Annotated in this window: 56 protein-coding genes and 1 riboswitch (1 of these 57 cut by a window edge); of the genes, 10 read left to right on the plus strand and 46 right to left on the minus strand. The window is 40.3% G+C overall.

The genetic code is table 11. The features are described from left to right. Positions 1-914, plus strand: partial view of a DUF3526 domain-containing protein gene (locus tag J8L85_RS11295; RefSeq protein WP_211017303.1) — the 3' portion only. It extends 427 nt beyond the left edge of the window; 914 of the gene's 1,341 nt are visible here — the last part of the coding sequence; its start codon lies beyond the left edge, outside the window; the stop codon is at positions 912-914. A gap of 47 nt (positions 915-961) precedes the next feature. Here J8L85_RS11295 and J8L85_RS11300 read toward each other — a convergent pair whose 3' ends face one another. From J8L85_RS11300 to J8L85_RS11310, 3 genes are all read right to left on the minus strand, one after another. Then, a complete protein-coding gene (locus J8L85_RS11300; protein WP_211017305.1) occupies positions 962-1,540 on the minus strand; it encodes a dual specificity protein phosphatase family protein in 579 nt (192 codons plus the stop codon). Between the two features lie 143 nt (positions 1,541-1,683). Next, positions 1,684-2,784 carry an acyltransferase family protein gene (locus J8L85_RS11305; protein ID WP_211017308.1) on the minus strand — a complete coding sequence of 367 codons (1,101 nt, stop codon included), beginning with the start codon at positions 2,782-2,784 and terminating at the stop codon, positions 1,684-1,686. 27 nt (positions 2,785-2,811) lie between these two features. Then, positions 2,812-3,399, minus strand: coding sequence for an ankyrin repeat domain-containing protein (locus J8L85_RS11310; RefSeq protein ID WP_211017310.1), 588 nt, complete (start codon positions 3,397-3,399; stop codon positions 2,812-2,814). Positions 3,400-3,612: 213 nt separating this feature from the next. Between J8L85_RS11310 and J8L85_RS11315 the strand changes: the two genes are divergently transcribed. The 3 genes from J8L85_RS11315 (at position 3,613) to J8L85_RS11325 (ending at position 8,696) form a co-directional block, all read left to right on the plus strand. After that, positions 3,613-5,703: a helix-turn-helix domain-containing protein gene (locus J8L85_RS11315; protein WP_211017312.1), complete on the plus strand. Its 2,091-nt coding sequence runs from the start codon at positions 3,613-3,615 to the stop codon at positions 5,701-5,703. 433 nt (positions 5,704-6,136) lie between these two features. After that, positions 6,137-6,234, plus strand: a riboswitch (SAM-I-IV-variant riboswitch). Positions 6,235-6,282: 48 nt separating this feature from the next. Continuing rightward, the gene (locus tag J8L85_RS11320) at positions 6,283-7,596 is read left to right on the plus strand and encodes a Na+/H+ antiporter NhaC family protein (RefSeq protein ID WP_211017314.1); all 1,314 of its coding nucleotides are present in this window, start codon (positions 6,283-6,285) and stop codon (positions 7,594-7,596) included. 239 nt (positions 7,597-7,835) lie between these two features. Next, positions 7,836-8,696 carry an outer membrane beta-barrel protein gene (locus J8L85_RS11325; RefSeq protein WP_211017316.1) on the plus strand — a complete coding sequence of 287 codons (861 nt, stop codon included), beginning with the start codon at positions 7,836-7,838 and terminating at the stop codon, positions 8,694-8,696. Positions 8,697-8,859: 163 nt separating this feature from the next. On the opposite strand, the gene J8L85_RS11330 is transcribed toward J8L85_RS11325, so the two are convergent. From J8L85_RS11330 to J8L85_RS11355, 6 genes are all read right to left on the minus strand, one after another. Continuing rightward, a complete protein-coding gene (locus J8L85_RS11330) occupies positions 8,860-10,245 on the minus strand; it encodes an FAD-binding oxidoreductase (RefSeq protein ID WP_211017318.1) in 1,386 nt (461 codons plus the stop codon). 53 nt (positions 10,246-10,298) lie between these two features. Next, positions 10,299-11,036, minus strand: a complete 738-nt coding sequence (gene mddA / locus J8L85_RS11335) for a methanethiol S-methyltransferase (protein ID WP_211017320.1) — start codon at positions 11,034-11,036, stop codon at positions 10,299-10,301. Positions 11,037-11,168: 132 nt separating this feature from the next. Then, positions 11,169-12,263, minus strand: a complete 1,095-nt coding sequence (locus tag J8L85_RS11340) for a nickel-binding protein (protein ID WP_211017322.1) — start codon at positions 12,261-12,263, stop codon at positions 11,169-11,171. A 157-nt stretch (positions 12,264-12,420) separates the two neighbouring features. After that, a complete protein-coding gene (locus J8L85_RS11345) occupies positions 12,421-13,584 on the minus strand; it encodes a gliding motility-associated C-terminal domain-containing protein (RefSeq protein WP_211017324.1) in 1,164 nt (387 codons plus the stop codon). Between the two features lie 5 nt (positions 13,585-13,589). Continuing rightward, positions 13,590-17,588, minus strand: coding sequence for a hypothetical protein (locus J8L85_RS11350; RefSeq protein WP_211017326.1), 3,999 nt, complete (start codon positions 17,586-17,588; stop codon positions 13,590-13,592). A gap of 286 nt (positions 17,589-17,874) precedes the next feature. Then, complete coding sequence (locus J8L85_RS11355) at positions 17,875-18,888, minus strand: LLM class flavin-dependent oxidoreductase (protein ID WP_211017328.1); 1,014 nt, start codon at positions 18,886-18,888, stop codon at positions 17,875-17,877. 277 nt (positions 18,889-19,165) lie between these two features. Here J8L85_RS11355 and J8L85_RS11360 point away from each other — a divergent pair, with 277 nt between their 5' ends. Further along, a complete protein-coding gene (locus J8L85_RS11360; RefSeq protein ID WP_211017330.1) occupies positions 19,166-20,488 on the plus strand; it encodes a hypothetical protein in 1,323 nt (440 codons plus the stop codon). A gap of 162 nt (positions 20,489-20,650) precedes the next feature. Here the strand turns inward: J8L85_RS11360 and J8L85_RS11365 are convergent, their stop codons facing one another. From J8L85_RS11365 to J8L85_RS11375, 3 genes are all read right to left on the minus strand, one after another. After that, a complete protein-coding gene (locus J8L85_RS11365; RefSeq protein WP_047245269.1) occupies positions 20,651-20,914 on the minus strand; it encodes a YgjV family protein in 264 nt (87 codons plus the stop codon). A 4-nt stretch (positions 20,915-20,918) separates the two neighbouring features. Then, positions 20,919-21,392, minus strand: coding sequence for a MarR family transcriptional regulator (locus tag J8L85_RS11370; protein ID WP_211017332.1), 474 nt, complete (start codon positions 21,390-21,392; stop codon positions 20,919-20,921). A 109-nt stretch (positions 21,393-21,501) separates the two neighbouring features. Next, positions 21,502-22,983, minus strand: coding sequence for a T9SS type A sorting domain-containing protein (locus J8L85_RS11375; protein WP_211017335.1), 1,482 nt, complete (start codon positions 22,981-22,983; stop codon positions 21,502-21,504). A 226-nt stretch (positions 22,984-23,209) separates the two neighbouring features. Between J8L85_RS11375 and J8L85_RS11380 the strand changes: the two genes are divergently transcribed. Then, positions 23,210-23,821, plus strand: a complete 612-nt coding sequence (locus J8L85_RS11380; RefSeq protein WP_211017337.1) for a DEAD/DEAH box helicase — start codon at positions 23,210-23,212, stop codon at positions 23,819-23,821. A gap of 15 nt (positions 23,822-23,836) precedes the next feature. Next, the gene (rlmF, locus tag J8L85_RS11385; RefSeq protein WP_211017339.1) at positions 23,837-24,709 is read left to right on the plus strand and encodes a 23S rRNA (adenine(1618)-N(6))-methyltransferase RlmF; all 873 of its coding nucleotides are present in this window, start codon (positions 23,837-23,839) and stop codon (positions 24,707-24,709) included. A gap of 55 nt (positions 24,710-24,764) precedes the next feature. On the opposite strand, the gene fabD is transcribed toward rlmF, so the two are convergent. The 8 genes from fabD to J8L85_RS11425 all read right to left on the minus strand — a co-directional run bounded on the left by fabD (position 24,765) and on the right by J8L85_RS11425 (position 32,277). After that, a complete protein-coding gene (gene fabD / locus J8L85_RS11390; RefSeq protein WP_211017341.1) occupies positions 24,765-25,640 on the minus strand; it encodes an ACP S-malonyltransferase in 876 nt (291 codons plus the stop codon). Positions 25,641-25,972: 332 nt separating this feature from the next. Continuing rightward, complete coding sequence (locus J8L85_RS11395; RefSeq protein WP_247656636.1) at positions 25,973-26,554, minus strand: DUF6515 family protein; 582 nt, start codon at positions 26,552-26,554, stop codon at positions 25,973-25,975. 200 nt (positions 26,555-26,754) lie between these two features. Beyond that, positions 26,755-26,985, minus strand: coding sequence for a hypothetical protein (locus J8L85_RS11400; protein WP_211017343.1), 231 nt, complete (start codon positions 26,983-26,985; stop codon positions 26,755-26,757). A gap of 274 nt (positions 26,986-27,259) precedes the next feature. Continuing rightward, a complete protein-coding gene (locus tag J8L85_RS11405) occupies positions 27,260-28,015 on the minus strand; it encodes a patatin-like phospholipase family protein (RefSeq protein WP_211017345.1) in 756 nt (251 codons plus the stop codon). A 16-nt stretch (positions 28,016-28,031) separates the two neighbouring features. After that, complete coding sequence (locus J8L85_RS11410) at positions 28,032-28,649, minus strand: DUF6134 family protein (protein WP_247656637.1); 618 nt, start codon at positions 28,647-28,649, stop codon at positions 28,032-28,034. Between the two features lie 255 nt (positions 28,650-28,904). Next, positions 28,905-29,486: a DUF6515 family protein gene (locus J8L85_RS11415; RefSeq protein WP_211017347.1), complete on the minus strand. Its 582-nt coding sequence runs from the start codon at positions 29,484-29,486 to the stop codon at positions 28,905-28,907. A gap of 293 nt (positions 29,487-29,779) precedes the next feature. After that, positions 29,780-31,684: a monovalent cation:proton antiporter-2 (CPA2) family protein gene (locus J8L85_RS11420; RefSeq protein ID WP_211017349.1), complete on the minus strand. Its 1,905-nt coding sequence runs from the start codon at positions 31,682-31,684 to the stop codon at positions 29,780-29,782. Between the two features lie 29 nt (positions 31,685-31,713). Then, on the minus strand, positions 31,714-32,277 hold the full coding sequence (locus J8L85_RS11425) for an NAD(P)H-dependent oxidoreductase (RefSeq protein ID WP_211017350.1): 564 nt from the start codon (positions 32,275-32,277) through the stop codon (positions 31,714-31,716). A gap of 207 nt (positions 32,278-32,484) precedes the next feature. Between J8L85_RS11425 and J8L85_RS11430 the strand changes: the two genes are divergently transcribed. Further along, positions 32,485-32,877: a DoxX family protein gene (locus tag J8L85_RS11430; protein ID WP_211017352.1), complete on the plus strand. Its 393-nt coding sequence runs from the start codon at positions 32,485-32,487 to the stop codon at positions 32,875-32,877. A 32-nt stretch (positions 32,878-32,909) separates the two neighbouring features. On the opposite strand, the gene J8L85_RS11435 is transcribed toward J8L85_RS11430, so the two are convergent. From J8L85_RS11435 to nfsB, 7 genes are all read right to left on the minus strand, one after another. Then, entirely contained in the window at positions 32,910-33,287 is a 378-nt protein-coding gene (locus tag J8L85_RS11435; protein WP_211018268.1) for a nuclear transport factor 2 family protein, read from the minus strand. 35 nt (positions 33,288-33,322) lie between these two features. Next, positions 33,323-33,943 (minus strand): MarC family protein, encoded by a 621-nt coding sequence (locus J8L85_RS11440; protein WP_211017355.1) that lies wholly within the window; start codon positions 33,941-33,943, stop codon positions 33,323-33,325. Positions 33,944-34,112: 169 nt separating this feature from the next. After that, positions 34,113-35,603 carry an aldehyde dehydrogenase family protein gene (locus J8L85_RS11445; RefSeq protein WP_211017357.1) on the minus strand — a complete coding sequence of 497 codons (1,491 nt, stop codon included), beginning with the start codon at positions 35,601-35,603 and terminating at the stop codon, positions 34,113-34,115. Positions 35,604-35,623: 20 nt separating this feature from the next. Beyond that, positions 35,624-36,568, minus strand: coding sequence for an NADP-dependent oxidoreductase (locus tag J8L85_RS11450; RefSeq protein WP_211017359.1), 945 nt, complete (start codon positions 36,566-36,568; stop codon positions 35,624-35,626). Between the two features lie 23 nt (positions 36,569-36,591). Then, on the minus strand, positions 36,592-37,452 hold the full coding sequence (gene budA, locus J8L85_RS11455) for an acetolactate decarboxylase (RefSeq protein ID WP_076455216.1): 861 nt from the start codon (positions 37,450-37,452) through the stop codon (positions 36,592-36,594). 33 nt (positions 37,453-37,485) lie between these two features. Further along, entirely contained in the window at positions 37,486-38,109 is a 624-nt protein-coding gene (locus tag J8L85_RS11460) for an antibiotic biosynthesis monooxygenase (protein ID WP_211017361.1), read from the minus strand. Positions 38,110-38,139: 30 nt separating this feature from the next. Next, the gene (gene nfsB / locus J8L85_RS11465) at positions 38,140-38,793 is read right to left on the minus strand and encodes an oxygen-insensitive NAD(P)H nitroreductase (protein WP_211017363.1); all 654 of its coding nucleotides are present in this window, start codon (positions 38,791-38,793) and stop codon (positions 38,140-38,142) included. Between the two features lie 252 nt (positions 38,794-39,045). On the opposite strand from nfsB, the gene J8L85_RS11470 reads away from it, so the two are divergent. Next, on the plus strand, positions 39,046-39,429 hold the full coding sequence (locus tag J8L85_RS11470) for a helix-turn-helix domain-containing protein (protein ID WP_282103037.1): 384 nt from the start codon (positions 39,046-39,048) through the stop codon (positions 39,427-39,429). A gap of 128 nt (positions 39,430-39,557) precedes the next feature. On the opposite strand, the gene J8L85_RS11475 is transcribed toward J8L85_RS11470, so the two are convergent. From J8L85_RS11475 to J8L85_RS11565, 19 genes are all read right to left on the minus strand, one after another. Then, entirely contained in the window at positions 39,558-40,439 is an 882-nt protein-coding gene (locus tag J8L85_RS11475; RefSeq protein ID WP_247656638.1) for a nuclear transport factor 2 family protein, read from the minus strand. A gap of 191 nt (positions 40,440-40,630) precedes the next feature. Beyond that, positions 40,631-41,476, minus strand: a complete 846-nt coding sequence (locus tag J8L85_RS11480) for an SDR family oxidoreductase (protein ID WP_211017365.1) — start codon at positions 41,474-41,476, stop codon at positions 40,631-40,633. A gap of 110 nt (positions 41,477-41,586) precedes the next feature. Then, a complete protein-coding gene (locus J8L85_RS11485; RefSeq protein ID WP_211017367.1) occupies positions 41,587-42,459 on the minus strand; it encodes a helix-turn-helix transcriptional regulator in 873 nt (290 codons plus the stop codon). Positions 42,460-42,575: 116 nt separating this feature from the next. Then, complete coding sequence (locus tag J8L85_RS11490) at positions 42,576-43,367, minus strand: SDR family NAD(P)-dependent oxidoreductase (RefSeq protein ID WP_211017369.1); 792 nt, start codon at positions 43,365-43,367, stop codon at positions 42,576-42,578. A gap of 190 nt (positions 43,368-43,557) precedes the next feature. Next, positions 43,558-44,316, minus strand: a complete 759-nt coding sequence (locus tag J8L85_RS11495; RefSeq protein ID WP_247656639.1) for a 2OG-Fe(II) oxygenase — start codon at positions 44,314-44,316, stop codon at positions 43,558-43,560. Positions 44,317-44,723: 407 nt separating this feature from the next. Further along, positions 44,724-45,707, minus strand: coding sequence for a zinc-dependent alcohol dehydrogenase family protein (locus J8L85_RS11500; RefSeq protein WP_211017374.1), 984 nt, complete (start codon positions 45,705-45,707; stop codon positions 44,724-44,726). 41 nt (positions 45,708-45,748) lie between these two features. Beyond that, entirely contained in the window at positions 45,749-46,597 is an 849-nt protein-coding gene (locus tag J8L85_RS11505) for an enoyl-CoA hydratase/isomerase family protein (RefSeq protein WP_247656640.1), read from the minus strand. A 122-nt stretch (positions 46,598-46,719) separates the two neighbouring features. Next, the gene (locus tag J8L85_RS11510) at positions 46,720-47,640 is read right to left on the minus strand and encodes an AraC family transcriptional regulator (protein WP_247656641.1); all 921 of its coding nucleotides are present in this window, start codon (positions 47,638-47,640) and stop codon (positions 46,720-46,722) included. Positions 47,641-47,670: 30 nt separating this feature from the next. Beyond that, complete coding sequence (locus J8L85_RS11515; RefSeq protein ID WP_247656642.1) at positions 47,671-48,777, minus strand: major royal jelly family protein; 1,107 nt, start codon at positions 48,775-48,777, stop codon at positions 47,671-47,673. A gap of 1 nt (position 48,778) precedes the next feature. Beyond that, entirely contained in the window at positions 48,779-49,612 is an 834-nt protein-coding gene (locus tag J8L85_RS11520; RefSeq protein WP_211017376.1) for a DUF4437 domain-containing protein, read from the minus strand. A gap of 48 nt (positions 49,613-49,660) precedes the next feature. Further along, positions 49,661-50,128: a cupin domain-containing protein gene (locus J8L85_RS11525; protein ID WP_211017378.1), complete on the minus strand. Its 468-nt coding sequence runs from the start codon at positions 50,126-50,128 to the stop codon at positions 49,661-49,663. A gap of 31 nt (positions 50,129-50,159) precedes the next feature. Next, a complete protein-coding gene (locus J8L85_RS11530; RefSeq protein WP_211017380.1) occupies positions 50,160-51,167 on the minus strand; it encodes a zinc-binding alcohol dehydrogenase family protein in 1,008 nt (335 codons plus the stop codon). A 26-nt stretch (positions 51,168-51,193) separates the two neighbouring features. Further along, positions 51,194-51,868 carry an NAD(P)H-dependent oxidoreductase gene (locus J8L85_RS11535; RefSeq protein ID WP_211017382.1) on the minus strand — a complete coding sequence of 225 codons (675 nt, stop codon included), beginning with the start codon at positions 51,866-51,868 and terminating at the stop codon, positions 51,194-51,196. Positions 51,869-52,085: 217 nt separating this feature from the next. Next, on the minus strand, positions 52,086-52,715 hold the full coding sequence (locus J8L85_RS11540) for an alpha-ketoglutarate-dependent dioxygenase AlkB (protein WP_211017384.1): 630 nt from the start codon (positions 52,713-52,715) through the stop codon (positions 52,086-52,088). A gap of 80 nt (positions 52,716-52,795) precedes the next feature. Beyond that, a complete protein-coding gene (locus tag J8L85_RS11545; protein WP_211017386.1) occupies positions 52,796-53,590 on the minus strand; it encodes an SDR family oxidoreductase in 795 nt (264 codons plus the stop codon). A gap of 19 nt (positions 53,591-53,609) precedes the next feature. Next, positions 53,610-54,554, minus strand: a complete 945-nt coding sequence (locus J8L85_RS11550; RefSeq protein WP_211017388.1) for an aldo/keto reductase — start codon at positions 54,552-54,554, stop codon at positions 53,610-53,612. Between the two features lie 22 nt (positions 54,555-54,576). Beyond that, complete coding sequence (locus J8L85_RS11555; RefSeq protein WP_211017389.1) at positions 54,577-55,050, minus strand: DNA starvation/stationary phase protection protein; 474 nt, start codon at positions 55,048-55,050, stop codon at positions 54,577-54,579. A gap of 66 nt (positions 55,051-55,116) precedes the next feature. Beyond that, a complete protein-coding gene (locus J8L85_RS11560; RefSeq protein ID WP_211017390.1) occupies positions 55,117-55,416 on the minus strand; it encodes a putative quinol monooxygenase in 300 nt (99 codons plus the stop codon). A gap of 39 nt (positions 55,417-55,455) precedes the next feature. Further along, on the minus strand, positions 55,456-56,511 hold the full coding sequence (locus J8L85_RS11565) for an L-dopachrome tautomerase-related protein (protein ID WP_211017391.1): 1,056 nt from the start codon (positions 56,509-56,511) through the stop codon (positions 55,456-55,458). Between the two features lie 167 nt (positions 56,512-56,678). On the opposite strand from J8L85_RS11565, the gene J8L85_RS11570 reads away from it, so the two are divergent. Then, the gene (locus tag J8L85_RS11570) at positions 56,679-57,563 is read left to right on the plus strand and encodes an AraC family transcriptional regulator (RefSeq protein ID WP_211017392.1); all 885 of its coding nucleotides are present in this window, start codon (positions 56,679-56,681) and stop codon (positions 57,561-57,563) included. Positions 57,564-57,671 lie beyond the last annotated feature (108 nt).

The following is a 57,671-nucleotide window of genomic DNA, read 5'->3' on the forward strand; positions in this document are numbered from 1 at the left end:
TGACCTTTAATTTGTATTCAGAGGAAAAGGAATGGGGCACGTGGCGTATTTTGGCGGCGCAAACTTCGGGGAAGGCGGCATTTTTGTATAAAAAGCTCTTTGTTAGGGTGCTGTTTGTCTTTGCCGTTCTAATCCTCCTCATGTTTATGGCGAGTGCCATTCTGCAAATACCGATGAACGAAAATTTTTGGGCCCTATTTCTGCAAAGTGTGCTATATCTATTGTTTTGGAGCACTTTGTGTTTTTGGGTGGTCTCCTTTCTCAAGAGTTCCAGCTTCAATGCCCTGGCCTTGATATCCATTTGGGTGGTGCTTACGATCTTGCTACCCGCAGTGGTGAACAACTATGTCTTGAACAAGTACCAAGTGCCGGAAGCCTTGGAGGCCATGGTAGAACAGCGCGATGGATATCATGAAAAATGGGATATGGAAAAAAATGTTACGATGGACGGTTTTCTGGAAGCCTATCCGCAGTTTAAGAAATACCCCGTTCCCGAGGATGAGTTTTCTTGGATTTGGTATTACGGTATGCAACATATGGGCGATTTAACGGCAAGGGAAACCAGTGCCGAAATGATGGAAAAGGTAATGCTCCGCAACAAGGTAAGCGAAAAAGTGGCCCTTTTTGTCCCCACGATGCATGCACAGTTAAGCTTTAATAATTTGGCGGGAACCGATATGGTGAGCCATTTGGGATTCTTAAAAGAACTGACCAAGTATCACGAAAAGCTACGTTTGGACTTTTATACCAAAATTTTTGATAACAAGCCTGCCGATTCGGTCGATTGGAGCAAGTACAAAGTGGCTTATTATACCGGAAAGCGCAATATAGACTGGGTTTATTTGATGCTTCCGACCTTATTGATTACCGTGGTCATTGGCGCCCTTGGTGCCTATAGGCTACGAAAGTTGTAGATAGAACAGGGCCGGAAGATTTTCCGGTCCTTTTTTTTTTGGACGTACTATTCCTGGTCTGGCCTATTGTTTTCTTCCAATTTCTTTTTGAGCAATTCTACGTCCAATGATTCCAGTAGACCAATCAGATTGGGAAACCTACCTTGGTGGTAGCCAAAACGGTCTTCTGTAAATTCGGCAATGGCCCGCTCCTTGGCCCAGTTATCGAAAACCATTCTATAGGCCGCAACGATGGCACCGGTTCTATCGGAACCATGCCAGCAATGGACAAGAACGGGTTTCTCTGCCTGTTGTATAAGGGACAAGGCCTTAAAAATATCCGCTTCGTCCAATTTGGAGGCTTTTAAGGGGATACGATCTAAATGCAGGTCGCTGTCCTTTAGTTTCTTTTCATCCGTTTTTTGGCGCCTGAGGTTCAGTATCGATTGTATGCCCATGGCCTCAAGCTCTCTCATTCCTTTTTTTGAGGGTTGCTCCGATCGGTATAAGCCATCACTTACCTGGTATAAATTATGAAAGTGATCGGAAGCTATTTTTTCCGACGCTCCCTCTTGAAGCGCTTTGTTGGGCAAGGAAAATGCCAATGATATCAGTGAAAGGGAGATAAAAGCGAATAATTTATGCATTGTGCTATTCAATAGAAACACAAAGATAGGCAAGCTAGGAGGATTTAATTTAAACCCATACACCTATTTTTGATGCTCCCCCATGGTCTTTTACAAAAAATCAGGCCCCAATATTAATTTAGGGCCGGATCTCAATAGGTCTATTATATGGCCTCTTTGGCCGCAGGACTCCCGAGCAAGTTGTTGGCCTTTTTGGACTTTTCCATCCGTAGTCCAAATAAGGGGCGTAAAACCCCAATCCTTCGGATCAAAAACTCGTAGAGGACAAAGCAGACCGTAAACGTAAAAACGGTAACGGCAATGAACTGTACTATCGGATGTATATTCAAGGGCAATAGCAACCAAGCCCCCAAATACAGCACGAACATATGGATGATATATACCGGGTAGGCCGCCTTGCTCAAATAGGCCAACAGTCGGCTGGGCCTGTTAAGGTATTGGAAGAAGAGTCCGAAAATGCCGAATATCCAACAGATAGATTCCAAGGCCATTAAATAGCCGGGGGCTTCCATAGCATATTCGATATAGCGTAGGGCATAGAGTGCGGTCGCGATGGCCAAATAGGCCCATTTCCATTTTTTCAGGGTATTCCAAAACGCACTTCCGATATAAACGAACAGGTATCCAAAAAAGAAGGCCAGAGCCCCTAAAAAGAAACCGTGCCAGGTTTCGGCATAGAGAGAGTAGATCTGCGGCTTTACCCAAATCGCCTCCAGCACAAAGAAAAGGGAGACGGTCAAAGGTCCGACCGCGGTACCCATCAACTTTTCCAATAGTTTTTTAAGTCTTGCCCCATGATGTTTCAATACAAGAAAAACAGGTAGAAAAATAAGGACATACGCGAAAATATTGCCCAAAAACCATAGATGGCCCGTATGGGGATAGTAACTCAAAGGTTGTTTGTAGAACGCTTGAAAAAGATACATGTGCAGGGGCGAAATGGCCACGATACCGAACAGGAAAGGCACAAGGATCCGTTGGCTACGTTCTCCGATCAGTTGTTTCCAGTTGCGCTTCCGCATGGCGAAAAAGAGTCCCATTCCCGATACAAAAAATAGAATGGGAATGCGCCATACATTTAGCATGGTCATGGGAATCCACAATCCCTCAAGTGCATTTTCGCTGCGCACGAAGCCAACGAACATGGCCCAGGGCTGAAAAACGATGGCTATATGGTAGATCAATAACAAGGCTATGGCGATTACCCGTAGCCAGTCTATATCGTAACGTCGAACTGTTTTCATGACTGTCGTTTTTTTAATTGTTATTTATTATTGTAGCATTATGGCGATAACGGGACGAGCCTTTTCAACCTCTGCCAAGTTTAAATCCAATCCAATAGGCCCCAATTGCTGTTGCATCATTTCATAAATGGGCTTCATGTCCTCAAAAGGTCCGGAAACAGATTCCCGGGCGGTGGCCCCATAGTTATTCTTTACCGTTTTGTCGGCCTTGGCATCTATAAGTAATTGTACTAGTTCTACCCTGCCAAAAAATGCGGCTACGTGAAGGGCGGTGGAGCCGTCGTTGTTTTTTACTTCCAGATCGGCACCGGCATCGATAAGGGCCGCGGCAATCTCGGACTTATCAAAAGTTATCGCCGACATTAGAGGAGTAGCACCACTTAGGGCATCTTTTTCGTTAAGGTCGGTGCCGGCTTCGATATGCTGTTTAACGGCTTCGAGGTTACCGGTTACCACCGCTTGTGTTAGGGGAATCTCTGGTGCACTTACTTCGGTATTGGCCATGGCTTGGTCGTTGGTCTTCTGCTTTTGTTGTCCACAGGCAGTTAAGCACAAGGCCATAACAAGTAATACATAACTCATTTGTTTTAAAGAATTGTTTTTTGATGTTTTCATGATTTAAGTTTTAATAATTTATTTGATATCCCAAAGGTCCCCAGAACGTTGACGCAGCACTAATTACCTATGGGGCAATCTATATAAGCCTTGCGGAGATGATAAAAATTATGGTGCAGGCATATAAATTATGACGCAACTCCCCTATTTTTATCTTGGGGAGTATTCATTTATATTTGTTAAAACCATTGGGCAGCCACCAAAAAAAACACCATGCCGAACCCGTCAAAAGGAAGTCCGTTTACCGAGCAGGCCGAAGCCTTGATCCTAGCCCATTTAAGCGATGAGCACTTTGGGGTATCGGAACTGGCCGGGGCCATGCACATGAGCCGTTCCAACCTTTTGCGGAAATGTAAAAAGCAGACCCAGCTTTCGGCGAGTCAGTTTATTCGGCAGGTTCGCCTAAAGCAGGCCATGGAGCTTTTAAAGGATTCTGATCTTACGGTTTCGGAGGTTTCTTATCGCGTGGGTTTTGGTAGCACTTCCTATTTTATTAAATGTTTTAGGGAACATTATGGGTATCCGCCCGGTGAAACGGGAAAACAGGTTGAGAAGGAGATGGAAGAAACTAAGCCCATTGTTCCCAACGAAGCCACAGTAGAAACCCTTCCTTTTCCAAAACGCTATCAATGGCCCTTGGCGGTAGTGTTTTTGTTGTTGCTAATAGGGGTTTTTATTTGGAAGCCCTTCTCCCCTGCTTCAAAGGCTTCCGAGAAATCCGATATTGAAAAGTCTATAGCCGTGCTTCCCTTTAAAAATGAAAGCAACGACGCCACCAACCTATATTTTGTAAACGGTTTGATGGAAGCGGCCTTAGGCAACCTTCAAAAAATTGAGGATTTAAGGGTCATCAGCCGTACTTCTGTAGAAAAATACAGGAACTCCGACAAGAACATACAGGAAATTGCGACCGATCTGGGTGTCAATTATATTGTGGAGGGAAGTGGACAGAAAGTGGGCGATCAGGTGCTGTTGAACATACAGTTGATAGATGCCGCTACCGATTCGCGTATTTGGGGACAGCAATATACCCACGAGGTGTTGGATATCTTTGCCCTACAAAACGAAGTGGCGAAGAAGATAGCCCATGCCGTTGAGGCCAATGTGACTCCATCCGAATTGGAGCAGATAGACAAAAAACCTACCGATAACCTAGTGGCCTATGATTACTACCTCAAGGCACAAGGGCCATTTTTGTTGAGAACGGAAGAAGGATTGCAAGAAGCTATTCCATTATTTGAAAAAGCCCTGGAAGAGGATGCCGAATTTGCCTTGGTCTATGCCGATCTGGCCATTGCCTATTATTATTTGGACCTGTTCAAAAAGGAGAAAAAATACACGGAACAAATTAATAATTATGCCGATAAGGCCCTACTCTACGACCCTAAGCTTGCCGAGAGCCTTATGGCCAAAGCCCTTTACTATCAACATACCGGCGATTATCGTTTGGCTGTGCCCCATCTTCAAAAGGCCTTGGAATACAATCCCAATTCTTCACCGGTAGTGCAAATGTTGGCGCTTTTGTATTCCAATTTTATACCCGATACCGGAAAATACTTGGAGTATGCCTTAAAGGGGGTACAATTGGATATTGGGGCCAATGATTCCGTTGGAAAAAGTTATATCTATCTGAATTTGAGCAATGCCCTTATCCAATCGGGATTTACGGATGAAGCGTTCAATTATATTGAAAAATCATTGCAGTTCAATCCCCAAAATTACTATGCACCTTATGTAAAGGCCTATATTTTGTACGCCAAGGATAGGGATCTACAACAAACCCTTATCCGTATTAAAAAGGAACTGCAAAAAGACACCACCCGTTTGGATCTTTTACAGGAAACCGCCAAGTTGCATTATTTTAAAAAGGAATACGATAGCGCCTATACGTATTACAAACGTTTTGATGACATACGAAAAAAGAGAAACCTGTACTTGTATCCTCAGGAGGATATAAAAATTGGTCTGGTGTACGAAAAAATGGGTTTTGATCAAGAGGCCGAACGCTTGTTCGAATCGTATGCGGATTATTGTAGGCAAGACCAATCGATCTACAAACCGGCCAGTACGGCCGTGATGTATGCCAATGAGGGAAAATTGGATCTGGCCATAGCGCAATTAAAGGAATTTGCCACAAAGAACCATTTTCAGTACTGGATTCTGTTGTTCATGAAATTGGATCCGGCCATGGAGCCTTTGCGGAAACACCCCGAATTTGAGTCCGTGACACAAAAAATCGAGGACCGGTTTTGGGAAAACCACCACCGACTTCAAGAAACCTTGGAGGAGAAGGATTTGCTTTAGGCCATAATCAGGGTTTTCCGTCGTACAAATCATTAACTCTTTATAATTTGGTGAGATTCCAAGTTGTTATTTCTTTTTTCTTATTCTTTGGAGGGCTCTAGGTTTCTTGGCAAACGGCGGTATCTACCTTTTCTCCGCTGGGTTTGTAATTTGACCAGAACGGTGATACGATGATAATATTTGTGTTTTTAATGATGGCCCTTCTGGTTATGGGTTTAGTATGGATTTTGTGTACAAAACACCATAAGAAAAACAAGGTAAATAAGATGAACACAATAAGTGATTATTAGTAAATATTTTAGGTGGTATGGTAACTGATCTTTTTTTCTACTGTTAAGATTTACGGATCGATGAAATAAATAGAAACAAAGACTCGGAATTAACTTTTTTTTATAAAGAGAGATGGTTTTATACCTTACTTTTGCCGGCTTAAAAATAATATCAAGAATCTCAGAAAAGGAGATAGCAACCTGCAATAACAAGCAAGGTGCTAAATAGATAGGCCAATTCGTTGGAACAAATGTTAACCCATACGTCCTAGTATTTGCTGCTATTTCCTTTTTTTATGAAACTATTGAAATGGCAGTTACAACCAAGATTATCCCTAAGTTTTCGGCGTTAATACCCCTTTTTGTCTTTGTTTTTACATTTTTGGGTGTTGGTATCCATCAAAACGATTTTTATGCCCTGCCCGCTCCTATTGCTGTTATAGCGGGGATTGTTGTGGCGTTTTTGATGTTTGGACAAACTATAGAAACAAAAATAAGAACCTTTTTAAAAGGCTGTGGTGACGAGAAGATATTGACCATGTGCCTGATCTATCTGCTGGCCGGGGCCTTTGCCGCCATTACCAGCAAAACCGGAAGTGTGGATGCGATCGTTAATATGGGATTGGATTTTATCGCCCTCCGGTATATCTATGTCGGAATCTTTGTGATTGCAGGGTTTTTATCGGTCTCTACAGGTACCTCGGTGGGGGCCATTGTGGCCTTGGCCCCTATTGTAGTCGGCTTTGCCGATGAGAGCAGTGCCGATTTGGCCCTTTTGTGCGGAGCCTTGTTGGGTGGTAGCATGTTCGGAGACAATTTATCGGTGATCTCCGATACGACCATTGCCGCGACCCAATCGTTAGGTTGCAAGATGAGCGATAAGTTTAAACAGAATATCAAGATTGCATTGCCAGCGGCCCTGTTTACCATGGGCATTTTACTCTTTCAAGGTTGGGACCTCGCATCTGTCGGAACGGAAACGGTTGCATATAGCTATTCGGTATTAAAAATACTGCCCTATGTTTTAGTTATTGTTCTCTCCATTGCGGGTGTCAACGTATTTGTAACCTTGTTGTTGGGGTCGGTTTCGGCGGTATTCTTGGGAATTTTTTCTGGAGATTTTACGTTTATGGAATCGACCCGAATCGCCTATACCGGGTTTACCAACATGACGGAAATTTTTCTATTGTCATTATTAACAGGAGGTTTGGCCGCCTTAGTGGAAAGAAATGGCGGTATCGATTATATTTTGGTCAACATAAAAAAACGCATCAAAAGCAAGAAAACGGCGCAGTTGGGCATTGCGACCTTGGTGGGCACTACCAATATGGCCATTGCCAACAATACCGTGTCTATCATCATTGCCGGGCCCATTGCCAAGATCATAAATGATGATTATGGTTTAGACAATAAGAATACGGCTTCTATTCTGGATATTTTTGCCTGTATTTCGCAAGGATTATTGCCCTACGGAGCACAGGTATTGATGATTTTGAGTTTTTCAAAAGGTAGAATAGACTATCTGGATCTAGTGTTCAATACTTGGTATCTGTTGCTATTGCTCATCTATACATTGATATACATAAATTTCAGCTCTATATGGAATAAATGTATTAAAAGATAGTTATAGTCTAATATTCATACTTATGTTTTGCAAATATTTTCCAATGTTAAAAAGAGAATGCATTTGCGAGAAATTTCTTTTTAAAAGTATCTTTGCGATCCCAAATTAATCGGGGCTCGGATTAAGCTATGAATCACTGAGCCATTTAGAAAGGATAACATCTTTCTGTGTACATACTCTCTCTAAAACATAGCTTTAATACATCCGGGTTTTAATTATTTAAAACTTAAATTATTAGTATGAAACATTTAATTACAGCATGTACGGCTGTTTTGATCGGTGCAGTATCTTATGGACAGATGGAAGTTTCTGTTAGTACCGGTTACGCCATTGGTAGTGCCACAATGAAATTAGGCGAACGCATAAGCGTTTCCGAAACTGAAAACTCGTACGGAAGTTATGGTGAAGGTGCCAATGTTCAGATAAGGGGTACTTATTATTTTGACGATTCTTTCGGTGTTGATCTAGGTTTTGGTTATTTACAAGGTACTGATCAAGACATATCTAAGGTCAATGTACCGAATACAGAAGTAGATGCGGTTGCTAGGGCGCGTGCATTTGGAGCTTCAGCTTCTTTAGTATATAAATTTACCAATAGTCTGTACGGTCGTTTCGGGGCCTTGATCAAAATGGGAGGAAAAACCGAAGCGGTCGTGTACCAAAAATCTGTTTTTTCTGAGGAAGAAGCTCAAGCTTTTGGTGTACCGCAAGGTTCGTACTCCGAAACGCGTTATAAAGAAGATTACCATGGAAAATTCCCTTTGGGCTTTGTTGGCGCCATGGGCTATAAGTTTAACTTAAATTCTAATTTTAGCCTTTTTGTAGAGGCCGAGTACTACGGTATCAGTTTAAAAAGAAAGGATTCGGAAATTTCGGAATTCAATACCGATGTGGTACTTCCAGATGGTACGGTAGCCGTAAGTGGATATTATAATTTGGATAATCTGCCCGATGGTTATGTACGCAAAACCAACTATGAGGATGAGCTGTCCAATACCAACACAGACACTTCAAAAAAACTATCACAAAAAGTACCTTATTCTTCGTTCGGACTTAATTTCGGACTTACCTATAAATTTAAAGGTTCTCAGAAGAACTAATAGTCTTGTGATGTTTTAATTGTTCATCAACTAGTTTGTAGCCCCGTTAAACATTGTTTTTAACGGGGCTGTTTTTTTATATGCAACACAGTACGGTATGCCACCTTTTTTAGATATACTTTATCGATAGCTGTAATATGGCTTACAGCATTACCAACTAATATTAAGGCTTTATATTCTGGTTTACCCTGAATATATTATTTGGGTCGTAGGTGTTTTTTATCTTCACCAATCTATCATAATTATGTTTATAACTGGCTTTAACACGATCTTGGCCTTCTTCCATCATAAAATTGGAATAGGCTCCACCGGCAGAATATGGATGCAATGCCTCATAATATGATTTACACCAATTGGTAATTGTAGCGGCATTTTTTGGGTTTGGATCTACTCCAATATAAACCCCGGCATACTTGGCATCGCGGTATGCCCAAGGGGTATCTGTACTACCTAGCCTACTCGCCGCGCCACTAAGTGGATACAAGTGCATTTGTGATAAAGGTGTTGGAATGGTGCTGCCAAATTTTAAATGTTGAGCACGGACCTTGGAACCTAATTCATTAAAAAAATCGGCCCGCCAATACCATTGCAATCCCGGAGGCAATAGACCATCGAACATACTTTGTAGCGATGGATATGGCATTTCCCCAACATGGGCAAAAACAGGGTTTAAATCAAGAACGGGTTTAAAAAGCTCTGTAAATTCTTCGGGATCCCCTGTATAGCACCAGACAATGCCACAGAACTTTTTATTATGTAACTCTGCTGGAAATGGAGACTCGGGAATAACCATAGTGGCAATAAAACCGTTTAAATCTTCAGGAGCATTGTGGATAAAGGAGTGGTACCAATCCATGATTTCTTCCACCCTTTCAATGGGCCATAGGGTTGGACCCCCAATAACAGTTTTTATGGGGTGTGCCTGAAAGGTAAAGGACGTTACCACTCCGAAATTACCTCCTCCACCTCTTATGGCCCAGAACAAATCTGTGTTCTCATTTTTGTTTACAGTGACAAAAGAGCCATCTGCCAAAACCATTTCTGCTTCTAATAGATTGTCTATGGTAAGGCCATGCTTACGGGTTAAATACCCAACTCCCCCGCCTAGGGTTAAGCCCCCAACCCCTGTCGTAGAAACCATTCCCGAGGGTATGGCCAAACCAAATTTATGTGTGGCCGCATCGACTTCGTTCCAAATGTTTCCCCCACCAACTTTTACGGTATTGTTGGAAGTGTTTACCTCCACCGATTTTATACTGGACAGATCAATAACCAGACCATCATTGCAAAGCCCCAACCCTGCTCCATTGTGCCCACCACCCCGTATGGCAATCAGTAGATTGTTTTCCCTTCCAAAATTTACCGAGGCAATAACATCTTCAGCATTTTCACACATGGCAAACAAACCTGGACGTTTATCTATCATTCCGTTGTAAACGCTTCGTGTTTCGTCGTAGATGGCATCTGTAGGAGAAATTACTTTGCCCTTTAATTGGGAAGCAAAGGCCTTTATGATATTGGGATTGAGGTTTTTGGCTGAATTTTTCATCTTCAATGTGGTTTTAATTGTTATTGGAGGTTATACCTTAAGGAATCTCCTTTCTATTTTGTACTTTTTGAAAAAGGAAGTATCATAGGTACATTTTTTTGGTATTCTACATAGTCTTCACCATGTTTTTTGCGTAAATCCTTTTCTTCGAAATATTTGACAGCTATTAAAATGTATGCCGTAGTAACTACTGCAAAAGTTAAATGGCCCACGGTCATCAATGGTGTTGCCCAAAAAGCAATGATAAACCCAAGCATTAAAGGATGTCTTACTATTTTATATAAAAAATTGGTTTGAAATTTTGGCGATTGGGAAGTTCTATTTTTAAAGTTGTCGAATATTTGTGTCAAGCCAAACAATTCAAAATGACTGATCATAAATGTAGAAAGCAAAACAATGAGCCAGCCCAGAGCTGCTACTCCAATAATTATCCATACCAATAAGCTATTATCAATTTCCCAAACTACCGTATTAATAGGTTGCCATTTCCAAAATAGTAATAGAAGTGCCAAACTTGTCAATAAAATATAAGTACTTCGTTCAGCAGGTTTTCCTATAATCTTGACCCACCATGCTTTAAAAGCTGGTCTGGCCATTACGCTATGTTGAACCGCAAAGATGCTCAACAAAACAAGATTGGTTAAAATTGCTGAAAAACCTGTGCTCTCAGTATCTGAGTTAATGGTTTTAGGCACTAAAAAATCACTTACAAATCCTATAGCATAAAGAAACGATATTAAGAAAACGAGGTACGCAATAAGGCCATAAACAAGAATGATAAACTTTTTCATTTTTATAGGTTCTAAAATTAGTATGGATTAAAAGTAGTATAGAACCGTTTTTTGAAAATCTACGTTTAGACCAAATAATGGTACTTTTAGATCAAACCATGAAAAACGTGCAATCAACTAAAAAACAGCACGTTATTTATGACTTTTGAAGTTTGAGGGAAGTAATCCATATTTTTTTTGGAAACATTTTGAAAAATAGGAAGGACTGCCAAAACCTGTTTGATAAGCGATTTCAGAAATATTGCTGTTTTGTTTTTCCATTAATTCCAAGGCTTTATCCAAACGATAGTCCCTTAAAAATTGGTTGGGGGATTTACCGACCAAATTCATCATGGTACGGTATAATTTGGATTTGCTATAGCCAAGGTTTTCTTCGAAGTTGGTGACACTTATCGTGGTATGGGCCCAAATTCTTTCCGTATAGGACATTAAATGCTTCATAAAGTCGTCATCCTTACTGTTCAAAACAGTAATTTCTTCTTTTTGGGGCAAGGGTCTATTTTGGTTTTCACCTTCATAGAGATCCTTGACTTCCGCAGTAATGGAAAAATCCCCCCTGACAATATCACTTAGATAATCCGAAGTTTTAATGGTATCTTCAAAAATGCCGTCTTTGTCAGTAACGGGAATTCCGGAACTGATTCCAATCTTAAACGTTAAATCCGGTGTAATGACGCGGTGGTAAACCGCCTTAATGCCTAAAGCACAATGTACGGCATCGGTAACCGAGGCAAAGGACACTAAAAAGGTATTCCCTTCTTTGCGAACCAAGCGCCCCTTGTGTTCTGAAACCAAAGTGGTAATTGAGGTGGTATATCCCCTAAGAGCGGCTTTCAAGGTACGTATTTCCCGGTCCCTTAAGCTATTGTGTTTTAATTTGACGACCATAAGTGTCCTGAACGCAGGGTCGTTAATGATATTGAGCTTTTCATTTTTAGCTTTTTCCGGATCTTCGATGCGGCCTAAAAATGATTCTACAATGGTGTCGTTGACTTCGATTATCCGGGTTGGGATCGCGCCGTGGGAATTCTTATGTAAATCTAAAAGAGCCTCTTTGTTTGGCGCTTCTATTAAGCAAAAAGCGGTTTTTCGTTTTTCATCGCACCAATAGGTCAAGCCCCTGCAATGGTATTTGTGCTCCACAGCCAAATCGGCTTGGTGCATTTCCGCAACATGTGCGGCCGTAATGCCTTCAGGAAGTTCGTGTAAATCTAAAAATAAAGGCATAATGCTTATTTAGAGTGTAACTTACATTTTCTTATGGGGCACTTTGATACCTAAGATAGGCATTTGTTAGAGAGCAATCGGTAAAAATTGTATAATTGACGGGTTATTCTCTTTTAGAGAACGTTTTAATCCTCATACTTCGGCTTTTAAGGGTGATTTACCATGCTAAGTATAGAAAACCCTGATAATTTTTTTTTGAATCTTTCAGGTGAACGTTATAATAATAAACTCCTTGGGGAAGGCCTCTTTCTGTGGCTATAACAAAATTAGATGTATTAGAAACTCCTCTAAAATCGTCTTTATAATTATCCATTTCAAAGACTTTTAAACCATATCTGTTAAATACGGTCAAATTGTTATTTTGAAGGGGATCGATATCTTCCAAAATCAACACATCGTTTATTCCGTCGTTGTTGGGGGTTAATAAATAATTTCCTAGTTTAATAGTTAACTCTGAAGAGGTTGTCGTACCAAAAGTAATGGCATCAAAATCATCTGGTAAAAAACTATTGGAGACAGCAAGACCTTGGTTTAAATCCCCCGTTATAGTGGAAGTGCCTATGTTCACCCAACTTTTTTGAGATTTGCTCCAGCCAACAATCGTAATATTATTGATGGAATTGGCCAATTGGTTTAAATTGCTCAAATCATCCCATGTTAGGGTAATGGTACAGGTAGCACTACTGTTTAATTGCCAAAATTCCGAACTACTTACAGCACTAACATCACCGATTGTTATATCAGTTTTGTATGTTTCGGTGATGGAGTTGGGATTGCCGGGATTTTCAAAAAAGTACCTACATTGCGCTAAGCTTGAGCTTTCTTCAGTGTCCATAATCAATGGCCTTAGATAACCGGAATTCCCGGTGGGAAAAATAAAGGATGATATGTTAAGGGCAGAAACAAAACCATCCACATGACTACTATTAGATTCCCCAACATGAAAGGCATTTTCCAAGAACTGTATATAAATGGAATCATCCGTATTGGGGGTAATAATAGTACCGTTTATAAAGTTGAACGATGTTTTAATATTGATAGGAATCTCTAATTCCAGGTTGTTTTGCATAAAGATTTCAAAATTAGAGAAAGTAGGTGCCAATGCTCCCGATATAGAAAGTTCATTATCACTGTAAAACCCTACCAAACCTTCATTTTCATCGTAGATTCCGTCATTTACAAGATTGGTTTGAAATCCCATTTGACCCCCATCAAAAACTTTTAAGTTGCCAAAATTACGTAACGTGTTTTGTGCGCTTACGTTGATGACGGCACAGCAAAAGATCAATACTATTAATGTATATCGAATTTTTAGTTTCATAATTCTTATATACCAGTGTCCATAATTGTAAAGTACCAAACAGCTGAAGTAAGGAGCGCTCCTCCCAAAGCTCCGGTGGTAACTTTTTTGATCTCTACAGTGAATTGGTCTGTTTGTTGATCAGTAACCCTTATAGTGGCAAAATTCCCCCCTCCCGCTTGAACAGTAGTTTGTATGATATAGTTTGAAGTTGGTCTGGCTGTACTCAGGGTAACTGTGTAATTTCCTGTTCCACTACTTGAAGATGAAGCTACACCAATTGTATTTACCTGTGTGGAACCATTCATTTTTCCCATGGCTTTCACATAGTTGACAGTATGAGCTCCTGTAACAAAACCTTCTGCAGTTGCCGCGGTAGCGACTTCCGCATTTGTCAGTTGGGTGTTCGTGTCAACAGTATGAGCACCAGTCACGAATCCGAGTCCCTCTATCTCTGTCTGGTCGGCATGTGTATCAGTATCTATAGTGTGTGCTCCATCTACGAAACCCATTGTTTCTATGTCGGATTTAGAGAGTTGGGTGTTTGTATCGGTCGTATGCCCTCCAGTCACGAATCCGAGTCCCTCTATTTCTGTTTGGTCGGCATGCGTATCGGTATCAACAGTGTGGGCACCATCTACGAATCCCATAGTTTCGATGTCCGATTTTGATAGTTGGGTGTTTGTGTCAACGGTGTGCGCGCCTGTAACGAATCCGAGTCCTTCTATCTCTATCTGGTCGGCATGTGTATCGGTATCAACAGTGTGCGCTCCAGTAACAAAACCTTCAGCGGTTGCCGCGGTTGCGACTTCCGCATTTGATAGTTGGGTGTTCGTGTCAACGGTATGAGCACCAGTCACGAATCCGAGTCCCTCTATCTCTGTTTGATCGGCATGCGTATCGGTATCAACCGTGTGGGTTCCATCTACGAAACCCATTGTTTCGATATCTGATTTTGATAGTTGGGTGTTTGTATCTATAGTGTGGGCACCAGTAACAAAACCTTCTGCGGTTGCCGCGGTTGCGACTTCCGCATTTGTTAATTGGGTGTTGGTATCAACAGTGTGCGCTCCTGTCACAAATCCGAGTCCCTCTATTTCTGTTTGGTCGGCATGAGTATCGGTATCAACGGTGTGGGCACCATCCACGAAACCCATTGTTTCTATGTCGGATTTAGAGAGTTGGGTGTTTGTATCGGTCGTATGCCCTCCAGTCACGAATCCGAGTCCCTCTATCTCTGTCTGGTCGGCATGTGTATCGGTATCAACAGTATGAGCGCCATCTACGAATCCCATAGTTTCTATGTCGGATTTAGAGAGTTGGGTGTTTGTATCGATAGTGTGCGCTCCAGTAACAAAACCTTCAGCGGTTGCCGCGGTTGCGACTTCCGCATTTGTTAATTGGGTGTTCGTGTCAACGGTGTGCGCCCCTGTCACGAATCCGAGTCCCTCTATCTCTGTTTGGTCAGCATGTGTATCGGTATCAACGGTGTGGGCACCATCTACGAATCCCATGGTTTCGATGTCCGATTTAGATAGCTGTGTGTTTGTGTCAACGGTATGTGCTCCAGTCACAAATCCAAGTCCCTCTATTTCTGTTTGATCAGCATGGGTATCGGTATCTATAGTGTGCGCTCCAGTAACAAAACCTTCTGCAGTTGCCGCGGTTGCGACTTCCGCATTTGTCAATTGAGTATTTGTATCGGTCGTATGCGCTCCTGTAACGAATCCGAGTCCTTCTATCTCTGTCTGGTCGGCATGTGTATCGGTATCAACAGTGTGTGCTCCAGTAACAAAACCTTCTGCAGTTGCCGCGGTTGCGACTTCCGCATTTGATAGTTGGGTGTTCGTGTCAACGGTGTGCTCGCCTGTAACGAATCCGAGTCCTTCTATCTCTGTCTGGTCGGCATGTGTATCGGTATCAACCGTGTGGGTTCCATCTACGAAACCCATTGTTTCGATATCTGATTTTGATAGTTGGGTGTTTGTATCTATAGTGTGCGCTCCAGTAACAAAACCTTCTGCGGTTGCCGCGGTTGCGACTTCCGCATTTGTCAATTGGGTGTTCGTGTCAACAGTGTGTGCTCCAGTAACAAAACCTTCTGCGGTTGCCGCGGTTGCGACTTCCGCATTTGAGAGTTGGGTGTTCGTGTCAACGGTATGCGCGCCTGTCACGAATCCGAGTCCCTCTATTTCTGTCTGGTCGGCATGCGTATCGGTATCAACGGTATGGGCACCATCTATGAATCCCATGGTTTCGATGTCCGATTTAGATAGCTGTGTGTTTGTGTCAACGGTATGTGCTCCAGTCACAAATCCGAGTCCCTCTATCTCTGTCTGGTCGGCATGCGTATCGGTATCAACAGTGTGGGCACCATCTACGAAACCCATGGTTTCTATATTTGTTTTTGATAGCTGTGTGTTCGTGTCAACGGTATGTGTCCCTGTAACAAATCCGAGTCCTTCTATCTCTGTTTGATCAGCATGCGTATCGGTATCAACGGTATGGGCACCATCCACGAACCCCATAGTTTCGATGTCCGATTTTGATAGCTGTGTGTTTGTGTCAACGGTATGTGCTCCAGTCACAAACCCAAGTCCCTCTATTTCTGTTTGGTCGGCATGTGTATCGGTATCTATAGTGTGCGCTCCAGTAACAAAACCTTCTGCAGTTGCCGCGGTTGCGACTTCCGCATTTGAGAGTTGGGTGTTTGTATCTATAGTGTGCGCGCCTGTCACGAATCCGAGTCCCTCTATTTCTGTCTGGTCGGCATGCGTATCGGTATCAACGGTATGGGCACCATCTATGAATCCCATGGTTTCGATGTCCGATTTAGATAGCTGTGTGTTTGTGTCAACGGTATGTGCTCCAGTCACAAATCCGAGTCCCTCTATCTCTGTCTGGTCGGCATGCGTATCGGTATCAACAGTGTGTGCTCCAGTAACAAAACCTTCTGCAGTTGCCGCGGTTGCGACTTCCGCATTTGATAGTTGGGTGTTCGTGTCAACGGTGTGTGCCCCAGTCACGAATCCCAGTCCCTCTATCTCTGTTTGGTCGGCATGTGTATCGGTATCAACAGTGTGAGCACCATCTACGAAACCCATAGTTTCGATGTCCGATTTTGATAGCTGTGTGTTTGTGTCAACGGTATGTGCTCCAGTCACAAATCCAAGTCCCTCTATTTCTGTTTGGTCGGCATGTGTATCGGTATCAACAGTGTGTGCTCCAGTAACAAAACCTTCTGCAGTTGCCGCGGTTGCGACTTCCGCATTTGAGAGTTGGGTGTTTGTATCAACAGTGTGTGCTCCAGTCACGAATCCGAGTCCCTCTATCTCTGTTTGGTCGGCATGGGTATCGGTGTCAACGGTGTGTGCACCTGTAACAAAACCTTCCGCAGTTGCCGCGGTTGCGACTTCCGCATTTGTCAGTTGGGTGTTCGTGTCAACGGTATGAGCACCAGTCACGAATCCCAGTCCTACAATTTCGGCTTGATCAGCATGTGTATCGGTATCAACAGTGTGGGCACCATCTACGAAACCCATTGTTTCGATGTCCGATTTTGATAGTTGCGCATTGGAACTAATTGTCGTTTGAACTCCCTCTTCATCAGTATAGGTAAAAGAACCATCCATATTATCGATTATAGAAGTCAGGGTTTCTGGCTGACCATGAAAAGTTATTTGTATTCCATTCTCATCTATAAAGGAAAAAGTGCCATTTAGATTATCTATTAAGGAAATCGTTGAGGTATTGGGAACTGTATCACATAAGTTTTTCCACATATTTCCGGTATAATAGTGGATGCATTGTGTATCTGTATTATAAACGAGTGCCCCATTTAATGGAGATATCGATTCCATTTCCAAACTGGTCATACGGGTAAGTATCAGTGCTTTTGTTGTACTTTCCAACTCTAGAATAGAGGATGTGTCCAAAGAACTTACATCATTACCTATTTTTACTTGAGAATACCCTACTTGGCATACGCAAAATAAAATGGAGAATCCAATAATTAGCTTTTTCATCAAGTGGGGATTATGTTAAAATGTTGAAATATAGAAAATTATAAATTATTTGTAGGAATTATTGTTGTGTAAATGTAGGAAAAGGATGTCATATAACGAATATATGATATTAAGAGACAATGAGTATCTTTAATTAGGTGTATTCGTAAGATGGTCTTACCAAAAAAATAGGAAAATGAATGTTTTCACCTTCCTATTTTGCTTTTAATAAGCCATTTATATCAGAAAATATAGTTTGCTGCAGTAGATTAGACTAATGAATAAAATTGTTTGTAAAGGAAATGATTTAATTAGCCGAATTGAGTTCTTTCATGATCTCCGCAAACAGTTCGTACGATTTGATTCTGTCATTAATATCATAAATGTTGGTTACGGCAATAAGTTCATCGACCTTGGATTGCTCCAAAAATTCCTTTACTTGAGCCTTAACAGTAGTTTTACTGCCTACAAAGGAATATTTTAGCATTTGGTGTACTTGAGGGTGTTTTAAGATTTCTCTAAGATCTTCTGTCATCGCGGTAGGCGGTTGTACATAATCTCTCTTACCTGTAAAAATACCTACGATCAAACGTATTAAAGAGGTAAATAAACGTTGGGCCTCTTCATCGGTATCGGCGACAATAATGTTAACACCAGCTATTATATAAGGTTTTTCCAGATTATTTGATGGATTAAACCCCTTACGATAAATTTTCAGGGCTTCCCATAAATGGGTCGTTGCAAAATGACTCGCAAATGCATAGGGCAGTCCCTTTTTTGCTGCCAAATGGGCGCTATCGGTACTAGATCCTAAAATATAAAATGGTACCTTATTTGTCTCCGCTACGGGAACCCGCATTTTGGCGTTGGCATTGTCTTTAGAAAAGTACATTTCCAATTTTTCCAGTTCATTTGGGAAAGAATGGGCCGCACTCATAAAATCGGATCGTATGGCCAGTGCCGTTTCCCTGTCCGTTCCCGGTGCCCTACCCAATCCTAAGTCAATACGATCGGGGTATAAAGAAGACAACGTGCCAAATTGCTCGGCAACCACCAGTGGTGAATGGTTGGGTAACATAATACCACCAGATCCGACACGAAGGGTTTTAGTGCCTTCGGCAACATACCCTATTAATATTGAAGTGGCATTACTCCCAATATTAGGAGCATTATGGTGTTCTGCCAACCAATAGCGTTCATATCCGAATTTTTCGGCATGTTGAGCCAATTTAAGAACGTTGTTATAGGTTTCTTTATATGTATGACCTTCCGATACCAGTGCAAGGTCTAAAATGGAATAAGCGGTATTTTCAATCTGCATAGTCGTATATAATGGATTACAAAGTTAAGGGCTATTGATCTAATGGCACCCCTCATTGTATGGACATTGTTTAAATGCCTTTTGTTATAATTTTTGTGCGTAATTAGTCGTGGTTAGAGTGAAAAAATAACAAACGGACCACTAACCGATTCATGGTATTTGTACCTGCTTAATTTTAAGAATGTTATAGTGACAGTATTTTGATAAAAAATGAACAATTAACAACTAAGACCAATTGTTTCTCCGTACATATTTAAAACCCCTAAATTCTAATTTTATGATCAAATTTAAAAGCTACCTATGGTTGTTTTGTATTGCTTTCGCTATAAGCAGTTGTTCGGATGATAATGTTCTTGTTGATCAAGAAGAGCAAGATTCCCAAACTTCTATGGATACACAGGAAGAGGAGCCGGAGCCCGAAGAAAATCAGAATACGGTAGATGTGGCGACCGAATTAATCGCAAACGATATGGAACCACATCCGATGCAAGATGTGGCAAAACCAGCGTATTTGGAAACCATTGTAGACCCCTCTTTTGGTACCATTATCAGAAGAATTTCCGATGCCGGTAATGGAGGAGTGATCAAACCTATGTATAGCACGATCCAGGCTTGGAACGCCGACGAATCAAAAATGATATTATACGACCAAACCAATGGTGTGCACCAACTATTGGATGGTATGGACTATACCTTTATCCGCAATCTTGACGATGTGCGTCCAGATGATATAGAACAATTGTTTTGGGATTATAACGATCCTGATGTTTTGTACTATTTAGATGCCCTTACAGATGATTTTATAAAATATTCGGTGTCTTCGGGCGATAAGGAAGTGTTGGTGAACGTAAGAGAAGTTTCGGGATGCGATGGTAATATTAGCATGGGCAATGATGTGCAAATGATGTCTTGGGATTCTGATGTAATAGGATTTAGATGCGATAACGATAAAACGTTCGGTTATCGCCTTTCTACCGAGCAATTGATAACAATAGACGTTGATGATGTAAACTATATTGCCGCGATGCCGGCACCAAGTGGCAATCTATTTTACCATAGTGTATCATCATATGATGCCAACGGAAATTTTAAGGCGCGACTTAATAAAGGTAGCGTAGAACATTCTTGTTTGGGTCAAATGACAGATGGTACGGACACCAACTACTCTATTACTTTTGCAGAAGGACCTAATGGAGGTTGTTTGGGCGATATTATTGCTTTTGACCTAAACACTGGAGATTGTATACCCGTAATTTCTACAGATTTAGGATACGATTACCCAAAGAGCGGTAGCCATATATCTGCCGTTGCGCATAAAAATCCGGGGTGGATAGCTGCATCGATGATAGGTTATGAACAAGACGGACAATCGCTTTTAGACCAAGAATTGGTAATCGCCAGGGTGGAAAAAGGCAATGTAGAAGTATATAGAATTGGGCACCATAGGGCCGATGAAGATGAATTTGATTATTGGGGAGAACCCCATGCGGTCATAAGTCCTACCGGAACCAGAGTACTTTTTGGTTCTGATTGGAGCGGTAGTGAGGACGGCACTTCTGTAGAATCGTATGTAGTGGAATTACCTTCTTTTAAACAGTAAGGCTTTCTTTTTAAAAAGCAAGGCCATATACAAACGATTACAGTTCTGTACAGAACTATAATTAGAAAGGACAACGCTTCCCTCCTAGCGTTGTCCTTTTTTTATAATTAGTAGAGCCTAATACCTTAATACGTTCGTTTGGTTTTCTCCAGTAAATTTAAATTAACACGACGAACAATTGGTGTGGTTGTCCAAATTGTTCTGTTTCTGTTGTTGTTTTAATTTACGTAGGTGGTACATGTGTATAACACAGAAAATGGCACCCGATATAATTAAGGGTCCTGAAACTAAAAACACGCCATAAATGACATAAAAAAAGCTAGAGATCATATGCCATAGCCTAAAACCGCCCATATCCTTTTTGGTAACGGCATAAAATCCTGCCATGATGGCTATATAGCCCAAAATTTCAGCATATAAATTCATTGAGTTATAATTTTTTTAAGGTACGTTCTTTATAATTTGCTTCATTAATTTTTTCTTCTATACGTTCCAGTTCTTCCATAAAATGGGGACTATTCGCCAAAATATCTCGGGTGACCTCTGTCCCCGCTTCCCAGTAACGTTCGAATACGGTAATATGTTTATGCGCTTTTGGCGTTAATGATAGTACTTGTTTACGTTTATCGTTCACGTCTTCTGCGGTAGCGATGTATCCTTTCTTTTTCATTTGTTTCACAATTTTTACCACCGCAGGGTGCGAAAACTGTAGGGTATCTGCCATTTCCGTTATGGTCATGGACTCGTGCTCCTGTAACAATCTGAATATAAGGTTCCAATTAGGCTCTATATCCAAGCCTTCACTTTTGTAGAGGTCTTTGGTACTGTACAATAGGGCGTCGCTTAAACGCTTTAGCCTACTGGTAAGTCCCTCGTACTCCATTTGTATTAAAAAATCATCCATAAACCCTAAGTTAAGTAACTGGTTACGCAAATGTATATTATTTTATGTAACTAGTTACGTAGTTTGGTAAAATTTTTGTGATTTTTCTCTGTAACCAGAAGAAAGTGTATCAATCTACCTTGATCACCTTTTTGGCATATAGAGTCTCGGTGCCTACATTTAATATGGAAATTGCATATACTCCAGAGGCAAGATCATTCATATTCAGTTCATATGAAGAATTTTCGGTTGTCACAGTCCGTATATGCTTGCCACTTATATCATTTATCTGAATGTTCGATTTTCCGACTAGTCCTTCTATATATAGTATGCCAGAGGTCGGATTCGGATACATAGTAAGTGTTGGTCTGTTTATAGGTCTATTATCGGAAAGAACCTCACCATTTACGTTGTATACAGCAATAACCGGTGGCCTGCTATAAGTACCTTGCTCTGTATCTCCCGATTGAATGGATAGGTATAAGTTGCCAGTAGCGGGATCAAAACTACCACCTCCTATTTTTTTTGAACCATTGGCCTGAAAGGGAGTATTAAAAAAGCCATGGTCATAGGGCATTACTTCATGTGGTCGTAAAGTACCGTTTTTAACGGCCAAAAGATCGTTCACGTCCCACAACCAATAGTATTGGTAATTATCATCGGCCTCCGGTGTACAATAACCTCCACACAAGTTGCCGTTGTCTTGGGTACATTTATAGCAAACCCCACTTTCATAACCACCACTATAGCCTATGGTCAAATAAGTTCTGGTTCCGGGTACGACAAAACCATAAGTGGCCCTTGACAGGTGCGTCCATATATTATTTGTCTTAGATTCGTTACTTAGATCTTCGTGTAAAGGATTAGATAGGCTAAAATCCAATAAAGTTGTTGTTTTAATAGTATTTGAAGCATTTAGGGCGTCGTTCATTTCAAACGAAAAAGCCGAAGGTCCGGCACTACATCTGGATATAATGGGTATACCGCTAGAATGACCGGTAATATGGGATCCTCCTAGGGTTTCTTGCCATGCTTCGGGAATTGGGGAAATCCACCCAGAGGTATGTGTGGCACCACCTTCAAAGCTAAAATAGCCACTTACCGATGAATTTTCTATATCATTGGCATTGTCTATAATAAGGGTACTCACGGTATTATCCGCCGGAGCGTCATAATATTCAAACGCATTTACAATCAATTTCGCCTGTCCGCCGTAGTTTACATAATACAGTCCCCCTACCCTATCTATTTTTTCAGGATTACCATCTGGGGTTCTGTCCAATATGCTACTGAAAACTTGAATAGGAGTCTCTACCATGTTCAGTTCTGACAGCTCCTCGCTTTTTATGATTTCAGGAATCGCATATTCCGCAATAGCCTGTTGATGGGTATGGCCAACTATGAACAGGGAATGGTTTTCATAGTTATAGGCAATAGGGCCTTGTGAATAGTTTATCTCAGAAACACCATTTTTACTAGCCTTTATACGAAAACCTCCCTCATAGGTGAGTTGCGATATATCGAACAAGGGGAGCTCTTCGGTACTTTGTGCAGATATTTGACACGTAAAAGTAGCTAGAAGTATCCAAAAAAAACATACACTTTTCATCATTTTAATGTTTTTAGAAGATTAAACAATGAGACCTCCAACTAGGGAATATATAATCAACGTAAATAGCGGTAGAATGTTGTTTTAGGGCATTTCTAAGAGAAATTGTAACGAACGAACAGTATTCGATTAAACTTAAACAGGCATGCTCTACTGTTCTCGGTCTTTGGTGGTATCTTTGGGGCCTTGGCATTTAGATTGCAAAATGTCGCTATCATAATAGAAAGTTATGTCATTTAAAAAATTACATCCACACTTATTGGAAGTGCTAGAGCATTTATCCATAGAAACCCCTACCCCTTTTCAAAAAAGTAGTATTCCTGTAATAAAGAGTGGGGCAAACGCCTTTTGTATCGCTCCGAACAACAGTGGTAAGACCACTACCCTATTGCTTACAACATTGCAAAAATTGAAGTGCGAAGCGGCTGGAAATGCACCTAGAGCAGTGGTACTTGTAGAAAATAAGGAGCGCGCCATGGAATTGTACAGAACCTTTTTAGCATATACCAAGCAAACATCTTTGAGGGTGTATGTGGGGTACAAAGAACTTCATATTGATGTTCAGAAATCGGAAATATTCGAAGGAATAGATATACTTATTACCACACCTACAAATTTGTACAAACTATTTTTGTTGAATGGGGTAAGTACGGCGCAATTACTGATCTGTAGTATAGATGATGGCGACTTTTTAAAACAAAGATCGGAATATAACGCTATGCTTGCAGTTACCCAGAGCATAAGAAAATGTCAATATGTATTGTATACAGAACATCTGACACCCATGTTAGAACGTTTTGAGGATCATTTTATGGAACGTGCCAAATACATTAAAAACTAAAACTTTCTTGGTCCCATGCACCCCCAAAATCCATATCGCAATCGCTATGATCTAAATAGGTTGGTAAAACATCATACTACATTAAAAAAGTATATTGTTTCTAATCCCGCTGGGGAAGAGACCATAGATTTTAGTTCTTCATCGGCGGTATTGGAATTGAACAAGTCCATGTTCCTTGCAGATTTTAAATTGGAGGATTATCAATTGCCTACCGGATATTTGATACCTCCTGTTCCAGGTCGCTTAGATTATTTGTTACATCTTCGCGATTTTCTTTCTGATAAATCAAAGTTGCCAAAGGATGCACAACTAAAGGGGTTGGATATTGGTACTGGGGCCAATGGTATCTATTGCATTCTTGGTGCTCAATATTTTAATTGGCAGATGGTCGGTGCGGAAAGCGATGCAAAAGCTGTAGAAATAGCCAAATCCAATATACTTAGAACAGAAGGATTAAAGCACAAAGTGGAAATTCGTTGGCAAGAGAACAAGGGATTTCTGTTTAAGAATATAGTGGGTAAAAATGAGCAATTTGACTTTACGGTCTGTAATCCGCCTTTTTATAGCTCTGAGGAAGCGGCAGTAAAAGAAAACCTTAGAAAGCTTCAGAATTTGGAAGGAAATACCGATAAAAAAGAGCGGTCTCTTAATTTTGAAGGACAGGCAAATGAACTATGGTGTAATGGAGGTGAAGCACTTTTTATTAAGCGATTGATAAAGGAGAGTGTATTTTTTAAAGATCAGGTAAAAGTATTCTCTAGTTTGGTGGCCAAATCCGATAATCTGCCAAAAATTGAAAAGCAGTTAAAAAAAGCAAAGGCCGACTACCATATGATACCAATGGCACAGGGTAATAAAAAAAGTAGGATTGTTTTATGGTGGTTCTAAGCTTCCTTTTTATAGGATAAAAAGGATAAAGAACTATATAAAAATAAATATTGGTTTACGAAATTCCTTTGACCGTTACGTTCTTATTGATTTGATGCACGAGTCCCCTTAGAAAATTCCCTGGACCGATTTCGGTAAATTCTTTGGCCCCATCGGCTATCATATGCCGTATTGTCTGTCGCCACAATACAGGGTGTGTTAATTGATTTACCAAATTTTTCTTTATGGTTGCTATATTGGTAGTTGGGCGTGCGGTAACATTTTGATAAATAGGCCACTTGGGAGTTTTAAATGTTGTTTGTTCTACGGCAGCCCTATAATCGTCGATGATCGGTTCCATATAGGGTGAATGAAATGCGCCACTAACAGGTAAACTTAGTATATCGGTAGCTCCAGGTCTTAATTTATCGCAAGCTTCCTTTAAAGCTTTTTTCCCTCCCGAAATAACCACTTGTTTGGGGGCATTATAATTTGCAGGGGCAACGATGCCATCTATCTTCGAACAAACATCTTGAACAATAATATCATAAAGTCCCATTACCACGGCCATACCGGTTTCCTCCGTTTCAAAAACCTTTTGCATAAGTGATGCCCTAATCGATATTAGTTTTAGGGCAGATTCAAAATCTAATGACCCAATGGCGGTCAAAGCGGATATTTCACCCAAAGAATGCCCGGCAACCATAGTTGGCCTAAAATTGTTGCCAAGGGTTTTTACCAATATGTAGGAATGCAGAAAAATAGCAGGTTGGGCATATATGGTCTGCTTTATTTCTTCAGCATTTCCTTCGAACATAACCTCAGAAATAGAAAAACCCAATATATTATTGGCCTTTTTAAAATAGTTTCTGGCCAATCTTGATTTTTCGAACAAGTCTTTTCCCATACCGGAAAATTGATTGCCTTGACCTGGAAACAAATAAGCTTGCATATTATAATGGCTTGTTTTAGTGTTTGGTATATTAATTTATATAAAAATGGATCAACCGGAAAAAAACATCATTAGATTATGAAATGTTATCTTAAAAAGGTTTTGTCGATATTGGTATATGAATCTAATATAAATAGGTTTACTATAGTACATAATTCTTTACCGAAATTTTAAGATCTCCTATGTGAAGCACTAAAAAAGGTTGAAATACGATGTTAACTATTTTATTTGCAGATAAGTAGTGTTTGAACGATTGGTAAACGATACTAAAAAAGCACCATCCAAAACGGACAGTGCTTTTTTTAAGAATTATATAATGTACAATGTAAACGTTACTCCATGTCTATAATACCGACCACTTCGTAAGCCCTGGTACCGTTTACTTGAATTTTTTCATACAGAATGTTTCCGAACTCGTAATAAGTTTCTCCGTCTATATTTACTTTCTCATAGTCATCTGGAAGTTCGTAGACGATAGTGCCTATTTCTGGTTCAACAACTTCATATCCGTCATCTACTTGGGTATAAAAAGTACCGCTCACGTTAAAATAAATATGGTTGTTAAAACGTATTCTAGTGAAATTGGGCGGCAATGTATTTATCCTGAAACCAATTTTAGGGGCTATTACAATGTATCTACCCCTAGATTGGGTGTAAAATTTGTTGTTTGCGTAATAGTATTTTTGACCTCTATGTACGATTACTTTTTTATTGGGAATCGTTCTTACCGATACAACTTTCTTTTTTGGGGTTCTATAAACCACTTTTTTACTGGACACCCTATTTGGTGTTTTTCTAATTACAGCTGCTTTTGCGCTTTTGCTTGTTCGATTACTTCTTTGCGCTGTACCGTGAAAAATAAATCCGGTAAGGAACAAGAACAATAAAAGATATGTTTTGTTATTTGTTTTCATGGCTCATCATTTTAAAAGGTTAAACTTTCATTTATACAATCACTATTTTGACTTGTTATTTCATCTTAGGTTTAATCTCTTGTACATAAATTAGATTAAAGAAGCTTTTTTGTCTATGATTCGTTTAATTGTATAGATAAAAAAAAGCGCATTCTTTTGAATACGCTCTATTACATTATAATTATATGGTTCTGCCTCTATTAAAGTAATGAAAGAATACCTTGTAATTCGGTTAGATTAAGACTAGAATTATTGTCGCTATCCAATACGTTAAAATTTTCGGCAACTGAACCAATAGCTTCTGTGGAACTAATAGCTTCATCATTATTGGTATCTAAAAGGCTAAAAAGACTAGCCACCTGTTGTACTGTTGAGTTAGAACTTAAAGAGCTCAACAATGTTGCAGCATCAGAAACATTTGATGTGCTCATGTTTTTTACACTATTACAGCTAGATAATGCAGCTATAAGGGCTAAGGAACCAATTACTTTCTTCATGATTATGTGTTTAGAATAAATTTATTTGTGCGCAAAAGTAGTTTGGTATGTCCTATAAAAAGAAGGATATAGACGAATGCCCATATTCTATCTATACATGAGAGGAAATTATAGACAAATGGGAAAACAAGTTATTTGGTGTTTTCAATACTTTGTCCTGGACTAAAATATTCTATTGGGTACTTATGTTAAATTGTTGCTATTTAACTTATAGCTTTTTCAATTTCAATATTTCTTTTGTGCTTTGGTATCCAATATCGAAAATAGTATCGATGCTTCTCATGTCAAAAGTGGCAAAATTGCTCAACTCTTCCGGGGAAACGACAAAATCACAATCATTGAACTTTGCCATGGATTCCGCTGCCGATTTTAGTTTATAGGCCCTGTCCACCACGTTGTACGAATGCTTAAGGTCTTTGACATCGATGTTTTTTAAAGGATTGACATAACTACCGATAATCTTGTCGCAATAAATTTTAAGAGGCTCTACCGGAAAATTGTTCAATACGCCCCCATCTACATAATAAGAACCGTTTATAGCCACGGGAGAGAAGACACCAGGAAAAGTAGCTGATGCCAATACGGGGCGTATGAGCTCTCCTTTATGAAAAATTTTTAGTTCTCCGTTTATGATATTCGTAGCGGTAACGAACAAGGTTTTGGGCAATTTTTCGAAACGATCGTCCGGCAAGTACTTTTTAAACTCGTCGTAGAACTTTTCGGTATCTATAAATCCGGGTTTTCCTTTGGCGAATCTACTGGTATGAAATATGGATGTAACCTTAAAAAAGTGTAATATTTCTGACCAAGGTACACCTCCGGCGTATAGGGCGCCGACTATGGCACCTGCGCTAGTGCCGGCGATATGTGTGGCATATATATTATGCTCTTCCAAAGCTTTTATTAGTCCAATATGTGCGACTCCCCGTATTCCGCCACCAGATAAAACCAAGCCTATATCCATTTTTCTTTTTTTATGTTTATTTACGTGCAATTATTTCGAATTTGACCAGACCTCCATCGATACTGGCCTTTTCTAAAATTCCGTTTTTATAGTAATAGATGTTTTCCTTCCCTTTTGTATTGATCTTCTTGTATGAGTGTTCCCCGAGCGCTACGATGGTATTAAAACTTCCGTTCTGCTCCGAATAGCAACGATCTATATTCACGGGTTCTTTAAAATAAAGTAAAATAGTGGTATAGTCGATTGGGGGATCCACTACTTCTTCTTTCTTGTCGTTTTTGATAATTTGGTATTGTGAACCTTTCAAATTTGTTACTGTATTGGCGTGGGGCTTGTTATTTACATCAATAACAACATCGGCCATTTTCATAACCTTGTTCTCAAAGGTTACATCGTATTTATAGTTTACCTCGATTTCTTTGATGACCCTGGTTTTAATAGCGGTTTCACTTTGGTAAAAGGTCTTGTTGCCCTCACTGCTCTTGGTCGCTTTTAAATTTCCGATTACTTTGTCGTTCAAGACAATGTCAAAATATAAAACAGTATCGTTGGTGTTTGAAGGCAGTATATCCGTACCTGTATTAAAGTCAAGAAAAAGAAACAAAACGATAATAAACTGGTATATGGAGAACATCTTTTAAGCCTTTTTTACTTGACAAGGTTCATATTGGCAAGCTTTAATATAATTTTATTAAAGCTAGGTGAACGCTATATTTTTATAAAAAACTAAGATAATACGTTTTTAAGATATACAAGGGGCCGTTAAGGTGTATTCTATGAACAGGAAAGGGGGCATAAATACAGAAAACCATAGAGAATACCGTTTTTATAAAACAAAAGAGCGCTTGCCTAGGTTTGGCAAGCGCTCTAAAACAAAATTGGGGAAATATTATTGAATATCAACAATACCTACTATCTCATAGGCTTTAGAACCGCTTATCTTTATTTTTTGATACAGAATGTTTGCGTATTCATAGTATGATTCACCATCTATTTTAACTTTTTCGGCATCATTGGGAAGTTCATAAACTATTGTACCTATTTCTGGTTCCACTACTTCATAGTTAGAGCCTACCTGTATGTAAAATATACCCGCATAGGTAAAATACGTTTTGTTGTTAAAGCGAACTTTGTTGGAACCCGCCGGTAGCGATTTTATCTTAAAACCATTTTTAGGGGCGATCGGAATATAACTTCCTCGAGAATATGCATAAAATTTATTGTTAGAGTAAAAATAATCTTCACCATTGTGCTTAACAACAGTTTTGTTAGGTATTGTTCTTACCGAAACAACTTTCTTTTTCTTGTTACTGTACTCCACTTTTTTACTGGATATTTTTCCCGGCACTTTTTTGGTCACGGTCTTGGTCGTAGTTGTAGTGGTACGTTTTTTTGCTTGTGCCGAACTTGGCAATGTAAATCCTACTAAGAATAATGATAATACTGCGTATGTCTTAATCGTCTTTTTCATCTTTGTAATTTTAAGGTTCAACAATTGTGTTTGTTTTCTAATATTAAGACACAGATATTTAGGGCTGGTTTAATACCGTGTACCGTTTTGAATACAATACTATACCTCTAGTTGTTTTGTGTCTATGAACTAAATTATTTCATAGACGAAAAAAATGGGAGTCCATACTTTTTTGCGTCGAAAACAGGCCTGATAGTGGTGAGGGCCCTTTGTCTATTGGTGGTTTGCTATTCGTACATGGGGAAAATATTTTTGAAAAAAAATATGCTCTATGGGTAAACTAGGTGTTGCTATTACTTATTTTGAGCTGTGTTGTTTTTTTGTTGTTTCTCCAGTGTTTTTCTAATCTGTTCACTGTCCCAAAGATCATCGTATATTACCACACCTCTTTCTAGGTCGGCATTTAAAAGTCGTTCTTGTTCCTCTAGTTCTTTTCTGGCCTTAAATATAAAATTCTTGTCTTGTTTTGGTTCGGTCGCCAAGCGTCGTAAGCTATCCTCATCGTACTTTATAAAATTTTTGACCTGCCTGTTCAGGGTATATTTTCTAAAGCCCATTTTACTGAGGGTATCCTTGGCCAAGGCCAAAGAGGTATCCAATGTTTCCCTGTAAATGTTTTCAATACCCATATTTAATAGGTCATACGCTGCATCCCTGTTTTTGGCACGTACCATAAGTTCTACATGTGGATAGTTTTCCTTGACGAGCTTGGTGACTTTTTTTGTAACGTCCATATTGTCTATGGCACAGATGAGTATTTTTGCTTCTGCAATGCCCGCAGATTCCAATAAATCTTTTCGGGTAGCGTCTCCATAATACACCTCGAACCCCATTTTACGTAAGAAATCTACCCTGTTGGAATTATGGTCCAATATGGTGGCCTCTATACCGTGCGATCTTAAAAAACGACCGACGGTACTACCAAAATGACCAAAACCTACAAGTATAATTTTATGTGATTTGGCAATATGGTCCATAGGTCTTTTTATAGATTCTTTGGTCCCTATTTTTGGAAGTAATATACGCTCGTTAAACGCACTCACCATGGGGGTAATGGACATAGAAAGTGCCGTTACCACAAGCATAATATCCATTTGTTCTTGGTTTAGAATGTTCAATTGAAAGGCAAACGACAACACCACAAAGGCGAACTCGCCTATTTGGGCCAAACCAAAGGTCAGCATAAGTTTTTGGTCGAATTTGAGTTTAAAAATCCGACCGGTTATAAAGAGAACAAAAGCCTTTAGCAATATAATTATAATCAGTAGTCCTCCGATGGTCAAAGGTATCTTACTTATAATAACAAAGTTGATAGATGCACCCACGGCCATAAAAAACAACCCTAGCAATAAATCTTTAAAAGGCTCTAAGGTGCTTTCCAATTCATGTTTAAATTGACTGTTAGACAATACTACACCACCTAAAAACGCACCTAATGCCGGGCTAAGCCCCACATACTCCATTAAGAGCGAAATACTGAAAACTATTAGAAAGGCAGAGGCGATCAAAAGTTCACGAACACCGGTTCTTGCAACCTTTCGTAATATTGGTACTATCAAATATCTTCCGGCAACAATAATCGATGCTACCGATAAAATAATTGCCAGTGTCTGAAAACCGAAAGGAAGGCCATCTAAAAGGTTACCATGGCCTACACTTTTTTCTATAGGAGCATTCTTTGCGTTCGAAAGCAAGGGGATAGCACCCAGCATAAAAATTACGATGATATCTTGAAATAGTAAAATGGAAAATGCCGATGTGCCAAAGGTCGTTGCCATCAATCCTTTTTCTTTAATGGTCTGTAAGGCAATTGCAGTAGATGACAAGGCGACGGCCATTGAAATTACTAGTGAAACATTGCTCTCATAACCAAAAAACATAAAAAGAAAATAAGAAAGCAATATGGTACCCACTACTTGAATTCCCCCCATGCCTAAAATGGTTTTCCGCATATTCCAGAAATTTTTGGGTTCAATTTCCAGTCCGATCAAAAATAACATCATAACGACCCCAAATTCAGCAAAATGGAGAATATCCTCACCTTCTTCCCCTATAAAACCCAGTACATAAGGGCCTATTAAAACACCTGCCAACAAGTAACCCAATACAGAACTAAGCCCTAACCGTTTGGCGATATAAACACAAATAATGGCGCTTGTAAGAAAAACAATTACATTAAAAAGTATGTTTCCTGTCATAATCTGAATGGTTTTCATCTAATGCCACGCTAGGTGACACCGTGTTCAATTGAATTGGTTTTCTTATTTTGTAGCGTATCTATTAATTCGCTATACTTATTACCGTAAGCTTCAAGTTCTTCTTCTGTAAGTTTGTGTGTTCCCATCACTAAAAATGGAGGTAGGTAGTTCATAAGACATAAATTGGCGGTCTGTTCGAACGGACGTAAAAATTCATCAACGGTATAGCTGTTGCTTCCTTCCGAACAATACAATTCTTTTGTGCCTCCCGTAGTTATTACATTTAAGCAGGTCTTTGATTCCAAGGCCGTACCATTTGGACCATAGGCCCAATTGAATTCCAAAACCATATCTATCCATTGTTTCATTAATGGCGGGCAGTTATACCAATAGAAAGGATGGTGCCATATAATAACATCATGTTCCGTTAAAAGTTTCTTTTCAAAAGAAACGTTTATATGAAAATCGGGGTATTCTTCATACAAATCATGAAAAGTAACACCTTCCTTGTTTTTTACATGTTCTACAAGAATGGCATTTGCTCTGGATTTTTCAAATGTAGGATGTGAAAATAGAATCAATACTTTTTTCATAGGGCTAAAAATAATAGAAAAAAATAGTGATTTGGACTTTCTTTTACAATCGTTTTTTCACATATTGAAAAGAAAGGGAACTGCCTTCTGAAGTAGAAAAATTCGGTGTCATAAATTAATGGTGAAATGTCTTTTAATTTCCCATTGATAAATTTTAGGCCGCCTCCCTCCTCTTCCTCTTTATTTTATATTTGCAATAAAAGATAAATGAACAAGATCAGTTATTTGATACTTCGCATGGCCATTGGCCTAAGTATGTTTGGGCACGGATTGGTGCGCTTACCCAAACTTTCGGGATTTAGCAGTTGGATGGTAAAAAGTTTTGAAACCTCGATGTTGCCCGAGTTTATGGTCGTCCCTTTTAGCTATGCCCTTCCCATTTTGGAGTTTTGTACGGGACTATTGTTACTTATAGGGTTGTTTACCCGACAAGCCCTTATTTTGGGGGCGGTGATCATGCTTCTCTTGATCTTTGGAACCACCTTGATAGAGAACTGGGCCATTTTACCCTCACAATTGATCCATGTAGCCTTTTTTGCGGTACTCCTTCATTATATCAAGGACAATACCTGGGCATTGGACACAAAGATGGGGAAGTGAACGGTTAAGGCCCATGTATTGCAAACAGGTGATCAATACATCGTATTGGGATTTTCCGATGTTTCGGGTATTTGTTGGATGGCGTCCCAATGTTCACAAATCTTCCCATTTTTATCGAACCGGAAGAAATCCATTGTAACATATTGATCGTTATCGGGCCAGATTTGATGGGTATGCAGGGCCACTAGGTCGCCCTCCGCAATGGCGCGTACAAATTCAATGGTTTTTTCGGGATATTCCCTTTGCATTCTTTCAAAATAGTCGATAAAGCCTTGCGGACCGTCGGCTACATGGGGATTGTGCTGAACATACTTTCCGCCGCAATATTTTTCTATGGCCTCCCTAGGGTGTCCCTCATAGGCCATTCTGTAAAAGGCGATGGCATTTTTCTTGTTTTTTTCGGTATTCAGGTGTCTCATTTTAGGATAGAAAAAAGTCGATTATGTTAGTTTGTAAGGGCAAATGAAATTTTAATGCCCTGAATCACCATATCGGTGCCAATGATCGCAATGATCAAGCCCATAATTTTTCCTATGACCGATATAACGTTGTGACCGATTTTTTTAATGAACACGTCGCTTAGCATAAAAGTGAAATAGGTCATCAAGCACAGGAGGCCGAATATGCATATGACGATGCCGATCTTAAGATAGTCGGCATTCGACACAAAATTCATTCCCGTAACAATGGTACCAGGGCCGGCCAAAATGGGAATGGCGAGGGGTGAAATGGCGATATCCTCATCAATATGGGTTTCCTTCAAGTGTTTTACATTCGATTTTTTGGATTGTAGCATATCGAAGCCCACAAAGAAAACCAAGATCCCCCCGGCAATTTTAAAAGCGGGTATGGTGATTCCGAAAAGAAGGAATATAAACTTACCGAGCACAAGAAAGAGCGTAACGATTACAAAGGCTGTAAAAGTTGCTTTTTTACTGATGTTGTGCTGGGTCTTCCGATCGGCACCTCCCACCAGCGACAAGAAAATGGGCATATTCGAAAGTGGGTTCATTATGGCGAAAAAGCCCGTGAACACGGTAATGGAAAAGGTCAGGATGTTATCCATTTAAAAATAATGTTTTCCTTAGGGTGCCGGGTAAAAAAGCTTCGTTAAAACTCTGATCCAATACAATACCGTTAAGGAATTAAAGGCACAAGTTAATTAAAAATAATAAGCCAAGCCACGTATTAAGACGACGACTTGGCCTATAGCGAACATGTATAATCTTAGGGATTTATTGAAAATCGGCCGCTGTAAACGGATACTTTCTTGGTGTTTTTTGAACGGTGATCCAACGGACAACCGTAAATGACTTAACGCCCCATTGTCCGTTAAATCTTCCCAGACCTGAGTTTTTGACACCTCCAAAGGGAGCATAGGCACTATCGTTGACAGGTTGGTCGTTAATGTGTGTCATACCAGCTTCGATTCCTTGTGCAAATTGCATGCCTTTGGCTTCGTCTCTAGTAAATACAGAACTAGATAAGCCATAATCTGTTGCATTTGCCAATCGTAAAGCATCATCCATATCCTTAGCACGGGCAATGGATACAGCTGGCCCAAAAATTTCATTTTTAAATAGGGGGCAATTTTCATCAACATCCACAAAAACATGTGGGGGCATGTGCCAACCTTCGGCTTCGCCACCAAGGGCCATTTTGTAGCCTTGGGCCTTTGCTTCGTCTATTAAATTTTTAACCGTGTCAAACTGTGCTTGATCAATGATCGGTCCGATAAAGGTGTCGGGGTCGTTCATGTCCAATCTTTTTAGGGTCTTTACCTTGGCTATGAATTTTTCGGTGAATTCATCATAGACTTTGTCTTCTACGATAATTCTGTTTATCGCCATACAAATCTGACCTTGGTTCATAAATTTACCCCATGCGGCAGCTTCAACCGCTTGATCAATATCGGCGTCTTCTAAAACTACAAACGGACTGTTGCCACCTAGTTCTAACTCGATGTTTTTTATAACTTCTGCACTCAATGCATTTTGGCCCACTTGACGTCCCACCGGTGTAGATCCTGTAAAAGAAATCAGTTTTGAAATGGGGTGCTTGGTAATGGCCGTACCAATGGTACCTCCACCACCGGGCAATACGCTCAATAATCCTTTTGGAAATCCAGCTTCCTCAAGAAATGAGGCAAATAGTAATCCTCCTGTAACTATTGATGTTGATGCTGGTTTTAGAACCACAGCATTACCAACGGCCAAGGCGGGGCCCAGTGTACGGGCTGTTAATTGCCCTGGAAAGTTCCAAGGCGATATTAAGCCAATGACGCCGAGAGGTTGTCTAACGGCAAGAGATTCTTTTCCGTCAATATCACGAGGTAATATTTTGCCTTCGACCAAGAGGGGCAAATGCACTGAACTTTCAAAGACACTGGCGACCAATTCGGCTTCAAATAGGCCTTTGGCCAATGTTGCGCCGACTTCCTTTCTTGCCCACTCTGCAAATTCTTGCTTCCGGTTTCTTACCACTTCGGCCAATCTTTGCATCATCCTACTTTTCTCGGGAGGTAATACCGCGGCCCATTTTTTCTGTGCTACCGCTGCTATTTCAAAAGCCTCGTTTACATCTTCGGTTGTTGCACTTTTTAACGTAAACAACTCCTCTTGGTTCCAAGGGTTGATATCTTTTATTGCCGGGCCTTTTCCGTCTTTCCATTCGCCACCAACAAATATTTTTTGCGTGTAATTGGGTAATTGTTCTTGTGTTTTCATTTTCGATAGGTTCTAAAATTTTATTTGAGTGTTACTATTACTTTACCGACTGTTCTACCTTTTTCAACTTCTCTGTGGGCGTCTGCCATATCTTGAAAATCGAACACTTTGTAAAGGTTTGGCTTAATTGCTCCGTTTTCCAACATTCCCTTTAACGTATTCATGTCCTCAGCACTGGAATGCACCAAAATATTGGAAACCGATTTGTTTTCTTTTGCCGCCAAGGCGGTTATTTCTTCAGGTAAATCAAGACCTACCGTGGTAATTACAGCACCGCCATTTTTTAAAACCTTCACGGAGTTTTCCAATACTTTTCCGCCTTGGGTATCCAAAACAAAATCAATATCGGACAATACATCTTCAAAATTTTGCGTGCGATAATCGATGGCTTCATCGGCCCCCAGCGACAGTACAAAATCTCTATTTTTTGCGGAAGAAGTAGTAATAACGTAAGCTCCGAAGCTTTTTGCTATTTGGATCGCAAAGTGACCAACACCACCGGAACCGGCTTGAATCAACACTCTATCGCCTTTATTAATTTTTCCGGATAAGATTTGTAATGCCGTTAAGGCCGCCAAAGTGGTGGCTGCCGCTTCTTCAAAAGAAGTATGGTCTGGCATCTTGGCTAAATGCGCTTCTGGAGCTGCAACAAATTCCGCGTAAGCCTTACCCACACCGGGAAAGTTTACCATTCCGAATACCTTATCGCCTAATTTAAAATCACTTACCTCTGCTCCAACTTCGCTTACTGTACCGGCAATATCCCAACCTAAAATCACAGGTCGCTCTTTACCGTACATCATACCTAACATTTCGTCGTTGTATTTTGGTTTTACATCTGCGGGGTTCAGGGAGATCGCCTTTACGGCAACCAGTACTTCGTTCTTTTTTATGTTAGGTTTTTGTACTTCAGCCAAATGAAGGTTTTCTGGTCCTCCTGCTTTTTCTAATACGATTGCTTTCATTTTTATATGTTTTTTTGATTGATTTATTTCCCGTTTTGTTTAGCCGTAGCCTTTGGAGCTGCACCTTGTTTTAAGTCTTTATTTCTGAATTTTTCTGTTTCTGGAAGTTGTAAATTCACTTGATTTACTTCTTGGACTTCAATAGAAAGCTTGTCAAATTTGATGTCTTCTAGATGTCCCCCAATTTTTTTATCCTTCGATAAAAAGTGAAAGTGCATGCCGGGAATAACAATATTCCCTAAATAATCCGGAGTAAATAAACCTACTAGTGTCCCCTTAATGTTTTCCCTGGTATACATTACCCGCGTGTCTAAATATTCAAATAACGATACATCTTCATTTTCTACTTTATGGGCCGATGCCATTTTCAGGTACTTAAATTCACCTTTAATTCTATATGCATAAAAGCTATTTTTAGAAGTTGAATATTTTTGAAGCTCTCTGGTTAAATCTTCATAGGACTCAATATTTTCAACAGTTACGGTTTGTTTTGGTTGAAAATTTATCATCGTCATATTCGGAGATTCTAAATCATTTGGTGCTTCGGCTATACCACCTTCTGCATCAATCGTATAGACAACACCGTCTACAGCAACCAATTCGCCAGCTAAATGATTTACGGTGCCAATACCAATGTTACCTTGTTGGACCATCTGTTGGGGAGTGATATCGCCTTCGTAAATGCTATTTAATAAGGCAACGGTTGGTGCGTATTGATGAATGGTGTTTTCGGTATGTGGTGCTAGGCCATGTTCATCTGTGCTATGCGAATGTGGATGCCCATGCTGGTGCTCGTGTTTTTCTGAAGAAGAAAGCCCTTCTTTTGTCTGATTTCCACAGCTTGCTAAAAGCGCCAAGGAAAATAATAGAATTATTTTTTTCATGATAGTGGTTCTTAGTTGAATTTGATGCTGCGTTTAGATTTCTGTCACAAAATTCATGTATTGCTTTAAATCGCCTATCACAGCTTTTTCCATTAGTTCGCCGGTTTTTACAGCGTACGGTTGATTGAAGTGAACGTCCCAAACATCGGATTCTGTTCTCCAATGCTCATAAACAGCCAAGGTATCTTCTTGCCCATCAACCGTATACAAATCAAAGAGGATGTTCCCTTCTTCTTCTTTTCTAGTGTGGGTAATATGGTCTTCAAATTGATTTAAAAGTTCGTTTCTGTAGACCGTTTTTATTTTGAATATGAAGAAAATAACGAATACCTCATCTTCGGGGTTTGGTGATTTTGAGTGATCCGGTTGGGGATGGGTATCACCTAAAAAGTAAAAGTCTGGCGCGGTTTGCAAAGCAGTTTGTCCCACTTCCATTAACTTTTTGGTGTGGGGTTCATTGTCGTGAGACCCAATTGCCGCCTTATCTGTCCAACGTTCGTAAACAAAAAACTCATTGGGATCTGATTTGGATACAAATACCCTGATTTCTTTGTTGCCCGCTTCTTTTCTTGTGGCGACCTGTGCTTCTTTTAAGGTTGCCGTAAACATGTCTCTATGTTCTGGTTTTGCTGTAAATTTTACAATGGTACTTTTCATTTCTATTTAGATTTTGACTATAAAGTCTATTTACAATTTTGTGATTATTGTTTCTTCTGGAAATCTTGATTTTGGAAGCTTAGCATTAAAATCGGTGTCCTTTCTATAACCTAAAGAGACAACTGCCAATGCTGTATATCCTTTTTTGCGTAGACCAAACTCTTCATCCAAGGCTTTTACATCTACACCTTCCATAGGTACGGCGTCTATACCCAAGGCTGCAACCCCCAATAATAAAGACCCCATATTTAGGTATACCTGTTTTTCCATCCAATGTGGAAGGTCTTTGAGGTCGTATTTGTGTATGTCGGCAAACAACATACGTCCGCCGTGCATTTGATCTTTGAATTCTTGGGCGGCAAATCGGCCATCTTTGTCTTCTTGTTCCAAAATGCTCTTCATATAGGCTTCGTCGGCATTCGTTCTTGCGGCAATTACAATTACATGGGAAGCATCCAAAACCTTTGGTGTATTAAAATGAAAGGCACCTTCCGTACCTTTTGCAATACGTTTTTTGCCTTCTTGGGTGTCGGCGATCAAAAAGTGCCATGGCTGTAGGTTTACACTTGAAGGACTCAAGCGCAATAAAGCCTTTACTTGTTCAAAGTCTGAATCTGAGATCTTTTTAGTAGCATCGAATTCTTTTACGGAGTAACGATTGTTCAAAATTTCTGTGATGTTCATTTTATTAATTTTTATACTATCAAAATTATAGTGACAAAAGTATGTATAGTGTATTTCGTGCGCAATAACGGTCATAAAGTATAGTAGCTCTTTTGTTTTGTAGTTAATTGATTATGAGTATTTTAATGATGTAAAATTTTACTATAAAAAATATAGTTGCATACTATTTTAAAGCATATTAACTTTGTTTTGTCGTTTTATGGTTAATGAAGAAAGTTGCCTTAAGATGGTTTGCCAATAAATAATAGAGATATGGATAGAAAGGAATTGTTTGCGAAGAAGCCAAAGATCAAGATTAACGGTAAAGTATCCTTTTGCCCTACTAGCGCTGCAATGGAACTTATTGGGGGCAAATGGAAGAGTGTTATATTAACCCATTTGATTGGGGACAAAAAGCGTTATAACGAATTACGAAAAGAAATTCCCGGTATTACGGAACGCACCTTGAGTTTGCAATTAAAGCAGTTGGAGGCCGACGGTTTGGTCATTAGAAAGGTATATACCAAGAAACCACCTTTAAAAGTAGAATATACGCTTACCGAGTTTGGACAAACCCTTACCCCTATTTTAGAGCTTATTATTGAATGGGGACTGCAAGCTGCAGAAGCCAAGGGAGAATTTATATTTGAAGAATAATGTGTTAGAACAGCAAAGGCAGCTAATTAGCTGCCTTTTTACTTCCGAATCATCCTGTTCATAAACGCACGCAATGGTCTTCCCTTCATTTTTCCATCCGCATTGATCTCATTGTTCGCTCCTCGCCCTTAATCCGGAAAATTAAATTTACCATTGGTATTTTGTCTTTCCGTTTCGGGAATGATGGTTTCTATAACATCCCAATGCTCGGCTATTTTACCGTTTTCAATTCTAAACAAATCGTAAAAAGAATTATGGTCTTCCCCAAAATGGCCTTCACTAACTACTAGAACGAAATTTCCTTGACCCAGTACTTTATGTACGGTATCGTACTTCATAAAAATACCCTGTTTGGCCAATGCCTCCAAGGTTGCTCCTAAACCGGAAAGCTGATCTGGTATATTTGGGTTGTGCTGTATGTAATTATCTCCGTTAAAGTAACCTGCCAATTTAGACATATCACCATTTACAAGAATATCATGAACGAAGTTTTCGGCGAGTTCTTTGTTTTTCTCCGTGTTTTCCAAATCTGTGATTTCCGTAGCGCCATCTATCATAGTATGCCCACTAGGGTTCGGTTGCTCTGGTTTCTCCTGTAGGTTATCCCAGTGCTCAACAATTAACCCATCTTCAAACCTGAAAATATCAAAACCTATTTTTGGTCCAAAAAAATCATAATCGGTTTGCGTGAAAACAAAATCGCCATCCTCAAAAGCTCTAATCGTGTTAACTTTGGCTGAGTTTGGCGGAAGACTTTGCAACAATGCACCAAAGCCTGTTAGTCCATCTGCAATTCCAAGATTGTGTTGTATGTATTTATTCGGATTAATATAGCCAACTGGTTCTTGAGCGCCTGTTTCAATGCTTTTTAAAAGAGCAACTACTTTTTCTTTGTTCGAGATTTCCATTTTTTCTTCTTTTTTAGTTTCTGGATTTGTTGTTTTCTGACTGTTGCAAGCGGTCAACCCAATTGCTAAAATTACTGTTGCATTTAATAGTATCTTTTTCATTGTTTTATAGAATTGTTTATGGGGCAAAAATAGTTGTAGCTACAGGTGCAAAACCTATTAAAACGATCCAAAAAACTGTAAAAAACGGAAAGTTTAACCTAATGCAGTAGATCTCATACATATTTGTTAGGCATAAAAAAAGATGTAGCCCTACTAGAACTACACCTTTTTTACCGTAATATTTGGAGGAACTAAGCCAACGAATCAGCGATAACCTTGGACAAGGGAGTTGTGGGTCTGCCCAATAATTTTGAAAGTTCGCGGCTATCGTTAAAAAGGTCGCCCTTTGCGGTAGAGTTATGCGCACCTGCCAAGAAGCCGGCAATATTTTTTGGCAAACCGGCTTTTTCCAAAACTTCGGCATATTCCCCTTCGGGAAGATCAACATAGGGAATCTTCTTGCCCGTCTGCTTTGAAATTTCTTGGGCATAGTCACTCATGGTATAGGCCTCGTCACCGGCCAATTCATAAGTTTTCCCTTCATGCCCTTCCGTTGTCAAAACAATTGCGGCCGCTTCGGCTAAATCTTCACGTGTGGCCGAATTAATCTTCCCGTTGCCCGATGCACCATATAAGGTACCAAGTTCAATGGTCGCTTTTAATGAATCGGTATAATTTTCTGTATACCATCCATTTCTAAGTATTGTGTAATCGATACCGGATTCCTTTAATACTTTTTCCGTATCATAATGTTCGGGTACCAAGGCTACGCTCGAAGTATCTAAATTGATAAGGCTGGTATATGCGATCGATCCTACCTTTGCTTCTTTGGCCGCATTGATAATATTGGTGTGTTGTTCAACACGTTGGCCCAACTCGCTTCCCGAAATAAGAAGAAGTTTATCTACCCCTTTCAACGATTCGGTCATTTGCGGAAGGTTGCCATAATCGAAGGCACGAACTTCAACTCCCAGGTCTTTTCCCTTTTCCGGTGTTCTTGCCAATGCGATAATGGTACTTTCGTCCGTTCTTTCCTTTAGTTTTTCAATCACAAGTCTGCCTAATTTTCCGGTGGCACCGGTAACTGCAATTTTCATATCCTATATCTTTTAAAAAGTGAATTAAAATTTATAGGACAAAAGTATATCCGACAGTGAAGGCCATGACTATAAAAAAAGGAAGAAGTACTGTAAAAAAAGGAAAGGGGTCAACTATGCTGTTGGCGAAACATTTCTGGGGTGCTTCCGGTATGCTTCTTAAAGTACTTGTACATATTGGTAGGTTCATTAAAACCAGCCGTATAGGCTATTTCCGTAATGGACATCGGAGTATTGATCAGTAAACGTTTTATTTGGGTAACCAATATTTCGTCTATGACCATTTTGGATGATTTATTGACAATGGCCTTACATACATTATTAAGTGTCTTTGGTGTGCAGCCCATTAAATTGGCATAGTCCAAGGTTTTTTTGGTCTCAAAACAACGTTCCTCTATCAAGTGTTGAAATTGGATAAAATCGCTTACATACTTATGTTGCACCACTTTGGTGCCTTGTTTGACCTTTATTCGAAACAATCTGTAAATCAATATGTGCAATGCATTTCGAATGATACCACTTGAGAATTCGTCGTAATTTTTGGTGTATTCCAGTTCAATATCCGCCATTAGTGAAGTAATGGATTTAAAATCTTCATGGTCGACGCTTATTTTTGGTGAGGTCAAGAATTCGTTGAACAGTTCGTGGGAGCGGGCCACCTCTTTATGGCTCAACAGGCTAGCCAAGAAATCCTCGGTAAAGATCAATATAAAGCCCTTGGCCTCGGTATTTTTAAAAAACCGGTGTATTTGGTCCTTCCGGATCGTAAATATGGTTTGTGGACCGTATTCGTAATCGGTAAAATCTATGGTGTGTTTGGCCTCCCCTTCCGTAATGATCAAGATTTGATAGAAGGCCACCTTGTGCAGTTGGGTGATATCCTGCTCGATTTCACGCGCCAACAGGTCTTCCAGCCGAATTAATTCAAAGCCCAGGTCGGGCCTTGTTTCGTTGTTGAATTTTATATTCTGTATTTCGATCACTAACGATTTTTGTGAAAATAACGTTATAAAAGAATCAAAAGTAGGATTTTAAACGGGTTACTTATAGGATAAAATGAAATTTCGCATTTTCAAGGAATTAAAGGTTTTTTATGAATTTAAATAGACAGCAATGTATCTGTAGCATCCATCAATCTTTTAATTTTAACCGGATCATAGGCATCGGGATGTGCATCGCCATAACCGCCTTTGTCATTATCGAAATAGGACTTGGTCTTGGCCCTGTCCGTCATAGCCAGATCGTATAGGATATTGACACCTTTTTCGGCGGGCGACCAGTGTTGTCCGTAGGCTTCGTTCGCCATTTTGGTATTTAACAAAGAACCCGGATTCACTGCTACCACAAGAATACTTGGCTCTTTTTGGGCTAAATCAAAACTCCACATGGTCAATGCCAACTTGCTCTGGGCGTAGGCTTCATTGGTTCCTAGGTTATCGTGACCCTGCAAGGCTTCCAAGGAAACCGAAGTTTGGGCGGCGGAACTCAGGTTTACAATTCTAGCTGCATCGGCCTTTTTCAACAAGGGCAAAACAGCGTTTGTAAATAAATAGGGAGCTAAATAGTTTACTGCCAAACGTATATCCGTTCCATTGGAAGAGGAATTTGACGCACTGGTCAAAATACCTGCATTGTTCACCAGAACATCAATTTTCGGCATTTGTTCGGCGACTTTCGATGCCATTTTTTTTACATCGGCTAAATCTGAAAAATCCGCTAGAAAACCAATGATATTTTCATTGCCCGATTCCTCTTTTATTTCAGTTAAAACGGCATTTAATTTGGCTTCGCTTCTACCATGAACGGCTACAAAATGTCCTTCCTTTGCCAAACGCAAGGCCAGGCCTTTTCCTATTCCGTCCGTACTTCCTGTAATTAATATATGTTTCATTGTATTTTTTTATGTTGATGAAAACTGGCAACATCAATATTGCCAGTTTTTTAATTTTATTGGCACCGCCAAAGGGTATAATACTCCGAGGCTTGCTTCGAATTTAAAAGTTTGTTCCCTTTGAATTCCTTATGGGCTTGCCCTGAGGTGTTTTACTTTTTGTCTTAAATAATAACCTACGCTTACTGTTTTAAAATGGTGCAACGGTATCTTTAGGACCATCAGACAAACTCCAACGCTCACGAGCCGTTATATTATCTACCGTCACCACTTTAGATGTCGAACTATCAATACTACCATAACTACTTGCACCGCCTCGCGGTATTTGCATACGGTCTCCATACAGCCATACGACCAAGTTGTTGCGTTGCCCACTAGTGATGGGGTGTGTGGCATGTGGCACATTACCTCTATGGATTATTGCCTTGCCTGGCTCAAAAGTAGTTTGAACAACTCTTCTGGTGTATTTATCATGAAAATCAACTTGCGAACCCGTAAATTCTTCATCAGGTAGGTTGATATTGATATTCAAGGTAGCTGCCGAGGCATCCGTGTGGGCATGCAGATCCTTGTCTTTATCCGGATTGTACTGGATGGAAAAACCAAAGGTTTGGTTGTCATAGCCATAAGTGCCCAGTAATAAACGGGCGATCGGACGCATATAACGATCCATGATGTCGTTATAAAAAGCTTGAAAGTTAGGTGCCGCAAGGTGCCCTTCCGAACGTGGATCTAGCATAACTCCGTAACGATTCAACTGAATGCCATAAGGTGCACGTCTAGGAATTTCAGAATTTACAGTAGCTTCCAAATACTTGCGGAATTCCGCCAAGCGATCCAAATCAAAAAACTGGGCGGAGTACACACCAGGAATTATTTCTTCCCATAAATCGGCAACGGCATTTTCTTTTTCCGGATTTTCCCATGCCTCGTTGACCGCTTGTCGCAAGCGGGGGTCAAGTAGCGTTTCATCAGGAACAAGTAAATCGTCCTTGTTTTCTATTTCCCATTCAGCCCAAGCTTCTTCTAACAACTCACGGTTATCATTCCAAAATTTTGAAACCGATGGATCGCGTCGTAAAGATAATTCTCGTGATGGCACTTCTAGAGCACGAGCTTCCGCAAGTGCATTTGTATGTTCCATTGTTTTCATAAGTATATGTTTTAAGTATAGCTACTGCTATTGTTTTTATCTATAACAAAATTAAGCACGATTACCTGCTTGCCTTTGGTAGTAAAAAGGGTTGTTTTGGTAAAAAATAAGGTTTTGATATCCCTCAAAGAAAAATGCCTCCAACAGGAGGCATTTAACACAACCAATCAACCATAGGGATACATTACATATCCTTATTACCTTTAATTTTCTACCACGATTTTACCAATGGCTTTTCCACTTTGTAAATGTGCGTAAGCGTCACCCACTTGTTCCAATGAAAATCGGTTTTCATCGACTACCGGGGTTAAATGTCCCTCGTTGGAAATTTCGGCCAAACGTTTTAAAACATCCCCGTGTACGTCCCTTTTAAAGTTGTGCAACATGGGGATCAGCATAAACACTACGTGCAATGTTGCCCCTTTAAAGTGAAGCGGCGTTAAATCTAGCTCACATAAGGAAACCGTAGTGGAAATATGTCCGTTTAGGGCAACCGCCTCAATGGAATTGGTAAGGTTTGCGCCACCGACCGTATCAAAAACCACATCAAAACCACCATCGGTGTATTTAGCCGTATAATCCGTTACTTTTTCAGTAGTAAAATCAATAAAGGTCGCTCCAAATTTCTCGACGATCGCTTTTTGCCTTTCTCCGGTACCCGTCGCATATACTTCCGCACCAAAATATTTGGCCAATTGCACGGCCAAGTGACCGACACCGCCGGAACCACCGTGAACCAATACTTTCTGACCGGGCTTTACCCCTGCCCTTGTCAATCCTTCGTAAGCGGTAATCGCTACCAAGGGCAAGGCTGCGGTTTCACGCATGCTCAGTCTTTTTGGTTTGTGACCGATTAAATTGCTATCTGCAAGAATATATTCGGTCAAGCTTCCTGGTAAATCGGCCAATCCACCTGCGCAACCGTAGACTTCATCACCTACTTTAAAACCTTCGACCCCATCGCCTACGGCGGTTACGGTTCCTGCGAAATCCATTCCCAATAAAGCGGGAATAGCGGGAGACAATGGCAAATCGGAGCCCATGTTCTTTATCATCGTGTCAATCGTATTTACACTAGATGCCGCTATCTTTACCAATACGTGGTTGGCCTTTACTTCCGGTTTATCAATTTCCGAAACCTCGAATTTTGCATTTTCTCCATAATTGTTCAATAACATTGCTTTCATATCCAATCTTCTTTATTTATTTAATTGTTATTCTTGTTCTATTAATTTACTTCTTGAATATCCATCACCATTTGTTCCCAGTTCTTTTGGTTGTTATGGTCAAACTGAGCGCCATTTTCATCGGCATAGGTAAATCTTTTTATTGCAGGCGTTTTGCTTGTTGCCTGAAACAATTGGTAGGCTTCCTCTTTTAAAGCCTCTTTGATCGGTAAGTCTATGGATGCATAAACCGCACGTTTGCTAGCTGCAATAGAATCTGCCGGAAATTTAGAAATGCGTTCTGCCAAGGCATCTACATAAGGTCCTATTTCATCTGGATCCAATGCCTTGTTAATGGTTCCGAATTTTTCAGCTTCGTCCGCATCCCAATCTTTGGCACCTAAAATAATTTCCAGTGCTTTGCCTAAACCGGTTTGTCTTGCCATACGGGAGGCGCCACCACCACAGGGTAAAATGCCCATGCCTACTTCCATTTGCATAAACTTGGTTTTTCCCCTCGCTGCAAAACGCATGTCCAATGCCAATGCCATTTCGTGTCCGCCACCACGTGCAAAACCTTCAATTTTTGCGATGGTTGCTTGCGGTACCTTGCTCAATCTTTCTAAAACAGACTGTAGGTCCAAAAGCTGTACTTCATTTCTTGGTACGGCTTCCGTAGCCATGTCCCTAAGCAAGTTGGTATCGTAATGACACACCCAATATCCTGGATTTGAAGATTCAAAAACGACTACTTTTACGCTTCTATCGCGTTCTAATCGCAAACAAAGACTGCTTAAGTCCGCCAGCATTTCTTGCCCTTGTACGTTTACAGGACCAAAGTTTATGGTCACTGTTAAAATTCCGCCTTTTTGTTCTGCCGTAAATGTTTGAAAATTCTTGTAGTCCATCATCTTGGGTTTTAGGTTATTTAGTGTTCTGTTATAATTACAGGACAAAGTTACCTGGGCACCCAAGCTTTATTTTGGTAGAAAAACCAGAGGTATTGGTAAAAAATAAGGTTTCTGGTAATAACTTAGGCTAGATTGGCTTTAAATGCCCTCAGACTGATGCCTTTGTAGGTTTTAAAGGTTTTGTTTAAATGGCTGGAATCTGTAAAACCAAGATCGATAGCAATTTCCGAATCTTGTGCATCGGTGTACTTTAATCGCGTCTCCACCAATTTTAATTTGTAGTTGATGATGTATTTTTTTAGGGATACATCGGTATGTTTTTTAAAGTATTCGCTGATGTAATTGTCGGCCATGTGAAATTCTTCGGCCAAGCTCTTGGTAGTGAGCAATTCGGAATGGTAAATATTAGTGTGAATGTAGTTGATGATTTGCTGAATCTTGGATGATTTTACTGCTTTTACGGTCTCCGCCGTATTGATAAACTGAATGTTTCGAGCAATAAGATGCAGTATAACGGACAAGGAATTTTGAATGATAAAATTATCGAAGGTCTGTTCTCTCATATACTCGGTGGCAACCATATTGATCAAGGATACCAAGTGTAATCTATCCGATTCGGTTTCAAACTGCATTTCACGAAGCTGATGACTTTCACTATTGAGGATTTCCTCGATTTTTCGGAACCAACCGTTTACGGGCAATTTTCCGTTTTGGGAAGATGTGTTTCTGAAGAAGCTCTTTAAGAACTTTATGGCCACGGTAGTCGTAGCGGAATCGGGATTTACGATATAAATATCATCCGGAATAAAAACGAATATACTATTTGAGGTGTAAGGAACGGTTTTGCCATTTATTTTTATAGTTCCCGTTCCCTTTTCAAAATACAGTATTTCAAAAAAACGAATGGTCGTGTATTTGCAAAATTCAAAGAAAGTCTGTTCTTCGTATTTCGCAATTACAATATTTTCTATAATGGTACGGGCCATGTGCGATTCGCTTGTTTCTTTATTGGGCAGTCCTTTAAGTAAGATACTAAAAAACAACCTCTAAGTGGGTTAAGCTAATATTAATTTTCATCGAAAAGAAACCCCTTCTACAACTGGTTTGAACCTAAAGATGTAAAACGGTTTTGTTGATTTGTCCTTCCCATTGTTAAATACGGCCCCATGATTTACCTGTGCAGCGGATACGTACATATATCCATCTACATGGTTGTAGCTTACGCCATCGGGCCATACCATATTTTCGTCCTGTATCATGGTTTTTACACTGCGGTCTTTGGCCATGACGACGGCAACACTTTTGGTTTCCAGCGCAGTTAAATAAAGGTTTCCTTCTTTGTCGATGGACATTCCGCCATTGTTGGGTTTGTCGGAATAGGTTTCTATTCTACTGTCCAAATCGGCATCGGTCAGGGCTTCGTTGACCAAATCCACGGTTTTGATACGGTAGATTTTTGGTCCGTTCAAAGGTCCGTAGTAGATATATTCAAAGCTAGCATCGGCAGTAATTCCGTCATTTCCAATCAACAAATCCTTTCCATTTACTGCCAGATGCTTGCCATTGATTACGGTAGGAGTATTTTCAGGTTTCGTAGTGCGGGTACCCTCGAGAACACGACGTGTCTTTCCGGTCTTCATATCAACAATAATAAAGGCAGCTTTGCTCCCATCACCTCCGTTACCGATACCTTCATCGGCGATGATAAAATAACCGTGCTTGGTATCCACTACCATATCGTTGGGTTGCGAAATGGATGGTACACTGGATTTTGGCAAGTAGTAAATGCGCTCCAAGGCATCGGTTTTGGTGTTCCAGCCTACAATTTTTGGCGTTACATTGTCGCGTTGGGCCATATCAATCATCCAAACAACCCCGTTTTCATCATTACGGATACCCAAAACATTGCTCAAATAATTATCATCCGTAGCTCTTGGGGTGTTCCATTCCAAATTTGGGAAGGGTGTGGTCGTATTTGTTTTTTTATCGAACTTGACCACTCTAATTTCCGGGGCAAAAAAGGGGTGGTGACTGTATACCAATTGCCCATCGTGGGTAAAGGCAATATTGCCTACCGCTTGGTCTACCGTGGCATAGGTTTCCGCTTCTGCCAAGGTTTTTTGTGCTTGAACGACCATGACCGAAGTAAATAAACTCAATAGTAAACTTGTCTTTTTCATCTTACTTTACCTCAAAACTACCGTTACTTCGTATGTAAATAACCGTTTCCTTAGTTGTGGAAATGAAGGCCTTGGCATTTTCTTCAGCCCCGAAATACGAGCCCGGTCGTAATTCGTTTTTAGCTTCTTTTTTAGAAAATTGATGGCTTAAGTTTCCGGAAATAACCACCGCCCTGAAATTCGGACTCAAATTTTTTATGCTTCCGTTAAAACCGGCCGGTAGTTTTAAAAGTGTCGCACGCAATTGGTTTTCATCGTGACTGCCCCACAAAAAGGCGGTTTCTACATTGCTCTTATCTGCCACCCATTCAATATCGTTGGCATGTAACCAAACCATATTCGATTGATCCACATTCACAGGGCGTTCCCCATTGTCAAAAGCCTCTGAAGTCGGTTTTACTAAATAGGGCCCCTCTTGAATGTCTAAGAACGCCATATTCTCCTCACCATCAGCCGCGGTGATATGTGCTTCGCCTGCAGGTTGTTGCCAATACGAACCTGCTGGCAACCATTGTTTTTCGGCTTTTTCATCATCGTTATGCAACAATCCTTGTATAACCACACCACGATAGGTAATGTTGTGAATGTGCGGTGGCGACGAAAATCCTTTGTTGAATTTTACTAAAAATCCTGCGGGTTCGTTTTTGGTACGGTCGCCCCAAAGTTTTCCTGCGGCCGGACTTTTATCACCTCGTAGCGGATTTAACCATCCCCATTCTACCTTGTCCGCCGTAACCACCTCGTTTTGCGATTTTACTGGGTCAGTGGTCGGTGTTTGGGCGTTTGTATAGACCGTTGTTGCTATGGCCCATGCCAGTAGTAGTTGTTTTTTCATTTTGATTTTTTTTACTATTCTAACTAGTTCTCTGTTTATATGCCAGTCTTATTCGCTTTTCTTTAAATAATCGGGTAATTCCTTACTCAGCCAATCTTGACGTACCGGAACGTGCACATCTAAGTCCACCGTCTTTTCCAATGCCCAAAATTCATGTGGAACGTTTTCTGGAAAGACAATAACCTCTCCGCCCGAAACAATAACAAATTCCTCTTTGCCGTCTATTATGGTCTTGATTTTTACCTTTCCGGACATGATATAGGTAATCTGCTCATTAGGGTGTTGGTGCCAAGGAATATGCGCGCCTTCTTCTAAATCGAAAATGGTCATTTGTCCTTTTTCGCCATGAAACCACTTGCGCTTTATTCCTTCGCCAATAGTCTCCGATTCCATTTCATCAAAATTGAAATGTTGCACTTTTGAAGTGGCCAGGGAATCTATTGTCGTTACTTGTGCATTGGCCGTAGTACCGGCGTATATTGCCGCTATGACCAAAATTTTGAGTGTAGTTTTCATTTTCTATTTTAATTATTTCTACTCATGGTGTCTAAAATCCTTCCAAAACAATCTTCCCCTTTGCTTTTCCCGTTTCCAAAAAAGCGTGGGCTTTTCTAAGGTTCTCGGCATTTATGGTTCCGAAGTGTTCACCTAAAGTGGTCTTAATCGTTTTGCTATCGATCAACTCGGAAACCTTGTTAAGAATGTTGTGCTGTTCGACCATATCTTCCGTTTGGAACATGGAACGGGTAAACATTAACTCAATGTGAGTAGACACGGCCTTACCTTTAAAAGGCATTACGTTCAGTGATTTCGGGTCGTCAATAAACCCGAATTTACCTTGGGGCTTGATCAACTTGGCAATTTCCTCTACATGTTGTTCCGTCGCATTTAGGCTCACTACATATTCTGGTGCAGGTAGACCGTATTTCTCGAACTCTTCACTTAATTTATTCCTATGGTTAATAACCGAGTCGGCACCCAATTCCTTTAACCAAGCCGTAGTTTCCTCACGGGAAGCCGTAGCAATGATATTCAGTTTGGTCAATTTTTTGGCCAATTGCACCAAAATGGACCCCACACCACCGGCGGCACCTATGACTAAAATGGACTTGCTAGCATCGTTTTTGGCGACTTCCAATCTATCGAACAACATTTCCCAGGCCGTAAGCGAAGTCAAGGGTAAGGCAGCTGCTTCCGCATAAGACAAGCTCGCTGGTTTTTTGCCCACGATACGCTCATCTACCACTTGAAACTGCGCATAGCTTCCTTGTCTTGTAAAATCGCCTGCATACCAAACTTCATCACCAATCTTAAAGAGGCTAACATCCTCTCCTACCTCTTTAACGACTCCCGTGGCATCCCAACCGATAACCTTCCAATCATCACCTTGTACAGGCATTCCGGCCCGTACTTTGTAATCGGCTGGGTTTACCGAAATTGCTTTTATCTCCACCAATATATCTTTGCCGGTAACCTTGGGCATGGCCAATTCTACGTCTTGTAATGATTTTACATCCTCAATGGGGAGGTTCTCTTTGTATCCTATTGCTTTCATTTTATATTTTTTTAAGGATGATAGAATTACTTCCAAGTAACGATATCATCAAAATTTCTTCTCGATTTTTTAAATTCCGGATCGGCTTTTCTATAACCGAAAGCGACCATAAAGGAAAGTCCGTATTTGTCGGTATCCACACCAAATTTTTCTTTTAATAAAGCCTCTGCTTTTTCTTGGTGGAAACCTTCTATAGGGCAACTGTCTATACCCGTTAAGGCGGCGGAAGTCATCATATTTCCCAAAGCGATATAGGTTTGCTTCGAGGCCCAGTCAAACAATTTTTTATCGTTGTCGAGATTAAAATCCCGCTCCTGAAATTCCCTATACAACCTAGCATACGTCTCAATTACATCCTTGGGCAATTGCTTTACATCTTTCATCATGTGCGTAATGTATTCCGAATCGTACTTTACCATAGGGGCCTTCATGGCCAAGCCCAATACAAAGTGGCTGGCGGTATCTAATTTTAAGGGGGCTCCCCAGGCCACAGGTTTTAACGATTCGCGTAGGTCCTTATCCTGTACCACAATAAAATGCCAAGGTTCAAAACCAAAGGAACTTGGTGATAAATGTGCGGTCTCCAAGATAAATTTCATATCCTCTTCCGAAATGGTTTTGGTAGGGTCGAACTCCTTGGTAGCATGCCTATATTTAAATGCATTGATAATTTCTTCCTTTGCGATGTTCGGTGTATTCATTTGTATGTCTTTAAAAAGTTATTTTCTTAAGTTGGGACAAAGGTAGGTGTACAGCTAGGCTGCTTTAGGGTAAGAAAAAAGGAGATATAGGTACAAATAGAGGTTTTTTAGCTTTGAATCCTTGTTTTTTACCTGCTCTCGCTAAAAAAACGGCAGCTTGTTCCTTCTTTGGAACGGAAAACAAGGTATTAGGCCTTTATAAGTACAAAAGAAAGGGTTAGCCAACCCATCTAAATGTAAGATTGATCCTAGGTGGGATTTGTCGTGAGGTTTTTGGGACTTTGTGTTTCCAGTTTTCTTGCGTTGCTCCCTGCATGAGAAGTAGGCTTCCATGGGCCAAGGGTATATCAAGGCGTTTGAAGTCTTTTTGGGTAGCATGTTTTAGTTGGAAAGGCCTTGTGGCCCCAAAAGTAACGGAAGCAATGACGGTGTTTTTACGTTGGGCACCTTTATAATCTTGGTGCCAGTCTACACTGTCTTTACCATCTCTGTAGTAATTCAGTAGGCAACGTGTAAAATTTACGTGAACTTCCTGCTCTATGCGCTCTTTAATAAAAAGCAAATCAGCATTCCATACATGCATTTTACTTTTTGTATTCGTGTATTGAATATCCTTGCTGACGTCGCCATACCAAGCGGTCAATCGAGGGTAGTCTACATTTTTACCATGAATGGTAATTTGCTCTTGCTGCCAAGGAGTGTGTTTTAATAAGTTCTTGAATAGCCTATTGCTCTCTTCTAAACTGAAGAAATTCTCGAACAAAATAACATCGGCTCCTGGTAGATCAAATTCCGTTTTACGGACTTCATTTGTTGAAAATAAGTCCCCTTGATTAAATAAATCCATCTCTTCCTTCTTAAACCATTCTTATTTAAACCAAACTAAGAACCCAGATCTACCAGCAGCTTTTTATGTTAACCATTGCTTTACAGAATAGACCGGATCAACCCGCCTTCAACCCTAATGGATGCCCCATTGGTGGCCGAAGCCAAATCACTACAATAATATACTATGGTATTGGCGACTTCATCGACCGAGGCAAAGCGTCCGATCAAGGATGTTGGGCGCATGTTTTTAAAGAAGTTCTCTTCGACCACTTCCTCCGAAACATTCTCGGCCTTGGCCAAATCTTGGATAAAACCACTCACACCCTTTGATTTTGTCGGTCCCGGCAAAATGGAATTCACCGTAACATTAGTGCCTTTGGTCAATTCCGCTAATCCCCTACTAACGGCCAACTGCGCCGTTTTTGTCATACCGTAGTGAATCATTTCATCGGGAATGAATACGGCCGATTCGCTGGAAATAAAAATAACCCTGCCCCAGTTTTTCTTCAGCATTTTCGGGAAATAATGACGTGCCAAACGGATGCCGCTCATGACATTGACCTCAAAAAAACGAAACCAGTCCTCATCGGGAATATCGGCAAATGCCTTAGGTTCAAAAATACCTGTGTTGTTTATAAGGATATCCACTTCTGGAACTTCCTTTAGCAGTCTGTCAATATCCTCAACTTTAGAAAAATCCGCTGCAACCCCGGATACGTTATTGTTTTGGGTACTTGCCTTTAATTTTTCTACCGCGGCATCTACCGTTTCTTGTTTTCTTCCGTTTATGATTATGGTAGCTCCTTCCTTTAAGAGCCGCTCCGCTGTTGCATAGCCAATACCAGCGGTAGAACCACTGATAAAGGCAGTCTTATCTTTAATTTTTAAATCCATTTTTCTTCTCTTTTAAAAATTATTTACTGGCTGTTTCAAGTAATTCCAGGTCTTCGGCATCCAAATTCAATTTAGGCGCATCGAACAAGGTTTGTAATTGGGCTTTACTTGTGGCACTGACGATGGGTGCCGCAACATGTGGTTGGGCCATTAACCAAGCCAGCGCCACGGTTGCCTGTTTGGTGCCGTGTTTTTCCGAAACGGTATCGAGGGCCTTGATGATTTCCATACCTTTTGGGGTTAAGTATTGTTTTACACTACCTCCGCGAACACTCTTGTTCAAATCATCTTCGGAACGGTATTTACCGGTCAAGAATCCACTTGCCAAAGAAAAATAGGTCATTACACTTAGTCCGTGTTCTTCAACAACACCGGCATATTTGCTTTCGTAACCTTCGCGCTCCACCAAGTTGTAATGCGGTTGCAAGGCCACGTATTTGGGAAGGTTGTTCACTTCCGAAACCTTAAGGGACTCAAGCAATCTTTCGGGCGATAGATTGGAGGCTGCAATATGGCGCACTTTGCCTGCCTTTATGATTTCGTCGTAGGCGGACAGCGTTTCTTCCACAGGGGTAACATCATCGTCAAAATGGGTGTAGTACAAGTCTATATAATCGGTCTGAAGGCGTTGTAAGGACTCGTCCACCGATTTTAAAATGTGCTTCTTGCTAATATCTTTAGGGTGTTCCTTGGTCTCAGAACCTACTTTGGTGGCCAGCACTATTTGGTCCCTGTTGCCCCGCTCTTTCATCCATTTTCCGATAATGGTCTCCGATTGTCCGCCAACACCGTTCACCCACCAGCTGTAGGTATCCGCGGTGTCGATAAAATTAAAGCCCGCATCGGTAAAGGCATCTAAAATTTCAAAGGATTGCTTTTCGTCCAATGTCCAACCAAAGACATTGCCACCAAAATTAATTCGTGATACTTCTAGATCTGTATTTCCTATGTTTACTTTTTTCATCTTAATCCTGTCTATAATTATGCTATTTTAAATGAGCCCTTAAGAACCACGCCGTTTTCTCGTGTTCTTCCAATAAGGCGGTAATAAAATCACTGGTTCCCAAGTCTTTGTATGTGTCCGCCAAAGGAATAATAATCTCCCTGAGATGAATACAAATGGTCTCGTGGTCTTGCAGTAATTCTTTAATAAATCCGGTGGAACTATTATCGTTCTGTTCGCGTTCGGTCAAGTGCGTCAAGGCCAAAAACTCTTTTAGGGTGGCCGGGGCATAGTGTCCCAAAGAACGTATGCGTTCCGCAATGTTATCTATCCTTTCCGCCAATTCCTCGTACTGAGTCTCGAAAAATTTATGCTTGTCATAAAAATCGGGGCCTTCCACATTCCAATGTGCATTTCTGGTCTTTGTATAAAGCACATACTCGTCCGCCAAAATTATTGATAAAGCATCAACAACGGCTTGTCGGTTTTCCTCTGTAATACCAATGTTTGTTTTCATCTTTCTGTTTTTTAATATTCTTGTAATAGGAAAAACGCACTTTGGTATCAAAGTACGTTTTCGTGTTTATTTTACTATTTCGGTCATTTTGTTAACCTTGAATTCCTCTAATTTGCCTTCGGTCGCTTTTTTGAATTGTAAAAAATGTTCGCTTTGGCCATGGGCTTTAATGGCCTCTAGACTAGCCCATCTTTCGTATACGAAAAATTGATTTGGGTTGTCGTTATCGGAATGAAGCACATAATCGATATTGCCTTCTTCTGCTCTGCTCCCTTGTCCAACTTTTACGAGTTCAGATTTAACCGATTCCCTGTCCTCTTCTTTTGCCGTAATCTTTGCGATTATCGTTACATACGATTTTTTCATGTTGCCGTACTTTATTAATTAATTGTATTTCTATTTAGTTTACTTCGCTAAATCCGTTTTGATCACCAAATATGGACCTACGCTCTCTTCCTTGCCATTGTTTAATGCTGCGGTCTTGTTCAATTGGTCCACAGTACCATATATAAACCCGTCATTTCCAACATACAGCCCATCGGGCCATGTCTGGCCTTCGGGAATCTTGGCCCATGTTTGATAGGCCTCTTTGGTAGAAATTCCGATTTCCCCATCAGCGACGTTGGTTACATAAACCGTTCCGTTCCCATCTACTGCCATTCCGTCCGAAAAAGATTTTGCTCCGAATGTTTCGATGGTATTTATCAGTTTATCATCTGAATCAAAGCTGCTTGCAGGCACCCTATACATGGTCTTTCCGTGTAAGGCCCCGTAGTACACCCAATTAAATTGTGGATCGATGGCAATGGGGTTCAAGGCAAATCCGCCTTCCATTTCAGGCATCATAGATGGGTGGCTTTGGGCCATTCTCCTTGCTTCGCCATTTTTGGTATTTATTACGATAAAGGCAGGTTCGGGAGCACTTTTAAGGTCCCCTTGTGTCATGTCTGCAATAATGACACGGTCATGTTTTTCGTCGATAACAAAATCCTGTAAAAAACTGGCGGGTTTTACAACGGCATCGGGAACGGCAATGGTCTTTACTAATTTTTCGTTTTTGGTGTCCCAAACCACAAACTGCTTGGTCTCCATATCCAATAGCCAAAGGTTGTCTTTACTGTCGACCCTAATGCCTATTACCGCTTTTAAGATTGAATTGTCACCGGTTGCATATTCATCGTTCGGATAAGCTACGTTTTTACCATTCTTATTCAGTTCATAAACCTTGGTCGTTGGTGACACCAAGGGATTCATGGTAACGAAAAGTCTGCCGTTAACGGTGAGTGCCAAATTTCCAGGACGAATATCTTGACTGGAAAATACGGTTTCGACCTTTTTTGTTTTCTCGGTTGCCATTTCCGTGGATGCCGTTTGCTTCGAACCTTCATTTTCTGTTTCGTTTGCCGACTTGCACATCACAAATAAGGATGCCATAGCTGATACTAATAATACTTTTTTCATTTTATGATATGGATCGTTAATTTTAAGTTCTTTGCAAATGTATACCTGTTATTAGGGGGTGTTTAGGTATAAAAAAGGGGTATTTATGTATTTATAAAGGTTTAACCTGTATTTGTTAGTGTTAAATAGGGTGATTTGCAGTAATTTTATCCTATAAAACCAAATAAATGGAAGTAGTACAAGCGTATAAACCTTTTGAAATACAAGAATTGACCTTGCGGGAGTGGAAGAAACGCCCCGTGAAGAACAATTTTTTTGAACTGGTGTGGGTCAAGGACGGTCATGGAAAACAGTGTATCAATTATAATGAGCATGCCTATGGCCAGGGTGATATATTTTTGCATCCCCCGCTTAAATGCCATTCGTTTACGGTTGAGGAACCGACCACGTTTATATTCTTGAAGTTTTCCGACACTTTCTTTAAGCAGGTGGGTAGGTCGGCCATAGACCGAAAGGCATGGTTCAACGAGGCTTCCTATATCCTTTCCAATTACAATCAATTGCCGGGCAGCATAATAAAGTCAGAAGTAGACCGTCAGCACATGGAGCGATTGATCGATATGATACTTCAAGAGTCCAGGAACCAGATGGAGACATTTAACGGTTTGATTACAAGTCTGCTCACCGGTATTTTGGAAATATTGATGCGAAATATCAAGAAGTCCGTTTATTTTGAATCCATTGAAAAACAGACAGATGACCGTATCGTTCGGATACTGCAATACATTAATGAAAACTTGGACAACCCTGATAAACTAAAGATAGAGACGCTCTCGAACTTATTTGCCATGTCGCCTACCTATGTCAGCGAATATTTTAAGAAACAGGTAGGTATGTCCTTGCGGGAATACATCATAAAAGCCCGTTTAAAATTGGTGGAGATACGACTTTTGAACAGTGATCATTCGCTTAGCGAGATTGCTGACGAGTTGGGCTTTACCGATGTGAGCCACCTTTCAAAAACTTTTAAGCGCTATGTAGGGCTTTCCATTCGCGATTTTAAGAACCAAGGCGAATATCGCATGCTTACCCGTGGTGTTTGTACGGCTTAAACCATGTTTATTGTTGGTATTTTAGGTGTTTAATAAACTATCCCCTGTCTTCTTTTCCTCTTAAATAATGGTATAGATGTCATTCTTTATTAAAGTTTGTTAAAAAAT

It is taken from the genome of Maribacter sp. MMG018, assembly GCF_018100785.1.
Lineage (GTDB): Bacteria > Bacteroidota > Bacteroidia > Flavobacteriales > Flavobacteriaceae > Maribacter.

Coding starts and splice junctions, on each gene's coding strand:
- J8L85_RS11410 (WP_247656637.1), bottom strand. CDS start 28,649: ATGTTCTCCATATACCAGTTTATTATCGTTTTGTTTCTTTTTCTTGAC.
- J8L85_RS11425 (WP_211017350.1), bottom strand. CDS start 32,277: ATGAAAAAAGTATTGATTCTATTTTCACATCCTACATTTGAAAAATCC.
- J8L85_RS11300 (WP_211017305.1), bottom strand. CDS start 1,540: ATGCATAAATTATTCGCTTTTATCTCCCTTTCACTGATATCATTGGCA.
- J8L85_RS11440 (WP_211017355.1), bottom strand. CDS start 33,943: ATGGATAACATCCTGACCTTTTCCATTACCGTGTTCACGGGCTTTTTC.
- J8L85_RS11320 (WP_211017314.1), top strand. CDS start 6,283: ATGGCAGTTACAACCAAGATTATCCCTAAGTTTTCGGCGTTAATACCC.
- J8L85_RS11360 (WP_211017330.1), top strand. CDS start 19,166: ATGATCAAATTTAAAAGCTACCTATGGTTGTTTTGTATTGCTTTCGCT.
- J8L85_RS11365 (WP_047245269.1), bottom strand. CDS start 20,914: ATGAATTTATATGCTGAAATTTTGGGCTATATAGCCATCATGGCAGGA.
- budA (WP_076455216.1), bottom strand. CDS start 37,452: ATGAAAAAAATAATTCTATTATTTTCCTTGGCGCTTTTAGCAAGCTGT.
- fabD (WP_211017341.1), bottom strand. CDS start 25,640: ATGCAAGCTTATTTGTTTCCAGGTCAAGGCAATCAATTTTCCGGTATG.
- rlmF (WP_211017339.1), top strand. CDS start 23,837: ATGCACCCCCAAAATCCATATCGCAATCGCTATGATCTAAATAGGTTG.
- J8L85_RS11330 (WP_211017318.1), bottom strand. CDS start 10,245: ATGAAAAATTCAGCCAAAAACCTCAATCCCAATATCATAAAGGCCTTT.
- J8L85_RS11530 (WP_211017380.1), bottom strand. CDS start 51,167: ATGAAAGCAATAGGATACAAAGAGAACCTCCCCATTGAGGATGTAAAA.
- J8L85_RS11570 (WP_211017392.1), top strand. CDS start 56,679: ATGGAAGTAGTACAAGCGTATAAACCTTTTGAAATACAAGAATTGACC.
- J8L85_RS11340 (WP_211017322.1), bottom strand. CDS start 12,263: ATGCCTTTATTTTTAGATTTACACGAACTTCCTGAAGGCATTACGGCC.
- J8L85_RS11480 (WP_211017365.1), bottom strand. CDS start 41,476: ATGAAAATTGCAGTTACCGGTGCCACCGGAAAATTAGGCAGACTTGTG.
- J8L85_RS11555 (WP_211017389.1), bottom strand. CDS start 55,050: ATGAAAACAAACATTGGTATTACAGAGGAAAACCGACAAGCCGTTGTT.
- J8L85_RS11540 (WP_211017384.1), bottom strand. CDS start 52,715: ATGGATTTATTTAATCAAGGGGACTTATTTTCAACAAATGAAGTCCGT.
- J8L85_RS11315 (WP_211017312.1), top strand. CDS start 3,613: ATGCCGAACCCGTCAAAAGGAAGTCCGTTTACCGAGCAGGCCGAAGCC.
- J8L85_RS11430 (WP_211017352.1), top strand. CDS start 32,485: ATGAACAAGATCAGTTATTTGATACTTCGCATGGCCATTGGCCTAAGT.
- J8L85_RS11475 (WP_247656638.1), bottom strand. CDS start 40,439: ATGAAAAAGATACTATTAAATGCAACAGTAATTTTAGCAATTGGGTTG.
- J8L85_RS11550 (WP_211017388.1), bottom strand. CDS start 54,554: ATGAAAAAAGTAAACATAGGAAATACAGATCTAGAAGTATCACGAATT.
- J8L85_RS11520 (WP_211017376.1), bottom strand. CDS start 49,612: ATGAAAAAACAACTACTACTGGCATGGGCCATAGCAACAACGGTCTAT.
- J8L85_RS11560 (WP_211017390.1), bottom strand. CDS start 55,416: ATGAAAAAATCGTATGTAACGATAATCGCAAAGATTACGGCAAAAGAA.
- J8L85_RS11545 (WP_211017386.1), bottom strand. CDS start 53,590: ATGGATTTAAAAATTAAAGATAAGACTGCCTTTATCAGTGGTTCTACC.
- J8L85_RS11415 (WP_211017347.1), bottom strand. CDS start 29,486: ATGAAAAAGACGATTAAGACATACGCAGTATTATCATTATTCTTAGTA.
- J8L85_RS11345 (WP_211017324.1), bottom strand. CDS start 13,584: ATGAAACTAAAAATTCGATATACATTAATAGTATTGATCTTTTGCTGT.
- J8L85_RS11470 (WP_282103037.1), top strand. CDS start 39,046: ATGGATAGAAAGGAATTGTTTGCGAAGAAGCCAAAGATCAAGATTAAC.
- J8L85_RS11405 (WP_211017345.1), bottom strand. CDS start 28,015: ATGGATATAGGCTTGGTTTTATCTGGTGGCGGAATACGGGGAGTCGCA.
- J8L85_RS11355 (WP_211017328.1), bottom strand. CDS start 18,888: ATGCAGATTGAAAATACCGCTTATTCCATTTTAGACCTTGCACTGGTA.
- J8L85_RS11505 (WP_247656640.1), bottom strand. CDS start 46,597: ATGATGGACTACAAGAATTTTCAAACATTTACGGCAGAACAAAAAGGC.
- J8L85_RS11450 (WP_211017359.1), bottom strand. CDS start 36,568: ATGAAAGCAATCGTATTAGAAAAAGCAGGAGGACCAGAAAACCTTCAT.
- nfsB (WP_211017363.1), bottom strand. CDS start 38,793: ATGAACATCACAGAAATTTTGAACAATCGTTACTCCGTAAAAGAATTC.
- J8L85_RS11375 (WP_211017335.1), bottom strand. CDS start 22,983: ATGATGAAAAGTGTATGTTTTTTTTGGATACTTCTAGCTACTTTTACG.
- mddA (WP_211017320.1), bottom strand. CDS start 11,036: ATGAAAAAGTTTATCATTCTTGTTTATGGCCTTATTGCGTACCTCGTT.
- J8L85_RS11460 (WP_211017361.1), bottom strand. CDS start 38,109: ATGAAAAGTACCATTGTAAAATTTACAGCAAAACCAGAACATAGAGAC.
- J8L85_RS11395 (WP_247656636.1), bottom strand. CDS start 26,554: ATGAAAACAAATAACAAAACATATCTTTTATTGTTCTTGTTCCTTACC.
- J8L85_RS11400 (WP_211017343.1), bottom strand. CDS start 26,985: ATGAGCACATCAAATGTTTCTGATGCTGCAACATTGTTGAGCTCTTTA.
- J8L85_RS11370 (WP_211017332.1), bottom strand. CDS start 21,392: ATGGATGATTTTTTAATACAAATGGAGTACGAGGGACTTACCAGTAGG.
- J8L85_RS11310 (WP_211017310.1), bottom strand. CDS start 3,399: ATGAAAACATCAAAAAACAATTCTTTAAAACAAATGAGTTATGTATTA.
- J8L85_RS11350 (WP_211017326.1), bottom strand. CDS start 17,588: ATGAAAAAGCTAATTATTGGATTCTCCATTTTATTTTGCGTATGCCAA.
- J8L85_RS11325 (WP_211017316.1), top strand. CDS start 7,836: ATGAAACATTTAATTACAGCATGTACGGCTGTTTTGATCGGTGCAGTA.
- J8L85_RS11305 (WP_211017308.1), bottom strand. CDS start 2,784: ATGAAAACAGTTCGACGTTACGATATAGACTGGCTACGGGTAATCGCC.
- J8L85_RS11380 (WP_211017337.1), top strand. CDS start 23,210: ATGTCATTTAAAAAATTACATCCACACTTATTGGAAGTGCTAGAGCAT.
- J8L85_RS11490 (WP_211017369.1), bottom strand. CDS start 43,367: ATGAAACATATATTAATTACAGGAAGTACGGACGGAATAGGAAAAGGC.
- J8L85_RS11535 (WP_211017382.1), bottom strand. CDS start 51,868: ATGAATACACCGAACATCGCAAAGGAAGAAATTATCAATGCATTTAAA.
- J8L85_RS11500 (WP_211017374.1), bottom strand. CDS start 45,707: ATGAAAGCAATGTTATTGAACAATTATGGAGAAAATGCAAAATTCGAG.
- J8L85_RS11420 (WP_211017349.1), bottom strand. CDS start 31,684: ATGACAGGAAACATACTTTTTAATGTAATTGTTTTTCTTACAAGCGCC.
- J8L85_RS11565 (WP_211017391.1), bottom strand. CDS start 56,511: ATGAAAAAAGTATTATTAGTATCAGCTATGGCATCCTTATTTGTGATG.
- J8L85_RS11515 (WP_247656642.1), bottom strand. CDS start 48,777: ATGAAAAAGACAAGTTTACTATTGAGTTTATTTACTTCGGTCATGGTC.
- J8L85_RS11445 (WP_211017357.1), bottom strand. CDS start 35,603: ATGAAAACACAAGAACAATTACCCAATTACACGCAAAAAATATTTGTT.
- J8L85_RS11525 (WP_211017378.1), bottom strand. CDS start 50,128: ATGAAAACTACACTCAAAATTTTGGTCATAGCGGCAATATACGCCGGT.